This window comes from Streptomyces sp. NPDC017448 (genome assembly GCF_044330565.1).
In the GTDB taxonomy this organism is placed as follows: domain Bacteria; phylum Actinomycetota; class Actinomycetes; order Streptomycetales; family Streptomycetaceae; genus Streptomyces.
In genome coordinates this window covers 1-46045 of record NZ_JBIRLM010000030.1, presented here as the reverse complement: position 1 = coordinate 46045, position 46045 = coordinate 1, and the positions used below count along the sequence as shown (strand labels likewise).

General features: G+C 72.2%; 42 protein-coding genes, 3 pseudogenes and 1 riboswitch. Of the genes and pseudogenes, 27 read left to right on the top strand and 18 right to left on the bottom strand.

Annotation, left to right across the window (positions count from 1 at the left end):
* The first annotated feature begins 208 nt into the window (after positions 1 to 208).
* The 10 genes from ACH4K1_RS31835 to ACH4K1_RS31790 all read left to right on the top strand — a co-directional run bounded on the left by ACH4K1_RS31835 (position 209) and on the right by ACH4K1_RS31790 (position 10220).
* Entirely contained in the window at positions 209 to 826 is a 618-nt protein-coding gene (locus tag ACH4K1_RS31835) for a CDP-alcohol phosphatidyltransferase family protein (protein WP_398093004.1), read from the top strand.
* A gap of 102 nt (positions 827 to 928) precedes the next feature.
* The gene (locus tag ACH4K1_RS31830; RefSeq protein ID WP_398093003.1) at positions 929 to 3424 is read left to right on the top strand and encodes a sugar phosphate nucleotidyltransferase; all 2496 of its coding nucleotides are present in this window, start codon (positions 929 to 931) and stop codon (positions 3422 to 3424) included.
* Between the two features lie 97 nt (positions 3425 to 3521).
* Positions 3522 to 4436: a DUF881 domain-containing protein gene (locus ACH4K1_RS31825; RefSeq protein ID WP_228992229.1), complete on the top strand. Its 915-nt coding sequence runs from the start codon at positions 3522 to 3524 to the stop codon at positions 4434 to 4436.
* The gene (locus ACH4K1_RS31820) at positions 4433 to 4765 is read left to right on the top strand and encodes a small basic family protein (RefSeq protein WP_003970459.1); all 333 of its coding nucleotides are present in this window, start codon (positions 4433 to 4435) and stop codon (positions 4763 to 4765) included. Before ACH4K1_RS31825 ends, ACH4K1_RS31820 begins: the two co-directional genes overlap by 4 nt.
* A 5-nt stretch (positions 4766 to 4770) precedes the next feature.
* Entirely contained in the window at positions 4771 to 5574 is an 804-nt protein-coding gene (locus tag ACH4K1_RS31815) for a DUF881 domain-containing protein (RefSeq protein ID WP_398093002.1), read from the top strand.
* Positions 5575 to 5764: 190 nt separating this feature from the next.
* Positions 5765 to 6544, top strand: coding sequence for an FHA domain-containing protein (locus tag ACH4K1_RS31810; RefSeq protein WP_228992231.1), 780 nt, complete (start codon positions 5765 to 5767; stop codon positions 6542 to 6544).
* A 41-nt stretch (positions 6545 to 6585) separates the two neighbouring features.
* The gene (locus tag ACH4K1_RS31805) at positions 6586 to 7329 is read left to right on the top strand and encodes a MerR family transcriptional regulator (protein ID WP_398093001.1); all 744 of its coding nucleotides are present in this window, start codon (positions 6586 to 6588) and stop codon (positions 7327 to 7329) included.
* A gap of 53 nt (positions 7330 to 7382) precedes the next feature.
* On the top strand, positions 7383 to 7856 hold the full coding sequence (locus ACH4K1_RS31800) for a bifunctional nuclease family protein (RefSeq protein WP_006123076.1): 474 nt from the start codon (positions 7383 to 7385) through the stop codon (positions 7854 to 7856).
* 168 nt (positions 7857 to 8024) lie between these two features.
* Positions 8025 to 8651, top strand: a complete 627-nt coding sequence (locus tag ACH4K1_RS31795) for a MerR family transcriptional regulator (protein WP_228992233.1) — start codon at positions 8025 to 8027, stop codon at positions 8649 to 8651.
* A 111-nt stretch (positions 8652 to 8762) separates the two neighbouring features.
* Positions 8763 to 10220, top strand: coding sequence for a DNA polymerase IV (locus tag ACH4K1_RS31790; RefSeq protein WP_398093000.1), 1458 nt, complete (start codon positions 8763 to 8765; stop codon positions 10218 to 10220).
* Here the strand turns inward: ACH4K1_RS31790 and ACH4K1_RS31785 are convergent.
* Positions 10142 to 10513: a PRC-barrel domain-containing protein gene (locus tag ACH4K1_RS31785; protein ID WP_398092999.1), complete on the bottom strand. Its 372-nt coding sequence runs from the start codon at positions 10511 to 10513 to the stop codon at positions 10142 to 10144. The two genes, ACH4K1_RS31790 and ACH4K1_RS31785, sit on opposite strands and share 79 nt — an antisense overlap.
* Positions 10514 to 10645: 132 nt before the next feature.
* A riboswitch (glycine riboswitch) is annotated at positions 10646 to 10743 on the top strand.
* Positions 10744 to 10936: 193 nt separating this feature from the next.
* On the opposite strand from ACH4K1_RS31785, the gene gcvP reads away from it, so the two are divergent.
* Complete coding sequence (gcvP, locus tag ACH4K1_RS31780; RefSeq protein WP_398092998.1) at positions 10937 to 13822, top strand: aminomethyl-transferring glycine dehydrogenase; 2886 nt, start codon at positions 10937 to 10939, stop codon at positions 13820 to 13822.
* A 106-nt stretch (positions 13823 to 13928) separates the two neighbouring features.
* On the opposite strand, the gene ACH4K1_RS31775 is transcribed toward gcvP, so the two are convergent.
* Together ACH4K1_RS31775 and ACH4K1_RS31770 are read right to left on the bottom strand one after the other, a co-directional pair.
* Positions 13929 to 14120, bottom strand: a complete 192-nt coding sequence (locus ACH4K1_RS31775) for a DUF5999 family protein (protein WP_228992381.1) — start codon at positions 14118 to 14120, stop codon at positions 13929 to 13931.
* Between the two features lie 322 nt (positions 14121 to 14442).
* Positions 14443 to 15027, bottom strand: coding sequence for a hypothetical protein (locus ACH4K1_RS31770; protein ID WP_398092997.1), 585 nt, complete (start codon positions 15025 to 15027; stop codon positions 14443 to 14445).
* Between the two features lie 488 nt (positions 15028 to 15515).
* Between ACH4K1_RS31770 and ACH4K1_RS31765 the strand changes: the two genes are divergently transcribed.
* On the top strand, positions 15516 to 17021 hold the full coding sequence (locus ACH4K1_RS31765; protein WP_398092996.1) for a glutamate--cysteine ligase: 1506 nt from the start codon (positions 15516 to 15518) through the stop codon (positions 17019 to 17021).
* Between the two features lie 532 nt (positions 17022 to 17553).
* Positions 17554 to 18354, top strand: coding sequence for a CPBP family intramembrane glutamic endopeptidase (locus ACH4K1_RS31760; protein ID WP_398092995.1), 801 nt, complete (start codon positions 17554 to 17556; stop codon positions 18352 to 18354).
* Between the two features lie 64 nt (positions 18355 to 18418).
* Here the strand turns inward: ACH4K1_RS31760 and ACH4K1_RS31755 are convergent, their stop codons facing one another.
* Both ACH4K1_RS31755 and ACH4K1_RS31750 read right to left on the bottom strand, forming a co-directional pair.
* The gene (locus tag ACH4K1_RS31755) at positions 18419 to 19240 is read right to left on the bottom strand and encodes a PhzF family phenazine biosynthesis protein (RefSeq protein ID WP_398092994.1); all 822 of its coding nucleotides are present in this window, start codon (positions 19238 to 19240) and stop codon (positions 18419 to 18421) included.
* 247 nt (positions 19241 to 19487) lie between these two features.
* Positions 19488 to 19883 carry a RidA family protein gene (locus tag ACH4K1_RS31750; protein ID WP_398093005.1) on the bottom strand — a complete coding sequence of 132 codons (396 nt, stop codon included), beginning with the start codon at positions 19881 to 19883 and terminating at the stop codon, positions 19488 to 19490.
* A 185-nt stretch (positions 19884 to 20068) separates the two neighbouring features.
* On the opposite strand from ACH4K1_RS31750, the gene ACH4K1_RS31745 reads away from it, so the two are divergent.
* Entirely contained in the window at positions 20069 to 21049 is a 981-nt protein-coding gene (locus ACH4K1_RS31745) for a helix-turn-helix transcriptional regulator (protein WP_398092993.1), read from the top strand.
* A gap of 31 nt (positions 21050 to 21080) precedes the next feature.
* Here the strand turns inward: ACH4K1_RS31745 and ACH4K1_RS31740 are convergent, their stop codons facing one another.
* Complete coding sequence (locus tag ACH4K1_RS31740; protein ID WP_398092992.1) at positions 21081 to 21800, bottom strand: formylglycine-generating enzyme family protein; 720 nt, start codon at positions 21798 to 21800, stop codon at positions 21081 to 21083.
* A 111-nt stretch (positions 21801 to 21911) separates the two neighbouring features.
* Positions 21912 to 22118 (bottom strand): hypothetical protein, encoded by a 207-nt coding sequence (locus tag ACH4K1_RS31735; RefSeq protein WP_398092991.1) that lies wholly within the window; start codon positions 22116 to 22118, stop codon positions 21912 to 21914.
* A gap of 259 nt (positions 22119 to 22377) precedes the next feature.
* Between ACH4K1_RS31735 and ACH4K1_RS31730 the strand changes: the two genes are divergently transcribed.
* The 3 genes from ACH4K1_RS31730 (at position 22378) to ACH4K1_RS31720 (ending at position 25284) form a co-directional block, all read left to right on the top strand.
* A complete protein-coding gene (locus ACH4K1_RS31730; RefSeq protein ID WP_398092990.1) occupies positions 22378 to 22920 on the top strand; it encodes a Clp protease N-terminal domain-containing protein in 543 nt (180 codons plus the stop codon).
* 213 nt (positions 22921 to 23133) lie between these two features.
* Entirely contained in the window at positions 23134 to 24165 is a 1032-nt protein-coding gene (locus ACH4K1_RS31725; RefSeq protein ID WP_398092989.1) for an EamA family transporter, read from the top strand.
* 159 nt (positions 24166 to 24324) lie between these two features.
* Complete coding sequence (locus tag ACH4K1_RS31720) at positions 24325 to 25284, top strand: DMT family transporter (protein WP_398092988.1); 960 nt, start codon at positions 24325 to 24327, stop codon at positions 25282 to 25284.
* Between the two features lie 144 nt (positions 25285 to 25428).
* On the opposite strand, the gene ACH4K1_RS31715 is transcribed toward ACH4K1_RS31720, so the two are convergent.
* Positions 25429 to 26160 (bottom strand): pyridoxamine 5'-phosphate oxidase family protein, encoded by a 732-nt coding sequence (locus ACH4K1_RS31715; RefSeq protein WP_398092987.1) that lies wholly within the window; start codon positions 26158 to 26160, stop codon positions 25429 to 25431.
* 35 nt (positions 26161 to 26195) lie between these two features.
* On the opposite strand from ACH4K1_RS31715, the gene ACH4K1_RS31710 reads away from it, so the two are divergent.
* Entirely contained in the window at positions 26196 to 27527 is a 1332-nt protein-coding gene (locus ACH4K1_RS31710) for an aminotransferase class I/II-fold pyridoxal phosphate-dependent enzyme (RefSeq protein WP_398092986.1), read from the top strand.
* Here the strand turns inward: ACH4K1_RS31710 and ACH4K1_RS31705 are convergent.
* The gene (locus tag ACH4K1_RS31705; RefSeq protein ID WP_398092985.1) at positions 27514 to 28698 is read right to left on the bottom strand and encodes a DMT family transporter; all 1185 of its coding nucleotides are present in this window, start codon (positions 28696 to 28698) and stop codon (positions 27514 to 27516) included. The genes ACH4K1_RS31710 and ACH4K1_RS31705 overlap by 14 nt on opposite strands.
* A gap of 74 nt (positions 28699 to 28772) precedes the next feature.
* Between ACH4K1_RS31705 and ACH4K1_RS31700 the strand changes: the two genes are divergently transcribed.
* Both ACH4K1_RS31700 and ACH4K1_RS31695 read left to right on the top strand, forming a co-directional pair.
* On the top strand, positions 28773 to 29687 hold the full coding sequence (locus tag ACH4K1_RS31700) for a LysR family transcriptional regulator (RefSeq protein ID WP_398092984.1): 915 nt from the start codon (positions 28773 to 28775) through the stop codon (positions 29685 to 29687).
* A 222-nt stretch (positions 29688 to 29909) separates the two neighbouring features.
* Positions 29910 to 30494: a hypothetical protein gene (locus ACH4K1_RS31695; protein WP_398092983.1), complete on the top strand. Its 585-nt coding sequence runs from the start codon at positions 29910 to 29912 to the stop codon at positions 30492 to 30494.
* A 95-nt stretch (positions 30495 to 30589) separates the two neighbouring features.
* On the opposite strand, the gene ACH4K1_RS31690 is transcribed toward ACH4K1_RS31695, so the two are convergent.
* Both ACH4K1_RS31690 and ACH4K1_RS31685 read right to left on the bottom strand, forming a co-directional pair.
* A complete protein-coding gene (locus tag ACH4K1_RS31690; RefSeq protein WP_398092982.1) occupies positions 30590 to 31399 on the bottom strand; it encodes an SAM-dependent methyltransferase in 810 nt (269 codons plus the stop codon).
* Between the two features lie 98 nt (positions 31400 to 31497).
* Positions 31498 to 33150: a SpoIIE family protein phosphatase gene (locus ACH4K1_RS31685; RefSeq protein WP_398092981.1), complete on the bottom strand. Its 1653-nt coding sequence runs from the start codon at positions 33148 to 33150 to the stop codon at positions 31498 to 31500.
* Positions 33151 to 33624: 474 nt separating this feature from the next.
* Between ACH4K1_RS31685 and ACH4K1_RS31680 the strand changes: the two genes are divergently transcribed.
* The 3 genes from ACH4K1_RS31680 to ACH4K1_RS31670 all read left to right on the top strand — a co-directional run bounded on the left by ACH4K1_RS31680 (position 33625) and on the right by ACH4K1_RS31670 (position 37460).
* Positions 33625 to 34074: a universal stress protein gene (locus tag ACH4K1_RS31680; protein ID WP_398092980.1), complete on the top strand. Its 450-nt coding sequence runs from the start codon at positions 33625 to 33627 to the stop codon at positions 34072 to 34074.
* Positions 34071 to 35168 carry an adenylate cyclase regulatory domain-containing protein gene (locus tag ACH4K1_RS31675; protein ID WP_398092979.1) on the top strand — a complete coding sequence of 366 codons (1098 nt, stop codon included), beginning with the start codon at positions 34071 to 34073 and terminating at the stop codon, positions 35166 to 35168. The genes ACH4K1_RS31680 and ACH4K1_RS31675 overlap by 4 nt, the downstream gene beginning before the upstream one ends.
* A gap of 186 nt (positions 35169 to 35354) precedes the next feature.
* Complete coding sequence (locus tag ACH4K1_RS31670) at positions 35355 to 37460, top strand: SpoIIE family protein phosphatase (protein ID WP_398092978.1); 2106 nt, start codon at positions 35355 to 35357, stop codon at positions 37458 to 37460.
* Positions 37461 to 37503: 43 nt separating this feature from the next.
* On the opposite strand, the gene ACH4K1_RS31665 is transcribed toward ACH4K1_RS31670, so the two are convergent.
* The 3 genes from ACH4K1_RS31665 to ACH4K1_RS31655 all read right to left on the bottom strand — a co-directional run bounded on the left by ACH4K1_RS31665 (position 37504) and on the right by ACH4K1_RS31655 (position 39766).
* Positions 37504 to 37971 (bottom strand): hypothetical protein, encoded by a 468-nt coding sequence (locus ACH4K1_RS31665; protein ID WP_398092977.1) that lies wholly within the window; start codon positions 37969 to 37971, stop codon positions 37504 to 37506.
* A 4-nt stretch (positions 37972 to 37975) separates the two neighbouring features.
* Complete coding sequence (locus ACH4K1_RS31660) at positions 37976 to 38539, bottom strand: hypothetical protein (protein ID WP_398092976.1); 564 nt, start codon at positions 38537 to 38539, stop codon at positions 37976 to 37978.
* A 390-nt stretch (positions 38540 to 38929) separates the two neighbouring features.
* A complete protein-coding gene (locus tag ACH4K1_RS31655) occupies positions 38930 to 39766 on the bottom strand; it encodes a DUF6585 family protein (protein WP_398092975.1) in 837 nt (278 codons plus the stop codon).
* Between the two features lie 343 nt (positions 39767 to 40109).
* Here ACH4K1_RS31655 and ACH4K1_RS31650 point away from each other — a divergent pair, with 343 nt between their 5' ends.
* Entirely contained in the window at positions 40110 to 40988 is an 879-nt protein-coding gene (locus ACH4K1_RS31650; protein WP_398092974.1) for a calcium-binding protein, read from the top strand.
* Positions 40989 to 41713: 725 nt separating this feature from the next.
* Here the strand turns inward: ACH4K1_RS31650 and ACH4K1_RS31645 are convergent.
* The 4 genes and pseudogenes from ACH4K1_RS31645 to ACH4K1_RS31630 form a co-directional block, all read right to left on the bottom strand.
* Positions 41714 to 42718 carry a hypothetical protein gene (locus tag ACH4K1_RS31645; protein WP_398092973.1) on the bottom strand — a complete coding sequence of 335 codons (1005 nt, stop codon included), beginning with the start codon at positions 42716 to 42718 and terminating at the stop codon, positions 41714 to 41716.
* Positions 42715 to 43266, bottom strand: a complete 552-nt coding sequence (locus tag ACH4K1_RS31640; RefSeq protein WP_398092972.1) for an FG-GAP repeat domain-containing protein — start codon at positions 43264 to 43266, stop codon at positions 42715 to 42717. The genes ACH4K1_RS31645 and ACH4K1_RS31640 overlap by 4 nt, the downstream gene beginning before the upstream one ends.
* A gap of 41 nt (positions 43267 to 43307) precedes the next feature.
* Positions 43308 to 43442 (bottom strand): annotated as a pseudogene (locus ACH4K1_RS31635) (RNA-directed DNA polymerase); the annotation flags it as partial.
* A 52-nt stretch (positions 43443 to 43494) separates the two neighbouring features.
* A pseudogene (locus ACH4K1_RS31630) lies at positions 43495 to 43629 on the bottom strand (IS5/IS1182 family transposase); the annotation flags it as partial.
* Between the two features lie 81 nt (positions 43630 to 43710).
* On the opposite strand from ACH4K1_RS31630, the gene ACH4K1_RS31625 reads away from it, so the two are divergent.
* From ACH4K1_RS31625 to ACH4K1_RS31615, 3 genes and pseudogenes are all read left to right on the top strand, one after another.
* Complete coding sequence (locus ACH4K1_RS31625; protein ID WP_398092971.1) at positions 43711 to 44118, top strand: Imm10 family immunity protein; 408 nt, start codon at positions 43711 to 43713, stop codon at positions 44116 to 44118.
* A gap of 180 nt (positions 44119 to 44298) precedes the next feature.
* Positions 44299 to 44889: pseudogene (locus tag ACH4K1_RS31620) on the top strand (conjugal transfer protein TraA); the annotation flags it as partial.
* 638 nt (positions 44890 to 45527) lie between these two features.
* Positions 45528 to 45923, top strand: a complete 396-nt coding sequence (locus tag ACH4K1_RS31615; RefSeq protein ID WP_398092970.1) for a hypothetical protein — start codon at positions 45528 to 45530, stop codon at positions 45921 to 45923.
* Positions 45924 to 46045 lie beyond the last annotated feature (122 nt).

Genomic DNA, 46045 nt, shown 5'->3' with positions numbered 1-46045 from the left:
TACTGCAGGGGGGACCCTGTGGGAGAGTAGGACGCCGCCGAACAATCATTGTGGGAAAGCCCCGCACCGTCATGGTGCGGGGCTTTTCTGCGTTCCCAGGGTATGTTCCGGCACCTGCAGCCTTCTTCCACCCCCGTGCACCGGGCGACGGAAGCTGAGGGTAGGGTCAGGGGGCATCATCGGCACGTTCTTCACAGGAGGCCCCCGGGTGGAGGTCCAGGAGACTCGGGTCCAGACGGACCGGGTCCTCACCATCCCCAACATCCTCAGCATGGCTCGCCTGGTTGGCGTACCGCTCTTCCTGTGGCTGATTCTTCGCCCCGTGTTCGGCGGGCCCAACAGCGACAACTGGGCGCTGCTGGTGCTGATGCTCAGCGGCATCAGCGACTACCTCGACGGCAAGCTGGCCCGTAAGTGGAACCAGATCAGCAGCCTCGGCCGGCTCCTGGACCCGGCGGCGGACCGCCTCTACATCCTTTCCACCCTGGTCGGCCTCACCTGGCGCGAGATTCTGCCCCTGTGGCTCACCGCGCTCCTTCTCGCCCGGGAACTGATGCTTCTCGTGATGGTGGGCATCCTGCGGCGCCACGGCTATCCGCCGCCGCAGGTCAACTTCCTCGGGAAAGCTGCAACCTTCAACCTGATGTACGCCTTCCCCTTGTTGCTGCTCAGCGACGGGAGTGGTTGGCTGGCCACACTGGCCGCCGTTTTCGGATGGGCGTTCGCAGGATGGGGTACAACCCTGTATTGGTGGGCAGGAATCTTGTATGTGGTCCAGGTCCGCCGACTTGTGAAGGCGGATGGAGCAGCCGAACGAGCTCGTTGATGCGGTGCCGCGCAGTGTGGCCGGCCCGCAGCAGATGTCGTCATTGACGCCCGACGGGCGAAGTCGGCCGACCGTCATCTCTTCGAGGAGGACGTTTCCGACATGAAGGCCGTCGTGATGGCTGGTGGCGAAGGCACGCGTCTTCGCCCCATGACTTCGAGCATGCCCAAGCCGCTCCTGCCCGTGGCCAATCGGCCCATCATGGAGCATGTGCTGAGGCTGCTCAAACGGCATGGGCTCAGCGAAACAGTAGTGACCGTCCAGTTCCTCGCCTCCCTCGTCAAGAATTACTTCGGGGACGGCGAGGAGCTCGGAATGGAGCTCACCTATGCCAACGAGGAGAAGCCACTCGGCACCGCGGGCAGCGTGAAGAACGCCGAGGAGGCGTTGAAGGACGACACGTTCCTCGTCATTTCCGGTGACGCGCTCACCGACTTCGACCTCACCGACCTCATCGCGTTCCACAAGGAAAAGGGCGGCCTCGTCACCGTCTGCCTCACCCGGGTTCCCAATCCGCTGGAATTCGGCATCACCATCGTGGACGAGAACGGCCAGGTCGAGCGGTTCCTGGAGAAGCCGACCTGGGGCCAGGTCTTCTCGGACACGGTGAACACGGGCATCTACGTCATGGAGCCCGAGGTGTTCGACTACGTCCAGGCCGACACCTCGGTCGACTGGTCCGGTGACGTCTTCCCTCAGCTGATGAAGGAAGGCAAGCCCATCTACGGCTATATCGCCGAGGGCTACTGGGAGGACGTGGGCACCCACGAGAGCTATGTGAAGGCCCAGGCGGACGTCCTGGAGCGCAAGGTCGACGTGGAGATCGACGGCTTCGAGATCTCGCCCGGCGTATGGGTCGCCGAAGGGGCGGAGGTCCACCCCGACGCCGTGCTGCGCGGTCCGCTGTACATCGGTGACTACGCCAAGGTCGAGGCGGGCGCAGAGATCCGCGAGCACACGGTCGTGGGGTCGAACGTCGTCGTCAAGACCGGGGCCTTCCTCCACAAGGCCGTGGTGCACGACAACGTCTACATCGGGCAGCACAGCAACCTGCGGGGCTGCGTGGTCGGCAAGAACACCGACATCATGCGCGCGTCCCGCATCGAGGACGGCGCCGTCATCGGCGACGAATGCCTGGTCGGCGAGGAGTCGATCATCCAGGGCAACGTCCGCGTCTACCCGTTCAAGACCATCGAGGCCGGTGCGTTCGTCAACACCTCGGTCATCTGGGAGTCCAGAGGCCAGGCACACCTCTTCGGGGCGCGCGGGGTCTCCGGGATCCTGAACGTCGAGATCACGCCCGAGCTGGCCGTACGGCTGGCCGGTGCCTATGCCACGACCCTCAAGAAGGGGTCCACGGTCACCACCGCGCGTGACCATTCCCGAGGCGCGCGCGCCCTCAAGAGAGCCGTCATCTCGGCCCTCCAGGCCAGCGCCATCGACGTACGGGACCTGGAGAACGTGCCACTGCCCGTGGCACGCCAGCAGACCGCCCGGGGCAGCGCCGGCGGCATCATGATCCGTACGTCGCCCGGGGTGCCCGACTCGGTGGACATCATGTTCATCGACGAGCGCGGAGCGGATCTCTCGCAGGCCCAGCAGCGCAAGCTCGACCGGGTCTACGCACGGCAGGAGTACCGCAGGGCCTTCCCCGGCGAGATCGGGGACCTGCACTTCCCGTCCAGCGTGTTCGACTCGTACACCGGCTCCCTCCTGCGGAACGTCGATGTCGAGGGCATCGCCGAGTCCGGGCTGAAGGTCGTCGTCGACGCGTCCAACGGAAGCGCCGGCCTCGTTCTGCCCAGCCTGCTCGGACGGCTCGGCGTGGACGCCCTGACGATCAACCCGGGGCTCGACGAGTCCCGGCCCACCGAGACCGCCGAGACCCGCCGGGCCGGTCTGGTACGGCTCGGCGAGATCGTCTCCTCCGCCCGGGCGGCCTTCGGGGTGCGGTTCGACCCGGTCGGTGAGCGGCTCTCCCTCGTCGACGAGCTCGGCAGGATCATCGAGGACGACCGGGCCCTGCTGGTCCTCCTCGATCTCGTGGCCGCCGAACGGCGCAGCGGCCGGGTGGCCCTGCCCGTGACGACCACGCGGGTCGCCGAGCAGGTGGCCGCCTACCACGGCACCCAGGTGGAGTGGACGACCACCTCGCCCGACGACCTGACCCGGGTCGGCCGTGAAGAGGACACCATCTTCGGAGGAGACGGGCGCGGCGGGTTCATCGTTCCCGAATTCAGCAGCGTCTTCGACGGGACCGCCGCCTTCGTCCGGCTCATCGGCCTCGTGGCGCGTACCCAGCTCACCCTGAGCCAGATCGATGCCCGCATCCCGCGGGCCCACGTCCTGCGGCGCGACCTGGCGACGCCGTGGGCCGTCAAGGGGCTCGTCATGCGCCGGGTCGTCGAAGCGGCCGGCGACCGCAGCGTGGACACCACGGACGGGGTCCGCGTGGTCGAGGCCGACGGACGCTGGGTCATGGTCCTGCCCGACCGGGCGGAGGCCGTCACCCACCTGTGGGCGGAAGGCCCGGACGACGCCTCGGCACAGGCGCTGCTCGACGAGTGGGCCGCCGTGGTGGACAGCGCGGGCAACTGACGCGAGAACGGTGTGCCGCGACCTCCCGTGGCGGAGGCCGCGGCACACCGGTGGGGCCATTCGGCGGCAGCCGTGATGACGTGCGACGATGTGCGGCATGTCGCAGCCGTCCCCCGATCGGAGCACCCCCTCGCCCCCCGCACGCCCCGACGCGTCCATGTCGCTGCTGAACAACGTGATGGCCCACAGCCTCGACGAGGGGTACGCGGAGGCGTCGGCGCGGCGCAGGGCCGACGGGAGCGCGGGACTGCCCCGTACGCTCACCTCGAAGCTCGGGCTGGCCGCCGGACTGGTGGTGGCCGCCCTCGTGGTCACCCTGGGCGCGGCCGAGGCGCGGATCTCGGCGCCGGTCGTCGCCAAGGAGCGCGAGGAGCTGATCGACCGCATCGAGGCGGAGACGGAGGCCGCGGACACGCTGGAGTCCGATGTCGACGAACTCCGCTCCGACGTGAGCGAACGTCAGCGCAAGGCGCTCCAACAGCACGGGGGCGACCAGGGACAGCTGGTGGCCCTGCTGGCCGGCGCGACACCCGTCGAGGGCCCCGGCGTGGAGCTGGTCGTCGACGACGCGAAGGACACCGACCAGGGTGGGGGCGGCCCCCGTGAGTCCTCGGGCTTCGCCGACACCGGGCGGGTGCGCGACCGCGACATGCAGCGGGTCGTCAACGGCCTGTGGGAATCCGGGGCGGAGGCCATCGCCATCAATGGGCAAAGGCTGACCGCGCTGTCGGCCATCCGGGCCGCCGGTGACGCCATACTGGTCGACAACAGGCCGCTCGTACCGCCGTACACGGTGCTCGCGGTGGGGGACGGCAAGAAGCTCGCGACCGCGTTCGGGAACAGCGCCGACGGCCAGTACCTGCAGGCGCTCAAGGAGAGTTTCGACATCCGCACCCGCATCTCCGGACAGGCGAAGGTGCGGCTTCCGGCCGCCCCGAGCCTGATCGTCCGTACAGCAGAGCCGAAGGCCGCCGACGGCGGTGCGGCAGACACAGGGAAGGGCACATCGTGATCGCCGTACTGGGCCTCGTCGTGGGAGTCGTGGTCGGACTGTTGGTCCGGCCCGAGGTGCCGGCGGTGGTCGAGCCCTACCTGCCGATCGCGGTGGTCGCCGCGCTCGACGCCGTCTTCGGCGGTCTGCGGGCCATGCTCGACGGCATCTTCGTCGACAAGGTGTTCGTGGTCTCCTTCCTCTCCAACGTCGTGGTGGCCGCGCTGATCGTCTTCCTCGGCGACAAGCTGGGCGTCGGCGCCCAACTCTCCACGGGTGTGGTGGTCGTGCTCGGCATCCGGATCTTCTCCAACGCCGCCGCCATCCGGCGGCACGTCTTCCGGGCGTGAGGCCGATGAACAACGACGAGAACCCCCGCAGCCAACAGCCCGGCGCCGCCCCGGACGCCTCCCCGCCGCCTCCTCCTCCCGTCCACCAGGCGACCGGCCGGCAGCGGCTCAAGGCGGGCCTGTGGCCGCCGCGGCTGAGCCGGGCCCAACTCATCGTCGCCGTCCTGCTGTTCGGGCTCGGCCTGGGGCTGGCCATCCAGGTGCGGTCGACCAACGACGACAGCGCGCTGCGCGGCGCCCGGCAGGAGGACCTGGTCCGCATCCTCGACGAGGTCGACGACCGGACCCAGCGCCTGGAGGACGAGAAGCAGCGCCTGGACGATCAGCGCACCGAGCTGGAGAACAGCTCCGACCAGGCCGAGGAGGCGCGGAAGCAGACGCTGGAGAAGGAGCGCCAGCTCGGCATCCTCGCGGGCACCGTGGCGGCCGAGGGCCCCGGTATCACGCTGACGATCACCGACCCCTCGCGGGCGGTCGCGCCCGACATGCTGCTCGACGCCCTCCAGGAGCTCCGGGCCGCCGGGGCGGAGGCGATCGAGGTCAACGGGGTGCGCGTGGTGGCCAACACGTACTTCTCCGGGGACGCCGGTGAGGTCCAGGTGGACGGCAAGAAGATCGAAGCGCCGTACGAGTTCACGGTCATCGGCAAGCCGCAGGATCTGGAGCCCGCCCTCAACATTCCCGGCGGTGTGGTCCAGACGCTGGAGAAGGAGCAGGCCACGGTGCTGGTGGAGCGGTCCGACTCCATCGTCGTGGACGCCTTGCGACCGGCGCAGCGGCCTGACTACGCTCGGTCGTCAACCCCGTGAACCGGCCCGGCGCGAGGGCCGCAGGACCGGGTCGGACGGTTGCGGGGGGTCGGCGCACCGGATTGGTGGTGCGTGGTGGAAACTGTCGGGTGGATACGGACGTTGTGAAGATGTCCGGGTCGGCAGGTGTGTTCAATCAGGGTTCGTCCTGCCCCACGGGCGGGTCTATGTCGGTCAAGGGGAATCGCCCGTGAAGTTGTTTGCGAAGTTGTTCGGGAAGAGTGCACGCGAGGACAGCAACAGTGCTGCCCGCCACCGCGCTCCGCGCCACGGTCAGGGCGGGGAGCAGGAAGCGGAGCGTCCGCTCTTCCGCGACGAGGTGCCCGGCGCCCCAGGGGGTGACGGCGTGTCGTCTGTTGACCCTGCTGGTGCCGGACGCATAGGTTTCGGCGCACCATCAGCCTCGAGTGCGGGTGGAGGGTTCACCACGGAGGGCGCGTCGATGCCGGTCTGCACGAGGTGCGGCCACCGCAACGCGGAGGCCAGCAAGTTCTGCTCCAACTGCGGGGCTCCGCTCCGGGGCGCCGTCCCCGAGCGCCCTTCGGAGACGACGTCCACGATCTCCATCTCGGGGCTCGAGGCGTACGAGGCGGAGGCGACGGGCCAGACCGCTCTGCCCTCGCTCTCCCCGGAGGCCCAGGCCGCGGTCGACGCCCTGCCCGCCGGTTCGGCGCTGCTCGTCGTGCGGCGCGGTCCGAACTCCGGCAGCCGTTTCCTGCTCGACAGCGACCTCACCACGGCCGGCCGTCACCCGCAGAGCGACATCTTCCTCGACGACGTGACCGTGTCGCGGCGTCATGTGGAGTTCCGCAGGAGCCCGGACGGTAGCTTCACGGTGGGTGATGTCGGCAGCCTCAACGGCACCTACGTCAACCGCGAGCGCATCGATTCGGTCCCGCTGTCCAACGGCGACGAAGTCCAGATCGGAAAGTACCGTCTGGTCTTCTACGCGAGCCCGCGGGGCGTGTGACCAGCCCCGGACCCGGTCCGGGGGAACCCCGAGGAAGGCCCATGCTGCGAACGCCGACAGGCGGTGCCGGAAACGGCACCGCCTCTGCGGAGGCGCGCCCGATGAGCATCGGAACGGTGCTCACCCAGCTGCGCGAGGAATTTCCCGAAGTCACCATTTCCAAGATCCGGTTCCTGGAGGCGGAGGGGCTCGTCGAGCCCCAGCGCACTCCTTCCGGATACCGCAAGTTCACTCCGCGTGATGTGGAGCGCCTGGCCCAGGTGCTCCGCATGCAGCGGGACCACTACCTGCCGCTGAAGGTCATCCGGGAGCACCTGGAGGCGCTGGCCCGGGGGGAGCAGCCGGTCCTGCCCTCGCCCGGCGACCGGCGGGACCTGGCCGACGGGGTGTGGGAGGCGGACGCGGGGGCGGCGACCGCCGCCCGGATCGGGCGCGCCGAACTCCTGGCGGCCGCGGAGGTCGACGACGAGCGGCTGACCGAGTGGGAGTCCTACGGGCTCATCGTCCCGTCCCCGGAGGGCGGCTACGACGCCGAGACGGTGACCGTCGCCAAGCTGGTGGTGGATCTGGGGCGTTTCGGTCTGGAGCCACGGCACCTTCGCGCCATGCGGGCCTCCGCCGACCGGGAGGCGGGGCTGGTGGAGCAGCTGGTCGCCCCCCTGCGCCGGCACCGCAATCCGCAGACCAGGGCTCATGCCGAGGCCACCGCGAACGAGATCGCCGAGCTGTCCGTACGGCTGCACGCGGCTCTGGTGCAGAGCGCTCTGCGCAGCCGTCTGCACTGACCTCGGCGGCCCCCGACTACCCAAACATGGCGAGCACGTCCTAGGGTTGCTGTGTGAACGAGCTCGACGTTGTCGGTGTCCGGGTGGAAATGCCCTCCAACCAACCGATCGTTCTCCTGCGTGAAGTGGGAGGCGACCGGTACCTCCCCATTTGGATCGGTCCGGGGGAGGCGACCGCGATCGCCTTCGCCCAGCAGGGCATGGCTCCCGCCAGGCCGCTGACCCATGACCTGTTCAAGGATGTGCTCGAGGCCGTGGGCCAAGAGCTCACCGAGGTCCGCATCACGGATCTCCGAGAGGGGGTCTTCTATGCGGAGCTCGTCTTCGCCAGCGGGGTCGAGGTGAGCGCCAGGCCCTCCGACGCCATAGCGCTCGCCCTGCGGACCGGCACGCCGATCTACGGCAGTGACGGCGTGCTGGACGATGCGGGCATCGCGATCCCCGACGAGCAGGAGGACGAGGTGGAGAAGTTCCGCGAATTCCTCGACCAGATCTCTCCGGAGGACTTCGGTACGAACAGTCAGTGACCGCTCCGTAAGGGCGCCGCCAGCACATCCGACAAGCCTTTCCCGGAAATGCGACACGGGAAACCACCCTCAGGGTGATTATCACTCGGCGTGCCGAGTGTGGCGATCGTTGACGCACCCCCAGTGACTGCCTACCTTCGAGTGGGCAGGTCAAGGACGGAGGTCGGCGTGAGAAGCAGCGGCGACGGTACGGCGGCGGATGGGCCGTATCCGCAGCACGGCAGTGGAGCCGACCACGCCATCAGGCAGCCGGTTCAGCCGGCGGCGGTGGCAGGGGGCGGCAGGGCAGCGGCGAGCGGTGCCGACGACATCGGCTACCGCGGACCGACGGCGTGCGCGGCGGCGGGCATCACCTACCGCCAGTTGGACTACTGGGCCCGTACGGGACTGGTGGAGCCCAGTGTGCGCCCGGCCTACGGGTCGGGGACGCAGCGTCTCTACAGCTTCCGGGACGTGGTTCTCCTCAAGATCGTCAAACGGTTCCTGGACACCGGGGTCGCTCTGCAGAACATCCGCACCACGGTCCAGCACCTGCGGGCCCGCGGATTCCAGGACCTCGAACGCATGACGCTGATGAGCGACGGGGCCACGGTCTACGAATGCTCCTCGCCCGACGAGGTCGTCAGCCTGCTCCAGGGCGGGCAGGGCGTCTTCGGAATCGCCGTCGGCGTCGTCTGGCGGGACGTCGACACGGCGCTCTCGCAGCTGCACGGCGAGCGGGTCGACACCGGCGAGACGCTCGTCGGCCACAACCCGGCGGACGAGCTGGCCCGGCGGCGCAACCGCGCGGGCTGAGCGGTCCGGCCGAGCGGCACGACGCGCCGGCAGAACACGGACGGGACGGTCCGGCCCCCGTACGGGGGCCGGACCGTCCCGTTGTCAGTGCCGTAGGGCAGCATCGGCGGGGTGAGATCCGCGCCCACCATCCTCCACCTGGACATGGACGCCTTCTACGCCTCGGCGGAGCAGGCGGCCAAACCGAGCCTGCGCGGCAAGGCGGTCGTGGTGGGCGGCCTGGGCCCCCGGGGCGTGGTCGCCACCGCCTCGTACGAGGCCCGGCGGCTGGGCGTGCACTCGGCGATGCCCACCGCGCAGGCCCGGCGGCTCGCCCCGAACGCGGCCTACCTGGTGCCCCGCTTCTCCCTGTACCGCACGGCGAGCGAGCAGGTGATGGGGCTCCTGGGGCGGCTGTCGCCCCTGGTGGAGCCGTTGAGCCTGGACGAGGCGTTCGTGGACCTGGAGGCGGGCGGCACGGCGGACGACGCGTCCTCGGCCCGTGCGGCGGGGGAGGAGCTGCGGGCGGCCATCCGGGCCGTGACCGGGCTCAGCGGCTCCGTCGGACTCGCGGGCTCCAAGATGCTCGCCAAGATCGCCTCTGAGCGGGCCAAGCCGGACGGTCTCGTCCTCATCGAGCCGGGCACCGAGCGCGAGCTGCTCGCCCCTCTCTCCGTCCGGGTCCTGCCGGGGGTGGGGCCGGCCACCGGCGACCACCTGCGGCGCGCCGGCATGACCACCGTCCACGACCTGGCCGAGGCCGGCGAGGCGGAGCTGGTACGGCTGGTCGGCAAGGCCCACGGCCACGGGCTCCACCGGATGGCTCTGGGGCTCGACGACCGGCCGGTGGTCGCCGAGCGGGACGCCAAGTCCGTATCGGTGGAGGACACCTTCGACGTGGACCTGCACGACCGGGTGAGGGTGCGGGCCGAGGTGGAGCGGCTGGCCGTCCGGTGCGTGGAGCGGCTGCGGGCCGCCGCCCGGTCGGGCCGCACGGTGGTCCTGAAGGTGCGCCGCTACGACTTCTCCACCCTGACCCGCTCCGAGACGCTCCGAGGGCCCACGGACGACCCCACGGTGGTCCGCGAGGCGGCCGGACGCCTGCTGGAGTCCGTGGACACCACCGGGGGCGTACGGCTCCTGGGGGTCGGTGTCACGGGGCTGGCCGACTTCACCCAGGAGGACCTGTTCGCCCAGGCGGCAGACGCCCGCGAGCTCGCCCGGCGGGCCCTGGAGGACCGGGCGCGGGCGGTGGAGGGCGACGGGAGGGAGAGCGCGCCGGAGCCCGTCCCCGAGGACCCCGAGCCGCTCGCCGCGCGGGGCTGGGCCGCCGGGCACGACGTGCACCACGAGGAGCACGGGCACGGCTGGGTGCAGGGCAGCGGGGTCGGCCGGGTCACCGTCCGGTTCGAGCAGCCGTGGAGCGCACCCGGCCGCGTGCTCACCTTCCGCGTCGACGACCCGCTGCTGCGCCCGGCCGACCCGCTGCCGCTCGTCCGCGAGCCGCCCGACTACTCCTCCTGGCCCGCCAGCCTGCCGAAGTCCCGGTCGGAACCGGACTCGGCGGGCGGCGGGACGTCCAGTCCGTAGTGGCGGTAGAGCTGCAACTCCTGCTCGGGCGAGAGGTGCCGGCCGACGCCGAAGTCCGGCGCGCCCTTGATCAGCGCCCGGTCGAAGGGGACGCGCAACGCGTCCTCGACGAATTCGCTGGGCTCCAGCGGGACGAAGGCGTCCCTGCTGAACAGTCCGGTGCGCACGGCCGCCCATTCGGGCACGCCCGTCGCGTCGTCGAGATAGACCTCATCCACCGTTCCGATCTTGGCGCCCTTGCGATCGAACGCCTTGCGGCCGATCAGGCGGCGCGGATCGATATCGGTCTGCACGGTGCCTCCCACTGGTCGCGGCTGGTCAGGGTGGTCTGCCTTGCCCCACCAGCACCACAGAAGTGCAGATCCGCGGTGTCGGCCACTCGAGAGCTCCGGCGCGGGGGCCGCTGGTAGGCTGACGGTGGCTGCTGACCCCGTGCGGGAGAGTCCTCCGGTGCGGAATCCGGAGGCGCCGAAGGAGCAAATCCTCCCCGGAATCTCTCAGGCACCCGTACCGCACGGACGAGGTCACTCTGGAAAGCAGGGCGATGCCGTGCGGGCGCAGGCCCACGCGGACTCGACCCTCACCGACGGTGAAAGTCGGCATGCCTTCGGGCGGGCCGGTGAAGCTCTCAGGTTGAGATGACAGAGGGGGAGGCCGTCCGGGCACTCGCGCCGCGGTGCCCCTCGCAGGTCGTGGCAGACCAGGAGGCCTCCATCATGACCCCCCGTCGCACTCCGCTCTCCCAGCTGGAGCAGGGCATTCCGTTCGAGCAGCGCCACATAGGGCCGGACGCCGAGGCCCAGGCGAAGATGCTCGCCCAGGTCGGGTACGGCTCCCTCGACGAGCTGACCGCCGCCGCGGTGCCCGACGTGATCAAGAGCGCCGAGGCCCTGAACCTTCCGTCGGCGCGCACCGAGGCGGAGGTCCTGGCCGAGCTGCGCGCGCTGGCCGACCGCAACAAGGTGCTGGCCCCGATGATCGGCCTCGGCTACTACGGCACCTTCACGCCTCCCGTGATCCTGCGCAACGTCATGGAGAACCCGGCGTGGTACACGGCCTACACGCCGTACCAGCCGGAGATCTCCCAGGGCCGCCTGGAGGCCCTGCTCAACTTCCAGACGATGGTCGCCGAGCTGACCGGGCTGCCCACCTCCGGCGCCTCCCTGCTCGACGAGGGCACCGCGGCCGCCGAGGCGATGGCCCTGGCCCGGCGCGTGGGCAAGGTGAAGAAGGGCGTCTTCCTGGTCGACGCCGACACGCTGCCCCAGACCGTCGCGGTCATCGAGACCCGGGCCGAGCCGACCGGCGTCGAGGTCGTCGTCGCCGACCTGAGCGACGGCATCCCCGCCGAGATCGCCGAGCGCGGCGTCTTCGGCGTCCTGCTCCAGTACCCGGGCGCCTCCGGCGCCGTCCGGGCCATCGGGCCCGTCATCGAGCAGGCCCACGAGCTGGGCGCGATCGTCACCGTCGCCGCCGACCTGCTGGCCCTCACGCTGCTCACCTCGCCCGGCGCGCTCGGCGCGGACATCGCGGTCGGCACCACCCAGCGCTTCGGCGTCCCGATGGGCTTCGGCGGCCCGCACGCCGGCTTCATGGCGGTCCGCGAGAAGTTCGCCCGCTCCCTGCCCGGCCGCCTCGTCGGCGTCTCCGTCGACGCGGACGGCGACAAGGCGTACCGCCTGGCCCTCCAGACCCGCGAGCAGCACATCCGCCGGGAGAAGGCCACCAGCAACATCTGCACGGCGCAGGTGCTCCTCGCCGTGATGGCCGGGATGTACGCGGTCTACCACGGGCCCGACGGGCTGCGGACGATCGCCCGGCGCACCCACCGCTACGCCGCGATCCTGGCCGACGGCCTGCGCGGCTCCGGGGCCGAGGTCGTGCACGACGCGTTCTTCGACACCCTGACCGTCCGGGCGCCCGGCAAGGCCGCCGGCATCGTCGCGGAGGCCCGGGAGCGCGGGGTCAACCTCCGCCTCGTCGACGCCGACCACGTCTCCATCGCCTGCGACGAGACCACCACCCGCGCGCAGCTCTCCGCCGTCTGGGCGGCCTTCGGAGCCGAGGGCGACGTCGAGGCGCTGGACGCCGCGGTCGCGGACGCGCTGCCGGAGGCGCTGCTGCGCACGGACGACTTCCTGACCCACCCGGTCTTCCACCAGCACCGCTCCGAGACCGCGATGCTGCGCTACCTGCGCAAGCTGGCCGACCGCGACTACGCGCTGGACCGCGGCATGATCCCGCTCGGCTCCTGCACCATGAAGCTGAACGCGACCGCCGAGATGGAGTCGATCACCTGGCCCGAGTTCGGCGCGCTGCACCCCTTCGCCCCGGCCGAGCAGGCGCAGGGCTTCCTCACCCTCATCCGCGAGCTGGAGGAGCGCCTGGCGGAGGTCACCGGTTACGACGCGGTGTCCATCCAGCCCAACGCCGGCTCCCAGGGCGAGTTCGCGGGGCTGCTCGCCGTCCGGGCGTACCACCGGGCCAACGGCGACGACCAGCGCACCGTCTGCCTGATCCCGTCCTCGGCGCACGGCACCAACGCCGCCAGCGCCGTCATGGCGGGCATGAAGGTCGTCGTGGTGAAGACCGCGGACGACGGCGAGGTCGACGTCGCGGACCTGCGGGCCAAGATCGAGCAGTACCGCGACGAGCTGGCCGTGCTCATGATCACCTACCCGTCCACGCACGGGGTGTTCGAGGAGCACGTCGCGGACATCTGCGGCGAGGTCCACGACGCGGGCGGCCAGGTCTACGTCGACGGCGCCAACCTCAACGCGCTGGTCGGGCTGGCCAAGCCCGGCAAGTTCGGCGGCGACGTCTCGCACCTGAACCTGCACAAGACCTTCTGCATCCCGCACGGCGGCGGCGGCCCCGGCGTCGGCCCGGTCGGCGTCCGCGCGCACCTCGCGCCGTACCTTCCCAACCACCCCCTCCAGCCCGGCGCGGGCCCGGAGACCGGTGTGGGCCCGATCTCGGCGGCTCCGTGGGGCTCGGCGGGCATCCTGCCGATCTCGTGGGCGTACGTCCGTCTGATGGGCGGCGAGGGCCTCAAGCGGGCCACGCAGGTCGCGGTGCTGGCCGCCAACTACATCGCCAAGCGCCTGGAGCCGCACTACCCGATCCTCTACACCGGCCCGGCCGGTCTGGTCGCGCACGAGTGCATCGTGGATCTGCGCCCGATCTCGAAGGCGACCGGCGTCTCCATCGACGACGTGGCCAAGCGCCTGATCGACTACGGCTTCCACTCGCCGACCATGTCGTTCCCGGTGGCCGGCACGCTGATGATCGAGCCGACGGAGAGCGAGGACCTCGCGGAGCTCGACCGGTTCTGCGACACCATGATCGCGATCCGCGCCGAGATCGAGAAGGTCGCGTCGGGGGAGTGGAGCGCGGACGACAACCCGCTCGCCAACGCCCCGCACACCGCCGCCGCGCTCGGCGGCGACTGGGAGCACGGCTACAGCCGCGAGGAGGCCGTCTTCCCGGCCGGGGTCTCCGCCGCGGACAAGTACTGGCCGCCGGTCCGCCGGATCGACGGGGCCTTCGGCGACCGGAACCTGGTCTGCTCCTGCCCGCCGCTGGACGCGTACGACGCCTGAGAAAGCCTGTCGTGAGGCGTGTGCCGTGAGCGCGGTGCACGCCGGACACGCGTCGGGGCCGGTGCGGAGCTCTCTCCGGGCCGGCCCCTTCTCCGTACGGCTGTTCTCAGGCGGCCTTCACCAGCGGCCGGTGCGGAGCGATGATCTGCCCGTTCGGCAGCAACTCGCCGGTGTCCTCGAAGAGCAGGACGCCGTTGCACAGAAGGCTCCAGCCCTGTTCGGGATGGTGGGCCGTCAGGCGGGCGGCCTCCCGGTCGGGTGAGTCGGCGGTGGGGCAGGGTGGCTGGTGCTGGCACATGGATGCGTTCTTTCGCTGCGTCGAGTCGAGTGTCCTGCGGCTGGATGAGGTGTTCATGCCGCCCCCGTATCAGTCGGTCCGGTCCCAGTGTTGCCCTACGGGGAAGAATCCGCAGGGATTTCGCTGCAGCACCCGTACTCCTCCCTTGACGCATCACCCGGGCGGACGGTTCACCGCAACTGCACTGTCCCTTTGGGTGGTTCGGGGTGGCCGGAAGGGGCTAGTCCGAGTGGGGAGCGCGCGGCCCCCGCGGAGCCCGTGCCCTCCCCCCGGCGTGCGGGGGCGGCGTGGGCGCGGCGGGGGCCGGTGTGGCGGGCGGCGGTCAGGCCGATCTCAGGAGCGGCCCGGGGGCCACCCGCATCGAGAGGACGGGCAGCAGATCGGCGACCCGGTGCGGGCGGTGCGCGGCGATGCCCGGCGGGGCCGGCGCCAGGGGCACCAGGACGTCCGCCGGTGCGAGCAGCCCCCCGGCGGGATCGGCCTCGGTGTCCCCGTGCAGCCAGAGGGCGATCATGTACAGCTCCGGGATGGACAGCAGCCGCGCCTGGCAGGCCGTGGCGGACGCTTCCGCCTGCCGGACGGCCAGCTCGGTCGAGGCGAGGTAGGGGCCCTCGAAGAAGTGCGAGAACGTCCAGCCGTCGGGGGTGAGGACGGTGTCCGCCGCGGCGACCGGGCGGCCCTCGCTCCGGATCAGGAAGCGCCAGGCCGCGAGACGGGTCAGGGGCGCCGTCCGGTCGGCGGTGATCCGGCCCAGCACATGCACGGGGAGCGGGAGTTCGGGGCTCAGCGGTCCCTGGACGGACCGGAGAGCGGGGGTTCGGGCCTCGCGGACGGCTGTGGGGGAACCGAGGGCCGCGAGAACGCTGCGCAGGGCGGGCGCGGGGGCCGGGGGAACATGCAGCGGCATGATGGGTCGCCTCTCACTTCGGAGACACGGTGGCGCTTGGGCGGGTGCAGACGACATTGTCGGCATGCGAAGGGGCCGGAACGGGCCGGTGACGGGCGAGTCGTAGCAGCTCTCTGCCTCGTTGAGCGGAGTTTATATGACACTTGTTCACACAGTGTTTCCGCTAGCAGTCGGGGATATGTCGCACAAGGCGCCATCCCGCCTTCAGAACGCGTTATTCCTCACGGTTTGGCACCCGGTATCCGACGCCGACCTGGCGTTCTTCCGGCAACGCGGTAGGCCAGAACTCGCCGCTGTTTTCGGCGTGCATACCCCGGCGGTAAAGTCCGCGCGCCACATGCCCGAGGAATGTGCCTCCGGTCTCCTTCGACCAGACTATCGGGTATCGGAGGCCGGTGGGGACGTTACGGATCACTCCCGCTGGGCATTATCGATCGTGATACGAGCGGCCTGGCCCGCGGGCCGCCCACTGGAGGAGGGACCCCTCGATGGGGGAGAAGGTCGTGGCGGGAGCCGTTGACCTGTCCGATCGGCAGGCATACCGCGCCAAGCTCAACCAGTGCCTGGAGGGGCTGGACAGACTCCTGGCGGAGCGGAGGTTCGACCGTCCGCGGAACCTGATGGGGCTGGAGATAGAGCTGAATCTGGCGGGTTCCGACGGGATGCCCAGAATGATGAACCAGCAAGTGCTCCAACGCATCGCGAGCCGCGATTTCCAGACCGAACTGGGCATGTTCAACCTCGAAGTGAATATCGTTCCGCACCGCCTCGGCGGCCGGGTATTCGATCAGCTCTCGGAGGAGTTGCGCACCGGTCTCGCCTATGCGCACCGCAAGGCGGGGGAGGTGGACGCGGGGATCGTGATGATCGGAATCCTGCCCACCCTGGGGGAGCACGACGTGGTGTCCGCCAACCTCTCCGACGTGGACCGCTACACCTTGCTCAACGACCAAATGGCGGCCGCCCGGGGGGAGGATTTCCTCCTGGACATCGAAGGCACCGAGCGGTTGGTCTGCACCTCGCCCTCGATCGCTCCGGAGGCGGCCTGCACCTCGGTCCAGCTCCATCTCCAGGTGACGCCGGACCGGTTCGCCGACGTGTGGAACGCCGCCCAGGCGGTCACCGGCGTCCAGATCGCGCTGGGCGCCAACGCCCCGTTCCTCTTCGGCAAGGAGCTGTGGCGGGAGTCCCGCCCGCCCCTGTTCCAGCAGGCCACCGACGTACGCCCGCCGGAGCTGGCCAATCAGGGGGTGCGGCCCAGGACCTGGTTCGGGGAGCGTTGGATCACCTCCGCCCACGAGCTGTTCGAGGAGAACCTGCGCTACTTCCCGCCGCTGCTGCCGATCTGCGACGACGAGGACCCGCTGAAGGTGCTGGACGAGGGCGGGGTGCCCGGGCTGGCCGAACTGGTACTGCACAACGGCACGGTCTACCGCTGGAACCGCCCCGTGTACGGAATCGCCGACGGCGTCCCCCACCTGCGGGTGGAGAACCGCGTCCTGCCCGCCGGGCCGACGGTCACCGACGTGATCGCCAACGCCGCGTTCTACTACGGGCTGGTGCGGGCCCTCGCGGAGGAATCCCGGCCGGTGTGGAGCCGGTTGCCGTTCGAGGCGGCCGAGGAGAACTTCACCGAGGCGTGCCGCTACGGCATCGAGGCCGAGATGCTCTGGCCCCGTTCCGGCCGTTCCGGCGGGCTGGCCAGGATCCCCGCCGTACAGCTGGTGCTGGAAGAACTGCTGCCGCTGGCCGCCGCGGGGCTGGACGCCTGGCACATCGAGCCCGCCGACCGGGACCGCTACCTCGGGGTGATCGAGGAGCGGTGCAAGCGACGCGTCAACGGAGCCTCCTGGCAGGTGGCCACGTACCGCCGTGCCCTGGACGCCGGGCTCCGGCGGGAGGCGGCACTCGCGGCCACCACCCGCCGCTACGCCGAGCTGATGCACGCCGGGGAGCCGGTCCACACCTGGCCGGTGGGCTTCCCCGCGCCCTGAGGGAGGCGGGCGCCGTACGGAGGGGGCGACGGTTCCGGGTGTCCGGGTCTGTCGCCCCCTGCGCCATGCGGTGCGGAGGCGCGGGGTCGTGGGGCAGGCGCTTCGGGGCCGTCACTCCCGCGGCGCGGGGCGGCGCTGGGCGGGGCTGTGCCGAGGGGCCCTGGCCGCTCCTGGCCCGCGCGGCCGTTCCGGCCCGCCGTCGTGATCGCCCGCAGGATCCCGCCCGGATCTCCGCCGGGACGCTCACCTCGTAACCGTCGCCACCGGCGGCCCGGACGCTCCCGGCGACCTCGTCGCGGTCCGCGTCCGGGACCCGGGTGGTCCCCGCCTCCTTCCGCGGCGCGGCTGTCGGGCAAGCTAGGACGTCCCATGGCGGTGGCGCCCCCCGAGGCCGGAACAAGGAAACGGGGGCCCCGGCCACCCGCGGTGGTGGTCTTCCCCGGGTCTGTCGCGCATGATCTCCGTACGTGCATGCGAGACCCCGGCGGGGCGGCCGATGGGATGAGACGCGATTGCCGAGCAAAGGGCAGGTGTGCAGGTGGAGTCCGGGCGCGTGGCTGATTCTTTTCCCCAAGAGGCCGTGTCACGAAGGGCTTTGCGGTCCGAGACGGTGTTGGTCCTGGCGCTCTCCCTGGGCGCCAGCGGGGTGTCCGCCCTCATCAGTTTCGTCGGATCGCTGACGAAGCCGGGCGGACTGAAGGACCAGGCGGCGACGCTCAACGGCTCGTACGCCCCGGACCGTCCCTGGCTTGATCTGGCATGGCAGATGTTCGGGATCGCGACGGCCCTGGTACCGGTGGCCCTGGTGGCGCACCTGCTGCTCCGGGAGGGGGCGAGCCTGCGGACGATCGGATTCGACCGTGCCGAGCCCTGGTTCGACCTGGGCCGCGGAACCCTGGTCGCGGCCGGCATCGGCAGCGCGGGCCTCGCCTTCTACCTCGTCGCCCGCGCCACCGGGTTCAATCTGACGGTCGTGCCCGAGTCCTTGCCCGAGGTCTGGTGGAAGTTCCCCGTACTGATCCTCTCGGCGATCCAGAACTCCGTGGTGGAGGAGGTCATCGTCGTCGGGTACCTGCTGCGCAGGCTCGGGCAGTTGGGCTGGACCCCGATGGCCGCCCTGGCAGCGAGTTCCGTGCTGCGCGGGTCGTACCACCTGTACCAGGGCATCGGCGGTTTCATCGGCAACGTCGTGATGGGCGTCGTCTTCGTGCTGCTCTACCGGCGCTGGGGCCGGGTGGGCCCGCTCGTCGTCGCGCACGCGCTCCTGGACATCGGGGCGTTCGTCGGTTACGCCCTGCTCGCGGGCCGGGTCGACTGGCTGCCGACGCCCTGAGGCTTTCGGCCCCGTCGGGGCGGTGAGAGGGTGCGCCGGGGGTTCGGCGCACCCCGACGGCCCGTCAGAGCGCGGTGAGCAGTTCGCCGTCGATCACCGTGACCGCCGTGCCGGTCAGCAGGGTGCGCTCGCCGCGCAGCGCGGTGCGGACCAGTCCCGAACGGGCGGACGCCTGGAGGCCGGTGAGGTCGTCGCGGCCGAGGCGGGCCGACCAGAAGGGCGCCAGCGCCGTGTGGGCGCTGCCGGTGACCGGGTCCTCGTCGATGCCGACGCCCGGGAAGAAGCCGCGCGAGACGTAGTCGTAGCCACGGGCGGGGTCCTCTGCCACGGCGGTGGCGATGACACCGCGCCGGGAGTGGGCCACCAGGGCGGCGAAGTCCGGGGCGAGCCCCCGTACGGTCGCCTCGTCCCGCAACTCCACGAGCAGGTCGCCGATGTGCTCGCCGGTGCCGTGCACCGAGACGGGGTCCGCCCCGAGGGCGTCCGCGAGGCCGCCCGGCACCGGCTCCTCGGTCAGCGGGGAGGTGGGGAAGTCCAGGGTGAGCCCGCCGTCCGGGTCGGCGGTCGCGGTCAGGATCCCGCAGCGCGCGGCGAACCGGACGGTCCCCGCGGACCGGCCCGTGGTGTGCAGGACGTGGGCGGTGGCGAGGGTGGCGTGACCGCACATGTCCACCTCGGCAGCCGGGGTGAACCAGCGCAGCGCCCAGTCGGCTCCGCCGCCGGGCGGCAGGGGGTGGGCGAAGGCCGTCTCGGAGAGGTTGACCTCGGCGGCGATCTCCTGCAGGCGTTCGGCCGCCGGGAACCCCTCGCTCTCCAGCAGGAGCACACCGGCGGGGTTTCCGGCGAAGGGGCGGTCGGTGAACGCGTCGACGATACGAATCCTCATGGGGCGACCGTAGGGCGTCGGAGCGAGGACGGACCAAGGCCAATTCCGGGCGCCTGGCCTCTGCCCGGTCCCCGGGCGGCGCGCGTCGGCTCCCGCCACCGGCCGGACGGCACGGCGGGGTCCGCCCGGCGCGCGGCCCGCGGGTGGAGGGAGTGGAGGGGGCGCACGGGAGTTCCAGGGGCCGCCGGACGCGAACCGCTACCCGGGTGCGCACGGAGCGCACCCGGGCAGCGGGCGGGGAGGCGCGTCACGCGACGGCGGTGCCCTCCAACTCGACCAGCAGGCCGGGAACCGCCAGGCGCGTCACTCCGAGCATGGTGCTGGCCGGCGCCGCCCCGGCCGCGGCCAACCGCCCCGCCAGCACGCCGTAGTGCTGGAGGAGCAGATCGACGTCGGTCGTGCAGACGGTGAGCCGGACGAGGTCGGCGAGCGACATGCCGGCCTCGCTCAGCACGGCCTCCAGGTTGTCGACGCCGAGCGACAGCTGGGCCGCCATGTCGCCCTCGTGCTGCGGCTCGCCGGCATCGTTCGTCGCGGTCTGCCCCGCGACGTACAGGGTCCGGGTCTGCCCGGAGACGAGTTCGCCCTGGTTGAAGCCCAGGGCCGCCGACCAGGTCACCGGGTTGACGGCCGTTCGTTCCATTGCCACTTCGGCTCCATTCGATTCGCTTCGCGGATGCGCACGGACGCCCCTTCCGCTCGTCGGCGAGGCGGCCGTCGGCCGGCCTCGCCACGGTGCGGGACGCTGCGCCGTCGTGCGCTGTCGTGGGAGGGAGCCTTCCAACTATTCATGACACCCTTGGTCATGTATTTCGCTACGGTTCCCGCATGCGCGCCGATCGGCTGGTCTCGTTGGTCCTGCTGTTGCGTCAGCGCGGCCGGCTGACCGCCGACGCCCTGGCCCAGGAGTTGGAGGTCTCCACCCGCACCGTGCTGCGCGACATCGAGGCGCTGTCGGCGGCCGGTGTACCGGTCTACGCCGAACGCGGCCGGCACGGCGGGTTCGCGCTGCTGCCCGGCTTCCGGACCGAACTCACCGGGCTGAACCACGACGAGGCCCTCGCCCTGCTGGCCACCGGATCGGGGCGCGGGGAGCAGGTGCTCGGCCTCGGGTCCGCGCTCGCCTCCGCCCTGCGGAAGGTGGTCGACGCCCTTCCCGAGAGCCACCGGACCACGGCGAGCGACGCCGCCCAGCGGTTCCTCGTCGATCCGGAGACCGACCTGCTCGCACGCCGCGCGGTCGTCGAGGAGGTGGCCGGCGCGACGATGGCCGCGGTCCGCCGCGCCGTACTCTCCGGGCGCAAGCTGCGCATCCACTACGCGGCCGCGGACCAGGCGCCGCGGTGGCGCACGGTGGACCCGATCGGACTGGTCACCGTACGGGACCGGGGGTACCTGCTGGCCACGCGTTCCGGTGAGGACCGCACCTACCGGCTGTCGCGTGTGCTGGCCGCCGAGGAACTGCCCGAAGCGGCACAGCGGCCCAACCGGGTCGACCTGGACCGGATCTGGCGGGAACGCTCCGCGCGGTTCCTGTCCGGCGGCGCCCACCTCACCGTGCGGGTGCGGGTGAACCCGGTGCGCCGGGAAGAGCTGCTGGGCACCGTGCTGGCCGTCCGCGCGGACGACCCCGGCCCCGGCGCGGACGGCTGGTCGCGGCTGGAGGTCGCTTTCCAGGACGCCCGGCACGCCGAGTGGGCGCTGTGGCAACTCGGCCCGGACGCGGAAGCGCTGGCCCCGGCCTCCCTGCGCCGCGCCCTCCACGACCGCGCCACCAGCGTCGCGGCCCGCTACGCGGACCCGGGCTGAGAGCTGCTCCGGCCCGTCGTCCCCTCCCGGTTCACACGGGCCCGCTCCGACCGTCGCCGACGGCCCTCCGCACGCCCGGGGACGGCGCCGAACGCGCGAGCCGGAACCCCACGTCGTCGACCTGGAAAGCCGGGTGGCTGCGGCGCCGCGCGGAGGCCCGGCAACTCCAGTGCTCGTCGAACCACCCACCGCCGCGGAGCACCCGGTAACCGCCGTAGACCTCGGCGTCGTAGACGTCCCAGCACCAGTCCCAGACATTGCCGAGCATGTCGTGGAGCCCCCACGCGTTGGGGCGTCTGCCGCCCACCTCGTGGATGCGCTCGTTCGAGTTGCCCCGGTACCAGGCGATCTCGTCCAGCTCCCCGTAGCGCGGACCGTCCGTACCGGCACGGCAGGCGTGCTCCCACTCGGCCTCGGTCGGCAGCCGGTAGCCATCGGCGGACGCGTCCCAGTCGATCTCTTCGGCCCCGGCGCGGAAGCGGTACGCGGGCGTCAGGCCGGTCTGCTCGGACAGGGCGTTGCAGAACCGCGCCGCGTCCCACCAGGAGACGCCCTCGACGGGCAGCCGGTCCCCGTGCCCGGTGCTCGGCCGCAGGCCGGTGACCTCCGCGTACAGCGCCTGGGTGACCGGGGTCGCCGCGAGCCGGTAGGGCGCGAGCTCGACCGTCCACCTGCGCTGCGTCCGCCGGTCCGACAGCGTCACCCGTCCCGGCGGGACGGCGATCATCTCGTTCCCCGTCATCATGTCCATGAACAGGAGAGCCTAGCGAGCCTCCCGGTCGGGACGCCGTCGGCCTCTGCCGGGCCGGCGGGCGGCGCGGGAGACGGAACCGCCGCCCCGGCACTCCCTGCTGGCGGCGCGTCAGATCTGCTGGGGCTCCTGCCGGGCCTGTCGGGTCCGCCAGATCACCGCGGCGTCGAAGCGGTCCGACGCGCGGGGGTGCGGGCCGTCGTCGTGGCAGTGGAAGGCCGTCCAGAAGAGGTCGGCGGGCAGGGCGTCGGGGGGCGCGTACACGCGGTAGACGTACTGCAGCCCGTCCTCGGCGAGCAGAGCGACCATCCAGAACACCCGTTCGTCCCCTCCCTCCGCTTCCCGGCGCCGCCGCCGTCCGCGCTGTGGCGTGAGGGACGTGCGCGCGGGGGCCGGCGGTTGCCCGGCCCGGCGCACAAAGCAAGGCGGCGCGCGCCCCCGGCCTTCACGGACGTCCCCTGCGGCCCGATCTCATCCGCAAGGATGAGGGATCGCACCGGCGTCCCCAACTTCGGTGGGATGTCCCATGGGCCGCTCCGGCGATGTCTTCCGGGTGGAGGACTGATCGGATAGAGGTGTGCAAAACCGGACGCCGCACCTGCCCTGGCAGCCCGCACCGAACCACGCCGAGTTCGATGCCCGCTCCACCGACGCACTGGCGTCGGCGCTGTCGGCCGCGCGCCGACGCGCGCTGCGCGACGGGGACCGGCAGATCGACACCGCCCACCTCCTGCACTCGCTGATCGAGACGGACCCCGACGTCCGCGAGGCGTTCGACGGCGGGCCCCGCCTGGCCAAGGTCCTCGGCTATCTCGTCCAGCGCAGCATCGGCTACGGGCTCCGCTGGCAGGGATCGGTCGAGGACTCCGGGGCCGTGCCGGTAGTGCGCGACCCGGCGACGGACGGCTGGTCGCCCTCGGCCCGGGCCGCGATGGAGGACGCGCGGTACCGGGCGGCTTCGCGCGGCGAAACCCGCGCCGCCGGCCTCGACCTGCTCGCCGCCCTGGCAGCCGACGCCGAGTCGCGCGCGGTGGAGGTGCTCTCCCGCGCGGGCGTGGAGGCGCGGTGGCTGTCGGAGCGGGCGGCCGCCCTCGCCGCCGAGGTGTCACGGCCCGTCTGAGCCGCCCCCGGGACCTTCCCTCGTGCCGCTCCCTCCCGTCGCGCCGGCCCCTTTCCCGGTGCCGGTTCCTCCCGTCGCGCCGGGGCGCTTCCGCCGCCGGGGGCCGCCTGCTCGCGGTGGAGGTGTGGATCTCCCGGCGCGCCGGGCCGAGGGCGCCGTCTCGACAGGTGTCACGGGGATGACGGTGCTGTCCGCTGCTGCCATGATGTCCCGATGCACGCGTCTTCGGGAGTTCAGGGCAGAAGCGCCGGGCTGGGCCTCGCCCTGGTCTCGGCCGTGGCGTTCGGCGGTTCGGGAGTGGCGGCCAAGCCGCTGATCGAGGCGGGGCTCGACCCGTTGCACGTGGTCTGGCTGCGCGTCGCGGGCGCCGCCCTCGTCATGCTCCCGGTCGCGTGGCGCCACCGGAGCCTCGTACGGGAACGTCCCGCCCTCCTCGCCGGGTTCGGCCTGTTCGCCGTGGCCGGGGTGCAGGCCTTCTACTTCGCCTCGATCTCCCGTATCCCGGTCGGCGTGGCGCTCCTGGTCGAGTATCTGGCGCCCGCCCTGGTCCTCGGCTGGGTCCGCTTCGTGCAGCGCAGGCCCGTCACCCGGGCCGCCGCGGTCGGAGTGGTGCTGGCGGTCGGCGGCCTCGCCTGCGTCGTCGAGGTCTGGGCCGGGCTCAGCTTCGATCTTCTCGGGCTGCTGCTGGCCCTCGGGGCGGCCTGCTGCCAGGTGGGCTACTTCGTCCTGTCCGCCCACGGCGGCGGACAGGACGGCCCGGACGCGGCGGAGAAGGCCGAACCGCCGCACCCCGTCGGCGTCATCGCGTACGGACTGATCGTCGGCGCGGTCGTCCTCACCGTCGTCGCCCGCCCCTGGGGCATGGACTGGTCCCTGCTCGGGGGCAGCGCGGACATGGACGGAAGCGAGGTCCCCGCCTGGCTGCTGCTCGGCTGGATCGTGCTGCTCGCCACCGTGCTCGCGTACCTCACCGGGGTCGTCTCGGTCCGGCTGCTCTCGCCCCAGGTGGCCGGGGTCGTCGCCTGCCTGGAGGCGGTCATCGCCACCGGGCTGGCGTGGGTGCTCCTCGGCGAACACCTCTCCGCGCCGCAGCTCGTCGGCGGGTTCACCGTGCTGGTCGGTGCGTTCATCGCCCAGTCCTCCGCGCCGAAGCCCTCGGCGGGCCCGGTCGCGGCCGGGGCCGGAACCGGCGTGCCGGCCGAGCCCGCCGAAGGCGAGTTGTCCGGCGGCCGGGCCCCGCATTAGTGTTCCGGCCATGCATCTGACCGTGCTGCCGCCGCCTGCCGCCTAGCGCGGGCGGCCACTCCAGACGAGGACCGGGCTCGGGCAGTCCCCGAGCGGTTCGTCGCTGCCCGCGTGCGGAGCCGAGCGACCCACCACCCCGTCCTCCTTCGGAGAAGTCACATGTCCTTTCCTGCCGCATCCGCGCTGCCCGTCGGGCGGAGCCTGCTGTACCTCGTCGTCGCCGGAGTCGCCTGGGGCACCGCCGGCGCGGCCGCGTCCCTGGTCTTCCGGGCCAGCGACCTCGGCCCCCTCGCCCTCTCGTTCTGGCGCTGCGCCGGGGGCCTCGTCCTGCTCGCCCCGGTGCTCGCCCTGCGCCCGCGCCGCGCGCCCCGGGAGCCCGAGCCCCGGCGTCGCCGGCTGATCCGCATCCTCGGCACCGGCATCGGTCTCACCGTGTTCCAGAGCGCCTACTTCGCCGCCGTCGAGACCACCGGCCTCGCCGTCGGCACCGTCGTCACGCTCGGCGCCGGACCCGTACTGATCGCCGTGGGAGCCCGCCTTCTGCTGGGCGAACGCCTCGGGCGAGGGGGGCTGGCCGCCGTGACCGGCGCGCTGACCGGCCTCGTCGTGCTGGTCCTGGGCGGCGAGGGCGGCGACGTCGTGCCCGCCGGGGTGCTGCTCGCGCTGCTGTCCGCCGCCGGGTACGCGGCGATCACGCTGCTCACCCGGTGGCTCGGGCGGGACGGCGGCGGCGGTGACGCGCTGGCCACCAGCGCCTGGGCGTTCGGCATCGGGGCGGTGGGGCTGCTGCCCATGGCCGCGGCCGAGGGGCTGGTACCGCACACCGCCGAGACCGGGCAGGTGCTGGGGCTCATGGTGTACGTGGCGGCGGTGCCCACGGCGCTCGCCTACGCGCTGTACTTCGCCGGAGCCGCCGCCGTCCGCTCCGCCACCGTCTCCGTGATCATGCTGCTGGAACCGGTGAGCGCGGCCCTCATCGCGGTGACCGTCCTGGAGGAGCGGCTGACGGCCGCCACGGTCCTGGGCACGCTGCTCCTGCTGACGGCGGTGGCCGGACTGGCGTTCGCGGAGGCGCGCGGCGCCGCGGTCGCCCGTCGGGAGGCGTCCATGGCGGTCTGACGGCGCCCGCCCTGTGCGCCCCGCCCTCTCCGACGGCGGGGCGGGCCCCGCCCCTCGCGGCGCCGGACGGCGTCGCCGTGCCTCCGGGCCGTCGCGACGGCCCGGAGGCGGTCGTGGCCCCGCCCGCGGCCCCGTCGTGCTCCGTCAGAGCGCTGCCAGATAATCCGGTACGCCGACGGCCGGGTCCAGGTCGTCCGCCGGTACCGGCGCCGCGTAGCCCCGGGTGAGCGGCACGATGCCGGTCCAGTGGGGGAGGGCGCCGTCCTCGGGCTCGTCGTTGGGGCCGCCGGTGCGGACCTTGGCGGAGACCTCGTCCAGGTCCAGCCGGATCACCGCCGTCGCGGCGAGCTCCTTGGCGTTGGCGGGCCGGGAGTCGCGGGAGCGGCCCGGCACCACCTGGTCCACGATCGCGTCCAGGGCGAGCCGCCGCTCCTCGGGGTCGGTCACCGGGACGGCCGTGCCGTGCACCACCACCGAGCGGTAGTTCATCGAGTGGTGGAAGGCGGAGCGGGCCAGGACGAGGGCGTCGACGTGGGTGACCGTCAGGCAGACCGGCAGCCCGGGAGCGGCACTCCTCGCCGAGCGCAGCGGTCGCGAGCCCGTCGAACCGTGGACGTACAGCCGCTCGCCGATCCGGCCGAAGAGGGTCGGCAGGACGACCGGCGCGCCGTCGCGTACGAAGCCCAGGTGGCAGAGGTACGCCTCGTCGAGGATCGAGTGGACCAACGCGCGGTCGTAGGAGGCGCGCTCCTTGGAGCGGGTGGGGACGGTGCGGTCGGTGGGGAGGTAGGGGGCCGCGACGCCCGGGTCCGGGGTGGCGGACTCCGCCCCCGGCCTGTCGGGGGCCGTGCCTTCGGGCGGTGAGGTGTGCCGCATTGCGGTCTCCCTTGTACTAGTGCATAATAATGTTTGTGCTAGGAGAGTATCGGATCAGTGGGCGGCGTGCATCGGAGATTGCCGCGAGCGTCGAGCGCGGGGTCGGTTCCGGTGACCTCCCGCCGGGCCATGTGCTGCCCCCCATGCGGGAGTTGGCCGCTCGGCTGGAGGTCAACCCCAACACGGTGGCGGCCGCCTACCGGACGCTGCGCGAACGCGGGGTGATCGAGACGGCGGGCCGCCGGGGAAGCCGGATCCGGCCCGCCCCGGCCAGTACGACGCGCGGCTCCCTGCGGGTCGAGGCGCCGCCCGGCGTGCGGGACCTGGGGGAGGGCAACCCCGATCCGGCGCTGCTGCCCGACCTCGGGCCGCCGCTCGCCGCCGCGGCCGCCGCCGACGCGGAGAGCCGCGGGTTGTACGGGCAGGCCCCGGTGGTCGCGGAGTTCGCCGCGTACGCCCGGGCGGCGATGGACGCCGACGGAGTGCCCGACGGGCCGGTCGCCGTGGCCTCCGGCGCCCTCGACGCGATCGAGCGGGTGCTCGCGGCGCACCTGCGGCCCGGCGACGCGGTGGCGGTGGAGGACCCCGGCTGGGGCGGCATGCTCGACCTCGTACCGGCGCTCGGGCTGCGTCCCGTGCCGGTCGGGGTGGACGACTTCGGCCCCCTGGTCGCGGATGTGGAGCGGGCGCTGCGGGCCGGGGCGCGGGCCCTGGTCGTCACCGACCGGGCGCAGAACCCGACCGGTGCGTCGCTGGACGCGCGGCGCGCCCGGGAGTTGCGCGCGGTCCTCGCCCGCCGCCCGGACGTGCTGCTGATCGAGGACGACCACGGGCACGCCATCGTCGACCTGCCGCTGCACCCGCTGGCCGGGGTGACGGCCCACTGGGCGTTCGTCCGCTCGGCGGCCAAGGCGTACGGGCCCGACCTGCGGGTCGCCACGCTCACCGGGGATCCCGTCACGGTCGACCGGGTGGCGGGGCGGCAGCGGCTGGGGCCCGGGTGGGTGAGCCGCCTGCTCCAGCGTGCCGTGCTCCATCTGTGGACCTCCGACGCCGTCGACACCCGGGCGGTGGCCCGTTCCTACGGCGAGCGCCGGGACGCCCTCGTCCACGCCCTCGCCGAGCGCGGCGTGGCGGCGCGCGGGCGCAGCGGGATGAACGTCTGGGTGCCCGTGAGCGACGAGACGGGGGCCGTCGCCCGGCTGCTCCACGCCGGTTGGGCGGCGGCCCCGGGCGCCCGCTTCCGGCTGGAAACGCCCCCGGCGGTGCGGCTCACCGTCTCCCCGCTGGCCGCGGCCGACATCGGCCCGCTGGCGGACGCGGTGGCGGACGCGGCGGGACCGGCCCGGCCGGTCAGCTTCGGCTGAGGCGGGCGGGGCCGGTCTCCGGGCGGTCGGTGTGAGGACCGGGCGGAGCGGCGGGGGCGGCCGGTGGGGTGGGCGGCAGGGCCGCCGCAGAACCGGAACCGGCACCGGAACCGGCACCAGGACCGGCATCTGGACCGGCGCCAGGGTCAGGGCCGGGTTCCGGGGCGGTGTCGGCGGCGCGGGCGCGGCTCTGGGTGAGGGCCGCGCCGACGAGGACGATCAGCGCCCCGACCGGCGTGTTCCAGCTCAGCTGCTCACCGAGCAGCGCGACGCCCGCCGCCGTCGCGATCACGGGGATGAAGTAGGTGACCAGCTGGGCCGTCGTCGGGCCGACCTCCTGGACCAGGCCGTACTGGAGCAGCACCGCGAGACCCGTGCCCAGGGCCCCCAGCGCGAGGACGGAGAGCGTCGGGAGAACGGGGAAGGAGGTGGGCGCGGAGGTGAACAGGGGCGTTACCACGGCCAGTTGCACCGTACCGAGCAGGAGCTGGCTGCCCGTCAGCGCCAGCGTCGACGATCCCGTCCCGGCCAGGGTGCGGCGGACGTAGATCCAGCCGACCGGGTAGCAGAACGAGGCGAGCAGCGCCATGCCCGTACCTCGCAGGTCCAGGCCCGAGAAGCCCTGCCAGGCGCCCAGCACCGTGAGAACGCCGAGGAAGCCGATGCCGAGTCCGGCCACCCGGCGGCGGGTCGGGCGGTCCTCCGAGAGGGCGACTGCCGAGAGCGCCATGCCCCACAGCGGTGAGGTCGCGTTGCAGATCCCGGCCAGGGTCGAGGGGATGGTCAGCTCGGCGTAGGAGAAGAGGGAGAACGGCACCGCGTTGAGGAGGAGGGCGGCGACCGCGAGGCGCCCCCAGGTCCGGGCCGAGCGCGGCAGCCGTTCCCGGCGCACCGCCATGGCCGCGACCAGGACCGCCGTACCGGCCAGGAGCCGGCCGAAGGTGACCTGGAACGGGGCGTACCCCTCGGTCCCGACCTTGATCAGCAGAAAGCTGAACCCCCAGATGAGGGAGAGCGCCGCGAACCGGACCCGCCAGTCCAGGGCCGGTCGCCGCACGGGTGGCGGTGCCGACGTGGTCGGCGTGGCGGGCGGGACGGGGCCGGCCGACCCGGACGGTACGGGCGGGGGAGGGGCGGACGCCGGGGCCGCCGGCTCGCAGGGAACGCTCATGGGGTCCACCCTGGCGAAGACGTCCTCGTAGAACAAGCGAATGTTTCTGCGTCTCTTCGCGTAGCATCGCTTACATGTTGAATCTGGAGCGGCTGCGTACCCTGGACGCCCTGGCCCGGCACGGCTCGGTGACCGGGGCGGCCGACGGACTGCACGTCACGACGTCGGCGGTCTCCCAGCAGATGGCCAAGCTGGAACGGGAGGTGGGGCAGCGGCTGCTCGCCAGGAACGGCCGCGGCGTCCGCCTCACCGACGCCGGACGGCTGCTCGCGGACCACGCCGCCCGGATCCTGTCGCAGGTGGAGCTGGCCCAGTCCGACATCGAGGCCCAACGGGGCGAGGTCGTCGGGGAGGTACGGCTCTGCGCCTTCCCGACGGCGGCACGGGGGCTGTTCCCCGCCGCGCTCACCTCCCTGCGCGCCAACCACCCCGAACTTGCCGTCCGCACCCAGGAGTTGGAGCCCGAGCAGGGGCTGCGCGCCGTGCAGCGCGGGGACGTCGATCTGGCCGTCGTGCTCGACTGGAGCAACAAGCGGCTGCCCGTGCCCGGGGGGCTGACGAAGGTCGAACTCCTGGACGACGCGCCGGACATCGCCATGCCGGTCGGGCACCCCCTGGCGGACCGCGACGCGGTGGAGCTGGAGGACTTCGCGGACGACCCGTGGGTGTCCTGGCCGGAGGGCGAATTCTGCTACGAATGGCTGGTGTTCACGCTGCGCTCCCGCGGCATCGAACCGCGCATCGCCCATCTGGCGGGCGAACACCACACCCAACTCGCCCTGATCGCAGCCGGGTTCGGCGTCTGCGTGGCACCACGGCTGGGGCGCGGCCCGGTCCCCGACGGGGTGCGGCTGGTGCCGGTACGGCAGACGATGCGGCGGCACGTCCACGCCGTCTGGCGCACGGACGCGGACCGCCGCCCCTCGGTCCGGGCGGCGGTGGAGGCGCTGCGTGGAGCCGGTGCGGGCGTCACGGCCGCCGGAGGATGAGCCGCGTGGATCCGGCCGGCCGCGCCGGCTCCGCGCGCTGAGACCGTACGCACAGGGCGTCGAGGGCGGGCTCCGGCACGTACGGTGGAGGGCCCCGTGCGCCGACCGCTCCGTGCGCCGACCGTCCTGCGCGTCGGCCGTCCCGCCTGCCCGGCCGGATTCCGCCGTCGCCCGCACGGCCCTGGTCGGCCCGCCCCCGAGGCGGTGGTCGAGAATTCGGGAATGGACGTCCCCGCGCTGCTGGAAGCCGCTTCCCTGCTGGTCCCCGAGAAGATCGCCACGGAGAACGACATCACGGTGAACGATGTCTGGGAGTACCTCGTTCACGACGAGTGGGAAGTGGCTCTCGGTCTGCTGGAGGAGTTCGGGGACGTCGGGCCGCTTCCGCTCGGCTTCTGGGAGGCCCTGGCCGCCGCGGCCGAACAGATGGGACAGGAGGCGAGCGCCGCCTGGTGCCACTGGCGCTGCTTCGAAAACCGGCACGGGACGATCCGGGTCGACCTCGCCCTCCGCCCCGCCGCCGAAACGCGACGCAGGACGCCGATCCCCGGCCGCGGCGTCCTGCGGCCGATGTGGGACATCGGCAACCGGCGGGAGGGCGGCGGACCGGCTCTCGACATCGCCTGCCTGTGGGTGGAGTTCACGCCGTTCCTGGAACCCGGCGGCCGGGCTCCGGTACGGCTCGCGCCCCTGGACCCCGCGCGGTGGCGGCGCCTTCGGCCCGGCCAGGTCATCACCCTGTACGAGGACCGGACCGCGGCGGGGACGGCAGTCGTCCTGGAGGTCGCGCCGCCCTCGGGCGCGTGACCCGGGGGCGACGACCCGGTTCGGGGACGAGCCGCCGGGAGGCCCGGCCCGCCGACGGCGGATCGGCCGCACGGAGCGGGAGGGGGCCCGCCGCCTCAGGGTTTCCTGGCGACCGCCCCGTACATGGCGATGTCCCGGCCGTCGACGCCGTCCTGCTCCGGTCCGGGGCGCCAGGCGTGCACCTGGGCGACCCCGGGCTCCTGCAACTCCAGCCCGTCGAAGAACGAGGTGGCGGTGGGCAGGTCGCGCAGCGCCATGGGCATGTCCTGCTGCCGGTACTCCTCCGCCACCCGGCCCACCTCCTCGGGCGCGAAGTCCCCGGTGCCGATGGTCATCGCCAGGTAGCTGCCGGAGGGCAGCGGCTCCAGCAGGCGCTGGACCAGACGCCGGTCGTCCGGCGGCAGGATGAAGTGCATGATGCCGATCACCATGAGGCCCACCGGCCGGTCCAGGTCGATGAGTTCGCGGAACTCGGGGCTCTCCAGGATGGCGTCGGGATCGTGCATGTTCGCGTCCACATAGGCGGTGGCGCCCTCCGGCGAACTCTCCAGCAGGGCTCGGGCGTGCGCGAGGACGATGGGGTCGTTGTCGACGTAGACCACGTGCGACTCCGGCGCCACCTCCTGCACGATCTCGTGCAGGTTCGGTGAGGTCGGCAGGCCGGTCCCGACGTCGAGGAACTGGCGGACGCCCCGCTCCTCCGCCAGGTAGCGGGCGGCCCGGTGCATGAACCGGCGGTTCTCCAGCATGTGGACGGGCAGCGCGGGCCAGTGCCGGACCATGGCGTCGCCCGCTTCCACGTCCGCGGGGTAGTGGTCCTTGCCGCCCAGGATGTAGTCGTACACCCGGGCGGAGTGGGCCCGTGAGCTGGCGAGGCCGCTCTGGCGTCGGTTCGGCGTGTTCATGCGGAGCCTCTTTCGTCCGAGGACGGCTTTCTCGACGGTATAGAGGGGCTGTACCGGGCGCAAACGAGGGGGTCCGGGATCCCCCCGGACGCGTCCGCTCACCGCTCCGGCCGCGCCTGGAGGGCGATGACGGCGATGTCGTCCCGCCGGTTCTGGACGGGGGGCAGCAGGCCGCGGATCAGATTCGGCAGCGGCAGACCCCCGCGGGCCAGCGCGTCGGTGCGTTCGCGCAGCCGCCGCAGGTTGTCGCCGATGTCCGTGTCCGGCGTCTCCACCAGCCCGTCGGTGTAGAGCACCAGGGTCTCGCCCGCCCGCAGGGTCGCCCGGAGGGTGGTGCGGGGGAGGGCGTCGGCGACGCACAGCGGCGGGTCCGGGGCCGTGAGGCCGTGCAGGTACCGCGACGGCGCGTCGGCCGGGAGCAGCAGGGGCGGCGGGTGGCCGGCGTTGGAGAGGGCGATGTGCCAGTCGCCGTGGGACTGCCGTTGCAGCACCGCGTGCACCGCCGTGACCATCGACGGGCTGTCGAGCGCCTGCACGATGCGGTCGAGCCGGCTGAGGGTGTCCGCCGGGCTGGCGGCCGGGCCGCTGTCGTAGGCGAGTCCCCGCAGCATGCTGTTGACGCGTCCCATCGCGGTCGCCGCGTCGAGGTCGTGGCCCGCGATGTCGCCGATCGACAGCGCGAGGGCGTCGGGCGAGAGCCGGACGGCGTCGTACCAGTCACCGCCGACCTCCGCCGCCGAGTCGGCCGGGTGGTAGAGCGCGGTGACGGTGAGACCGTCGACGGACGGCGGGGGCGCCAGGAACGACTGCTGGAGCGCGAGCGCCTTGCCGCGGATGCTCTGCAACTCCATGGTCCGGCGCAGCGGCCCGCTCATCTGCTGGAAGACGTCCTGCAGCAGGGAGAGGTCGGCCTGGTCCGGAGGCGGGTTGCCCCGGCAGGTGGCGATGGTGGCCAGGGCGACGGTCCGGCCGTCGACCACGACGGGCAGCAGCGCCACCCCCGTCGCGCGGGCCTCCCGCAGCCATCGGACGGCGGCATCCGAGAGCCCGTGGCCGGGCGGCCCGTCCGGCGGGAAGACGAGCAGCCTCGCCTGCTGGCGCTCGATGGCCTGCCGGGCGACCGGCCCCAGCAGGAAATCGGGCTCCAGGGGAGGCAGGGGCGGCAGACCGGGGGCGAGTCCCACCCGCTCCGGCGACGTCACGGCCGGCGCCCCGCCCGAAGGCCGCACACCGGCCTCCAGGCCGTTCTGCACGCGGAAGACGGCGACGGCGTCGGCCAGTTCGGGCACGACGGCCGCCGCCGTGGTCAGGAACGCCTCGGACAGGTCGTGCGCCGCCGGCACCGCCGCCATACGGGCCAGCAACTTCTCGCGCATCCGCGTCCGCCAGTGGTCCTCGGCGTCGGTGGCGGTCCCGACCCACTCCACCTCCCCGCTCCGGTCCAGCACCGGAGCGGCGATGATCTTGACGTGGCGGAAGCGGTCGGGCGCGCCGTCGAGCCGTACCCGGACGATCGTGTCGAGCGGGATCCGCCGCCGGGTGGCCCCGCGCCAGGCCCGCTGGAACCAGCCCCGGTCCTTCGGGTGCACGGCGTCCATCCACGGGCTCCCGTTCTCGGGGTGCCACAGTTTCTCCGCGATGCCGCCTCCGGCCAACAGGGTGATGACGCCGTCGGGCGACATCACCCACACCGACTGGGGCACGGCCGACATGAGCGCCTGGTACCGCCTGAGAAGGCGTTCCTCGTTCACGGCCGCCTCCACCGCGTCCGGGCAGGCGGCGCCGCACCCCCGGCCGGGGGCAGCGGACCCGGGCCGGGCGGGCGGCGCAGTGGACCATCGCCCCTCATGCTCCGATGATCCCCCGCATCGGGGGCGTCAGCACACCGGCCGAGCGTGCTTGTGCCCCTTCCGCGGGGCGCCGGCCGCGGCGGACGGGGCGGAGCACGCCCGCCGGGCAGCCCCGGGGGCGCGCGTCGCGCGGTGACCGCCCTCCGGGGCCTCCGGGGCCTCCGGGGCCTCCAGGGCCTTCCAGGGGGGACGGATGCTCGGGGGTGCGATGGAGACCCCAGCCGTACCGCACCGGGGGCAGCGTGCGGGAGGGCGGCAGCCCCGGTCACTGGGGCCGGCCCGCGCTGCCCGGCCGCCGTCGAACGCCCTCCTTTACCTCCTGCGCGAGCGCAGCTTACTCTGGAGTAAGTAACCGTTTCCCCAGGGGAGTTGCGTGTGAGTTCCTATCGAGTCGTCATGGTCGGCACGGACGGGTCCGAGTCGTCGTTCGCCGCGGTGGAGGGGGCGGCCCGGCTCGCGGCCGTCTGCCGGGCCGAACTGCTCATCGTGTGCGCCTACCAGCCGATGCGCGGTCCGGAACTCTCCCGGGCGCAGGACCAGCTCGGCTCCGAGGCGTACCAGGTGGTGGGGTCGGCGCCGGCCGAGGAGACCCTGCGGGCCGCACGGGACCGCGCGCTCGGCCAGGGGGTGTCGGAGGTGCGGTCCCTCGCCGTTCAGGACGATCCCGTCCCCGCCCTGGTGAACGCCGCCCGCGAGCACGCGGCCGACCTGCTGGTGGTGGGCAACCGCGGCCTGCGCTCGCTCGCCGGGCGCATCCTGGGGTCCGTCCCCGCCGACATCGCGAGGAAAGCCGGCCTCGACGTGCTGATCGTGCACACCACATGAGCGGTCTGCGCCCGGTCGCCCCGGAGGGGGAGCCGGCCGAGGCGACGGGTCCGCCCACCGCCGCCCTGCGGGAGCTGGTGCTGGGCGCCGCCCCCCGGTGGACGCGGAGGGATGTGGCCGCACGGGCGGGGGTGGGGCTGGAGCGGGCCGAGCGGATCTGGCGTGCGCTGGGCTTCCCCGCGGTGGAGGACGGCGAGCGCTTCTTCACCGACGCCGACGTCGAGGCGCTCCGCGCGGTGGCACGCCTGATCGAGACGGGGCTGGTGACCAGCCGGAACGAGACCATGGTGGTGCGTGCCGTGGCGTACCACCTGTCACGCCTGGCCGAGTGGCAGATCGAAGCGTTCTGGGGGTGGCTCGGCCGGGCGTCCGGCACGGCTCCCGGCGACGGCGAACCGGTGGAGCGGGCGGCGGAGCTGATGCCGGAGCTGGAGGCGTTGCAGAGGTACGTCTGGCGCCGCCACCTCGCCGCGTACGCCGAACGGCTCCAGGCCGGGCCGGGGGCGGCCGAGGAGGAAGGAGCCTCGCACGCCCCGGCGCCGGGGCCCGGTCCCGCGCGGCACCCCGGCGATGCCGGGCTCCGGTACCGGGCCGTGGGATTCACCGACATGGTCGGGTACACGCGGCTGACGCGCGGGCTGGAGGGCGCTGAACTCGGACGGGTCATCGACAGCTTCGAGAGCCTCACCGGCGACGTGATCGCCGAGGGGCACGGCCGGGTGGTGAAGACCATGGGGGACGAGGTGTTCTTCGTCTGCGAGTCCGCGTCCTGTGCGGCGGACATCGCGCTGGAGCTGACGGCCCGCGCCCACGGCGCGCCCGAGCTGCCCCGAGTCAGGACCGGCCTGGCCTACGGTGAGGTCCTCTCCCGGTTCGGGGACCTGTACGGGACCGCGGTCAACGCGGCGGCCCGGCTGACCACGGTCGCCCGCCCCGGCACCGTGCTGGTCGACACGGCCTTCTCCGGTGAACTGGCCGGAGTGGCGGGGTACGAACTGAGGGGGCTGCGCCCGGTCTCCGTACGCGGTTTCCCGCGGCTGCGTCCGGTACTGCTGCGGCCCGCCCCGGCAGGGCGCCGGAAGGCGGGCCGGTGACACCACTTCCAGGGGGCCGCACCCGGGCGTGCGGAGCGCGGAGCGGACGCGGCGGCGCGCGCCCCCTCCATGGGGCCGCGGGGCTCCGGGATGTCCGGACCCCCGGTGAGGGCGCAGCATGGACGGGAGGGCTGAGCCCACGGCGTCCCGTGCGCCGCCGGGGTCCGGGTGTGGAGGGAGGGTGCGATGGGCCACGACGCACCGCACGAGGCCGATGGTTCCGGTGAGGCCGGAACCGACGGCGTCCCGGGCCCCGGACGGGCGGGGAACCTGCTGGACTTCCTGAACGTCGCGGCTGTCGTGGTGGACCTCGAGGGCCGGATCGTGTTCTGGAGCCCGCAGGCCACCGGCGTCTTCGGATACACCGCCGAGGAGGCGCTGGGCCGGTACGCGGCACGGCTCCTGCTCGGGGAGGAGGACCGGCGCCGGGCGACGGAGCTGTTCGCCACCGTGATGGGGTCCGGAGAGAGCTGGTCGGGGACGTTCCCCGTGCGGCACCGGGACGGCGGCGCCCGGCTGGTGGAATTCCGCAACGTGCGGCTGCAGGACGACCTTGGGGACGTGTACGCGCTGGGGATCGCCGTCGACCAGACCGCGCTGCACGACGTGGAAGGCCGCCTGGCGATCTCGGAGCAACTGGTCTCCCAGGCGCCGGTGGGGTTCGCCCTGCTGGACGCCGACCTCCGCTACCGGCTGGTCAACCCCGCGCTGGAACGGATCAACGGGGTGCCGGCCGCCCAGCACATCGGCCGGCGCCCTCGCGACGTCCACCTCCACGGCGTGGTGGAGACGGTCGAGTCCGCACTGCGGTACGTGCTGAGGACCGGCATGTCGCTCATCGACCAGTACATCGTCGGCCGCACGCCCGCCGACCCCGACCACGACCACGCGTGGTCGGTGTCCTACTACCGCGTCCACGGGCCCGCGGGGCGGGTGATCGGGGTGGCGTCCTCCGTCGTCGACGTCACCGAGCGGCACCTGGCGGCCGCCGAGGCCGAACGGGCCCGCAAGCGGCTCGCGCTGCTCGCCGACGCCTCCGCCCGGATCGGTACGACGCTCGGGGTGGAGCGCACCGCCCGGGAACTCGCCGAGGTCGCGGTACCGGACCTCGCGGACGTGGCCGCGGTCGACATCCTGGACGACGTGCTCAACTGCCGCGTCCGCACACGGCGCGAAGAGGGTCCGGAGCTGTTCCGGGCGCTCGCCGTCGCCTCCGCCTTCCCCACCGCGGTCACCGCCGCGGCGGACCCGGTCGGAGAGGTCGCCGCCTACGGCCCGGAGCGGCTGATCACGCGGTGCGTGCGCACCGGGCAGCCCGTCCTCGTGCCCCACTGCGGGCCGCGGGACCTCCGGCGCATCGCCCGTGACGCCCAAGCCGCCGACGCCCTCGCCCGTGCCGGGGCGCACTCCTATCTCGCCGTTCCCCTCATCGCCCACGGCGAGACGCTCGGAGCCGTGGACCTGCTGCGCACCCGCACCCCCGCCCCGTTCGACGAGGACGATGTCCTGCTCCTCCGGGAGCTGGCCGCCCGGGCCGCGATCGCCATCGGCAACGCCCGCTGGCACCAGAACGTCCGCACCGCCGCGGAGACCCTCCAGCGCAGCCTCCTGCCCCCGGCGTCACCGAAACGCCCCGGCCTGCGGATCGCCTCCCTCTACCGGCCGGCCCAGTCCGCCAACGAGATCGGCGGAGACTGGTACGACGTCGTCCCCCTCTCCGACGACAAGACCGCCCTCGTCATCGGCGACGTCATGGGCAACGGCATCGACGCGGCGGCGGCCATGGGCCGGCTGTGCACCGCCGCCCGCGCCTACGCCGCCCTCGACCTGCCCCCGGACGACATCCTCCGGCACCTCGACGGGCTCACCCACAGCCTGGAGCACTACATCGCCACCTGCCTCTACGCCACCTACGACCCCCGCACCGGCCAGTGCCGCATCGCCAACGCCGGGCACCTGCCACCGGTGCTCGCCCGGACCGGACGCAAGCCCCGGCTGCTGCACCTGCCCCCCGGCGCCCCGCTCGGCGTCGGCGGCGTCGGCTTCGACACCGCCACCGTCGCCCTGCGGCCCGGCGACCGGCTCCTGCTCTACACCGACGGGCTCGTCGAAACCCGGAACGACCCCATCGACGAACGCCTGGGCCTCCTCCTGCGCACCATCGACTCCGTCGACCCGTCACTCGACGCCACCTGCGTCCGGCTCGTCGACTCCATGCGCAGGCCCGAGGACCCCGACGACGTCGCCCTCCTCCTCGTCGAGACCCAGGACGCCGCTCTCCCCCCGGACTGAACCGCCCGGCGGAGGCCGCCGGACCTCTTCCCCGGCCCGGTGCTCAGGCCACCGCCGCCGGGACCCTCGTCGCCGTCGGCGGCGGGGGAGGCATCAGGTGGCGGCGGGCGACGGCCACGAGCAGGAGGTAGGAGAGGACGGCCAGCCCTACCGTGATGATCCAGGTATGCGATCCGGCCGGATCGTAGACCCGTCCCGCGTTGCCCACGTCCACGGCCGGCGCGGTCTGGCCGGCCTCGAAGGCGTCGCGGTCGCTCCCGTACAGCTTGACGCTCCCGAGCTCCACGGCGCCGTCGGTGGAGCGGAACGTCCCCAGCCACTCGCAGGTGGTGTGCCCGGCGTGTCCGGCGCACACGAGACGTACGGCGGTGAAGGTGCCCCGCGGCCCGTCCGCCGTGGCGGTCCTGGCCGCATCGCCCAGCCCCGGCACCGTCAGCCAGAACAGCAGGGCTCCGGCCAGCAGGAGCAGCAGGGAAACGAACCCCGAGGCCCTTTTGCCGCTCGTCGCCACGCGGTCAGCCCTTCGGAGCGCAGCCGCACCGCGCGGCGGCGTTGTCCGGGCGGCCCGCCCGGGTGTGCAGGTACATGGCGACCACCATGGGCACCGTCACCAGCGTGTTGTAGAAGAGGTGCAGCTCCACCCGGGGCATGAGCAGCTGGATCAGGCTGGTGGGCGCCGCCTTGCCCAGCAGGTGGGCTCCCGCGAGCACCTGAACCAGGAGCAGCAGGTGCTCCAGGTGGTGCCACACCTGGATGCCGAGGGAGACCTTCCACCAGGTGGCCGAGCGGCCGGTGAAGCCCGGCCGCAGGAGGAACAGACCGACCATCATCACCAGGGCGTAGCCGTAGTGCATCCACTCCGAGGTGACCAGCCAGGGGAACGGCATCCCGAGGACACCGCGCGCCTCCGGGATGGGCCAGCCCATGACGTAGATCTGGTAGGCCTGGACCAGATGCTCCGCCCAGTGCGCGACGACGATGAACAGGAAGACGCGCAGGCCGAGTTGGTGGTGGCGGGTGTTGACGGCGTCGAGCCCGCCGCGAAGGGTGAGAGGTGACGTTCCGGTGCTGATGGCCATGCCTGGACCTCCACGGTCTGGGTAGGAGGGGAACAGGCGCTCATCACACCAGCCTTCACCCGTGCGGGCCTCTTCCTGCGTGCTCTCTTCCCCGCCGGTGACCGCCCTACGGGCCCTGGGACGCGACCCGAACGATACGGTCGGGCCTGCCGCCACGGACGTACGAAGGACCCGCTCCTCCCGGAGCACCGGGGGCGCGCGACGACCCCACGGCGAGGACGACCTCCTCCTGTCTACGCCGTACCGGCGGTCCGGGACGAGGGCGCGTGCATCAGGGGGGAGGCCCTGGCGGGCGCGGTGGTCGAGGAGGCGTACCGGCGGCGGGCCCTCGGGTCGCGTCCCGCGTGGAGACCGCAGCGGGTCCACCGCCGTCGCGTCGTCCGCTCCCGCTCACGCCGCCGGGCCGTTCCACGGCCGGCGGAGGTGGTCGACCAGGGCCAGGAAGACGAAGAAGTTCGGCATCTCCGACACCACCGGGGCAGTCACCGCAGTGGCCCCCAGCGAACGCCACTTCCCGGCCGTCCTGACCTTGACGTAGCCGTCGATCACCCTGACCTCCTCGATCTGAGTCCACTTCGCGGAATCGCGTGCCGAACCCACCGCCTCCCGGGACACCCACAGCTTGCCGAAGGTGAGCGTTTCCCCGGCGTGGACAGCGGTGAGGGCCTGGGGGAGCTGCTCTTGCGTCACCCCCTGCTGGATGGCCCTTCCCCACTCCTGCGGCTTGGCGAGCTGTCCCTTCTTCACCACCCCGTCCGACCGGCCGCGCAGCACGACCGTTCCCTCGTCTGTGTCGGTGAGCGTGTACCAGTGCTCGGTGTACCCGGTGGCGCCTGTGTGCCGGACGCTCCTCTGGAGGACGGACGTGCTGTCGTAACGGACGGTGTGGACCTGGCCCTTCACGACGGCGGTGAGCCCGTGCTCGTACAGGTCCAGCCGGACGCCCTGGTTCTTCTTCGAGTTGCGCTGATCGACCCAGAGGCTGATCAGGACCGCTACGAGCAGTCCGCCGGGCAGCAGTGCCACGACCGGTTCCATCGTGAGGGCCAGTACGAGGCCGAGCCCGCCGAGCACCACCACCGCGGTCACGGCGCAGCCGCGGAAGCCGTCCGACTGAACTCCGCGGTAGGTGGCGGACCGTGCTCCCAGACGTGCGTGGTCCGCGGCTTCGTCGACGCTTGCCCGCAGGTGGTCCTGGGCATGAGATCGGCTCTGTTCCCCGGTCACTTCTCCCCCTTTGCTTCCCGGTGCACCGCCGGGGCCCGACGATGAGGGGAGGGATGGTAGTGCCTCAAGACGACTTCGGAGCGAACGCCTGTGCCCAGGTACGACATCGGAGCTCCCGCGCCTCTTCACGCCTGGTGGACCGGCCGCCCGTGACGCTCCGGCGCTCGGGACCGCGTCCGCCCCGTCCCGGCCTGCGACCGGCCGAGCGACTTTCGCGAAAAGTCCACCATTCCTGCAACCCTTGGCCCGACCCGTCTGTCTGATCCCGTGAGCCAAAAGGCTCACGGTTCACCTGGGCCCCGGGGTGATGACCGCGCCCGGGGCTTCTTCTCCTTGGAGACACATGCGTATACGTGCCGCCGTGGCCGCCGTCACCGGCGCCCTGACCCTTTCCGCTTTCGCAGTACCGGCCGTCCAGGCCGACGAGAAGCCGGCCGCCGACCTGAGCGTGCCGTCCGGCGCCGAGGTCTTCGGCGGTGCGCCCGCCGAGGCCGGCGCGCCGACCGCCACGGCCCGCGCCGCCGAAGTGCCCGTCATCAAGAAGGTCGTCGTCAACGGCGGCAAGAACATCGTGGTGGGCACGGAGTCCAAGCAGAAGTTCACCATCGCGATCACGACCTCCTCGCCGAGCGGCATCGCCGACGCGTTCGCCTACCTGTGGCACGGCCACATCGACGAGGTCGACGGCTTCCTCGGCCCCACCCAGGAGTACGGCGACTGCAAGGTCTCGGCCGACCCGACCACCTCCACGTGCACCCTCTCGGTCACGGTCGACCCGCGGTCCGACGACCTCTACACGAGCAGCCTCGCCGGCACCTGGAACGTCGGCGTCGGAGCGCTCGCGGACACCGGTGGCAAGGAGGACTTCGTCTGGAACGATTTCCAGGCGAAGACCCGCGTGCAGCGCTTCTCCAAGCTGACCGTGAACGCCTCGCCGGAGCCGGTGAAGAAGGGCAAGACCATCACGGTCACCGGCAAACTGACGCGCGCCAACTGGGACACCGGCACGTACAAGGGGTACACCAACCAGCCCGTGAAGCTCCAGTTCAAGAAGAAGGGCGCCACGAGCTACACGACGGTCAAGACCGTCAAGACCAGCTCGACCGGCACCCTGAAGACCACCGTCAAGGCCGCGGCCGACGGCTACTGGCGCTACAGCTTCGCCGGTACGTCCACCACCCCGGCCGTCTCGGCCACCGGTGACTACCTCGACGTGAAGTAGAGGCACAGCACGGCAAGGGGGCCCTCGGCAGGAGACTGCCGGGGGCCCCTGCTGTGCGACGACCGGTCGTACGCGGTGGTCGTCCGGCCGTGCTCAGGGTGACAAGGCCGGCCAGGGCCATTCCTGGGAGGGCGGGCGCGGACGGTGCGTGGTCGAGCTCCTGAAACTCATCAACGACGGCCCCACCCGCCTCTTCGGATACCGACTGCCCTGGGAATACGCCCTCTTGTCAGACATGCCGCTGCGACTCAAGAACTTCCGCGACCATCTGAACGCTCTGCTCGGCACCCCGGAGGAGCCCCTACGTCCCGGCCCTGGCCGCGGAGGGTCTGGATCTGGACACCGAAACAGAGCCCGCCAACAGCGATGAGCGACGAAGAACAGAACGAACACCCACCGGCCTGGACCTTCGGCACACGCCAGTTCCGCCGCACGCTCGCGTGGCACATCGCCGACCAACCGTTCGGGGTCGTCGCGGGAACCCGGCAGTACAAGCACGTCGGCCACCTGTGCCGGTGGGCGGGACGCATCGTGAGCTCACCGCGCCGCCGGACGGGACACCGGGGCCGGGCGACAGCTCTTTACCGCGTTTCGCCCTTCGGCAGGACCTGTGCCGTGACGGTTCGGACGCGTGTCGCGCAGACCCCTGAAGATCGTCCTGGTCCGGTGTCCACCTGGGATTCCGGCAGGTTTGCCTCCGAGGGGTTTCTTTGCCGATGCCGTGTTCATGCGGCGGTGACGGCGAGGGCGTGGGTGGCGGCGATGGTGCCGGTTGTCCATCCGGCGTGGATGTTGAGGGGGTTGCCTTCGGCGTTCTTGATGATCATGGTGAGGTGCAGGTCGGCGCAGTGGGTGGTCTGTGCGGGGTCGATGTAGAGGGAGTTGGTCGCCGTCATGTGATGTTTGGGGGTGGAGATGGACCATGTCCTGGCTGTGCTTTTGAGCAGGGGGCCGCACGGTGTTCCGTCAGCGTTGCGGGGTTGGGCTTCGATCCATGTCCGGGCCTGGGTGCCGGTGTACCCGGATGTCCCGCCCGCGCACAGCGAGGAGAGGGGCTTGCAGGTGGTGAGGGCGGCGTCCATGACCACGGTGGTGCGTCCGGAGCCGGTGGGGACGTAGGTGTGCTCCATGACGGGAGTGGAGGTTCCGCGGGCCAGCACGGTGGTCTCCGCCTTTGGCAGGGTCCAGCTGTCGCCGCTCTTGTACTGCGAGCGCAGGAGTTGGGCGCCGGCTGGGATGCGCATGGTGACCTCGCGGCCGTTCTTGATGATGGTGGAGTAGCTGGTGACCGCGAGGTTGCACTGGTAGCGGTCGGTGGTGGGGGCGGTGAAGAGCCATCGCAGGATCGGGGCCAGCGACGTCTCCCCCGGCGGGACGAGATTGGTGGCCCAGTAGGCGCCCGCCTCCTCACCGGTCGGCAGGGCGGTGCCGTCGGCGTAGCGGCATCGGATGGAGAAGGTGTTGCCGATGTTGTCGCCGGCCGCGAGAGCATCGACGTTGGAGACTCCGAGGTCAGTGGCTCGCAGGTAGGAATTCGTGCCCGCTGCGGCGTCGAACACCACCTCGGTGCCGGGTATCGCCTTGTGGGTGCCGGCGTGGGGATCCACAAGGTAGTCCAGGGTGGTCGACCCTGCGGCTTCAGCGGTGGTGGCGGTGAGCCCGGTGAGGGAGCAGGCAGCGAGGAGCGCTGTCGCAAGGGCGGAGGCTACGGGGGCGGTGAGGAGTTTCATGTTCGCTCTTCGCTCGACCGGGCACGCACGAGGTTGACCTGCGCGCCCGGATACCGGTGTTCGTGCGGGCCCGGGGCCATGGCCCGGGTGTTAGGAACGGAGAAAGACGCCGATCCGGTCCTGTCGGGCGCCAGTGGCGCCCGACAGGACCGGATCGAACGTGTGCGGCGGGCCGGAGGCCGATGGCCCGTCGGGCAGGGCTTGTTGACGCTGCCACTCCACCGCTTGCCCGGGGCCTGGAAGGTCGTGCCTTCGCGGAGGAAGGTGGACAGCGAGTCGGCCTTCCGTCCGTCCGCGGTTGTGCCCGCGTCGCAGAAGCCCCCGAGGTCGGCCTTGCCGTCACCATTGTAGTCGCCGGAGGCCGGGTAGCTCTTGTCCCAGCTGAAGCCGCCCGAACTGATCCACTGCTGCTGGGAGTTGTTGAACGCGGCGCCGTTGCTGCTGAAGGTGTACAGCGAGGAGAGCGCCATGCCTTCCGCGTTCTGCCCGGTGTTGTGGAACACGCCTACGTCAGAACGGCCGTCGGCGTTGTAGCCACCCGAGGTCACCTTGCCGGCGTTCCCGTGGGAGCTGCCCGAGCTGGTCCACGTCGTGTGGAGTAGATGCGCCAGTAACTCACCAGGTACAACTGCGGGTTGAACATGTTCCGATACAGCTCACTACACGGCAGACCACGTCTGCCGCACTCACGAAGGATGGCTGACACCGTGTCGGCACTCTGTATTTCGCATGGCTCCCGGCCTCATCCGCGTCCAGTCGCCTGTGCCCCTTCGCCCTGCCGGCGGCTTGCCGCCCCGGCTTCCGCGACGTAGTCGATTGCCTCGCTGGTTTGCGGGAACGGGGGATACCGCGCGGATGCCGCGCTTGCGCAGGTGCACGCGGATCGCGCGAGAGGAGCACGCCGTAGACGCCGTTTCTTATGGAGGCCTCTCCAGCCCTTACTGGCGGAGGGGCGGGCGTGAGCTGTACTGGGCTCCTGGTAGAACCGGCACATGGCATACAGGTTCACAGCCCGTGCGGTGGCGGCTGAAGTCGACGTTGATGGCGAGATGCAAGCCGGCGTGGCGGAGGAGGACGAGGGCTTCTTCCTGCTGTTCACGAGCGCTGTCGGTGAGCCGTCCGCGCAGGACATCTCGCTCGGGCTCGACACGTACTGCGTGATGACCCCGGACCAGTGCACGGCTTATGGCTGTGTCCGCGAAGTGACCCTGGCAGGCGGCCTGCTCACCGTGTCGCTGGACCCCGACACTCTGGATGACTTGGAGTTGGATGACGCACAGATCGAGGCGGTGCTCGACGTCCCGGCGGAGAGTATTGAAGAGATGCGTGAGGTACTTGCGAAGGTGCTGGCCTTCGGACGCAAGGAGGCCCGACCTCGGCTCACTGGCTTCTCGGGTTGATCCGCCTGTCGAGGCGGCGGTGTCCGATCAGGAGTGGTGCGATACCCACGAAGGCGAGGAAGTGTTCGGCCTTGCGCTCGTGGCGGCGGGGGAGGCGTCGGCAACCGGCCGGCCAGGACACGGTTCTCTCGACCACCCGGCGGTGACGTCGGGGAGAGAAGTCCTCCCTGCTGCTCACCACGCGCTTCGGCGATCCGGGCGTTCGGCGCCTGCACTGTCTACCGGCTCGCCGAGCGGGCGAGGGCGGCGGTCGCGGCGGTGTGGGGGCGGGTGCGACCGGTGGTCGACCTCGCCCCGGCGGCCGTCGACGTCGTCGCCGTGGTGTACGTGATGCGCGGCGCCTTCGCACGCCACCACCTTCTCGCCGAAGCCCGCGGCTACCTCTTCTACGCCCTGCGCGGCCACCCCCACGAGCCCGGCCTGGACGAGACGATCGTGCAGGCGGCCGTCGACGACTACACCCGCCCCGTCGGGCGCGGCCGCAGGATGACCGCCGACCTGCGCGCTCTGTATCCGCGCGACACCGGGGACCAGGCCGTGCTGCGCCCGCTGACCCGCAGCCGCACGGCGACTCAGTACGAACGGGCCCGCCTCGCCGCCGACGCCCTGGCCGCCCGGGTCCGCGCCGCGCGGCGAGCCGAGCGCTTGAGCTCCCGCCCCCGCCCGTACGCCGTCGCCGTGCCTGCCGCCTCGAGGTCGCGCCCGCGGCCGCGGCCGCTCCGCGACGGCCGGAAGGACGGCCGCGTCCTGGAGCCGGAGTCCGGCGTCGACTGCGGCCTTGTTCCGGGCCGGGCCCTTCTCCAGCCGTGCCACCTGCTGCCGCAGCTTCTCGTTCTCCACCTCCGCGGCGGACTTCTTCGTGCGGGCCGGACTGGTCCGGCGATCGACCGAGTTTTCCACGGCCCCGGCATCACGGGCGGTCCGCCACTCCTTGACATGTGAGTGGTAGAGCCGTTCCCGGCAAAGGACCGCGCCCTTCTCGTTCCTGGGCGCCGCGTCGTACTCGGCGACGATCCGCAGCTTGTACTCCGAGGTGAAAGTGCGGCGCTTCGGCCTCGGTGCCGGGTCGGACCCGGCGGGTTCGGTACTGGTCATAAGAGGTGATTCTCTTGTCGTGTCCCTCTCAGGCTAACCCGACAGAGCGGGATGTCTCACCTCAGGTTGACAGGGAGTGACCCGGTTCTCGCGGACGCCCGGGGCGGTACGGGAGGGCTCGGCTCGGGCTGGGTGAAGCCCGGGGGAACGGCGAATGTTCACCGAGGCACTGGTGGTTGCGGCGCCGTGCTGTGCGTGTCGCCCCGGCGTCATCTGACGTACCTAGCGTGTGCACCATGCGACGAGCTTGCTGCCCCCGTGCATGGGCCGGAACGGGATCGACGGCAGTTCTCGCCGCCCTTGTGACGGCAGAGGTGACGATCCCTGTCACGCCCGCCGTTGGCGCGGACTCCGTCGAACTCCCCGCCCTGTCGGCTTCTGTTGCGCCGGGCGAAGAGCGCGTGGCCGCGTCCGCCCGGAGTGCCGAGGCGGAGCTGCGGACGGTGCGGGCTCCGCTGACCAAGGGCGTGGACAGGCTGGGCGGACGACTTCGCCCGGCAGGTGCGTCCGAAGTGCCGGGCGGTCAAGAGGCCCTGTGCGCCGATGTCACCCAGGGGCTGTGCGGGGCACTGCACACGCTGGTCCCGGCGGCACTCACCGATCTGGAGTACGTCGAGAGCACCCGCACCGACGCCGTCGATCGGATCCGGTCTCACGGTCGGAAGACGGACGAGGCACTTCACTGCGTCGGTGGGCAGGTGAGACGCTGAGTGGAGGAGATCGACTTTCCGCCGGATGTCCGGACGATGCTCTGGATCCTGCTGGGCGAAATGCCCCTGCAGGCCAGGGAGAATCTGGCGTGGGAAAGTCGTCAGCTCTACCTCGCTCTCCA

Excerpts from the sequence above, each read along its gene's own strand:
- ACH4K1_RS31750 (WP_398093005.1), bottom strand. The coding sequence starts at position 19,883 with ATGGAACGAACGGCCGTCAACCCGGTGACCTGGTCGGCGGCCCTGGGC.
- ACH4K1_RS31765 (WP_398092996.1), top strand. The coding sequence starts at position 15,516 with ATGGGGGAGAAGGTCGTGGCGGGAGCCGTTGACCTGTCCGATCGGCAG.
- ACH4K1_RS31755 (WP_398092994.1), bottom strand. The coding sequence starts at position 19,240 with ATGAGGATTCGTATCGTCGACGCGTTCACCGACCGCCCCTTCGCCGGA.
- ACH4K1_RS31775 (WP_228992381.1), bottom strand. The coding sequence starts at position 14,120 with ATGTGCCAGCACCAGCCACCCTGCCCCACCGCCGACTCACCCGACCGG.
- ACH4K1_RS31670 (WP_398092978.1), top strand. The coding sequence starts at position 35,355 with ATGGGCCACGACGCACCGCACGAGGCCGATGGTTCCGGTGAGGCCGGA.
- ACH4K1_RS31740 (WP_398092992.1), bottom strand. The coding sequence starts at position 21,800 with ATGGACATGATGACGGGGAACGAGATGATCGCCGTCCCGCCGGGACGG.
- ACH4K1_RS31675 (WP_398092979.1), top strand. The coding sequence starts at position 34,071 with ATGAGCGGTCTGCGCCCGGTCGCCCCGGAGGGGGAGCCGGCCGAGGCG.
- ACH4K1_RS31660 (WP_398092976.1), bottom strand. The coding sequence starts at position 38,539 with ATGGCCATCAGCACCGGAACGTCACCTCTCACCCTTCGCGGCGGGCTC.
- ACH4K1_RS31825 (WP_228992229.1), top strand. The coding sequence starts at position 3,522 with ATGTCGCAGCCGTCCCCCGATCGGAGCACCCCCTCGCCCCCCGCACGC.
- ACH4K1_RS31815 (WP_398093002.1), top strand. The coding sequence starts at position 4,771 with ATGAACAACGACGAGAACCCCCGCAGCCAACAGCCCGGCGCCGCCCCG.
- ACH4K1_RS31720 (WP_398092988.1), top strand. The coding sequence starts at position 24,325 with ATGTCCTTTCCTGCCGCATCCGCGCTGCCCGTCGGGCGGAGCCTGCTG.
- ACH4K1_RS31770 (WP_398092997.1), bottom strand. The coding sequence starts at position 15,027 with ATGCCGCTGCATGTTCCCCCGGCCCCCGCGCCCGCCCTGCGCAGCGTT.
- ACH4K1_RS31705 (WP_398092985.1), bottom strand. The coding sequence starts at position 28,698 with ATGAGCGTTCCCTGCGAGCCGGCGGCCCCGGCGTCCGCCCCTCCCCCG.
- ACH4K1_RS31690 (WP_398092982.1), bottom strand. The coding sequence starts at position 31,399 with ATGAACACGCCGAACCGACGCCAGAGCGGCCTCGCCAGCTCACGGGCC.
- ACH4K1_RS31745 (WP_398092993.1), top strand. The coding sequence starts at position 20,069 with ATGCGCGCCGATCGGCTGGTCTCGTTGGTCCTGCTGTTGCGTCAGCGC.
- ACH4K1_RS31645 (WP_398092973.1), bottom strand. The coding sequence starts at position 42,718 with ATGAAACTCCTCACCGCCCCCGTAGCCTCCGCCCTTGCGACAGCGCTC.
- ACH4K1_RS31695 (WP_398092983.1), top strand. The coding sequence starts at position 29,910 with ATGGACGTCCCCGCGCTGCTGGAAGCCGCTTCCCTGCTGGTCCCCGAG.
- ACH4K1_RS31805 (WP_398093001.1), top strand. The coding sequence starts at position 6,586 with ATGCTGCGAACGCCGACAGGCGGTGCCGGAAACGGCACCGCCTCTGCG.
- ACH4K1_RS31625 (WP_398092971.1), top strand. The coding sequence starts at position 43,711 with ATGGCATACAGGTTCACAGCCCGTGCGGTGGCGGCTGAAGTCGACGTT.
- gcvP (WP_398092998.1), top strand. The coding sequence starts at position 10,937 with ATGACCCCCCGTCGCACTCCGCTCTCCCAGCTGGAGCAGGGCATTCCG.
- ACH4K1_RS31650 (WP_398092974.1), top strand. The coding sequence starts at position 40,110 with ATGCGTATACGTGCCGCCGTGGCCGCCGTCACCGGCGCCCTGACCCTT.
- ACH4K1_RS31715 (WP_398092987.1), bottom strand. The coding sequence starts at position 26,160 with ATGCGGCACACCTCACCGCCCGAAGGCACGGCCCCCGACAGGCCGGGG.
- ACH4K1_RS31700 (WP_398092984.1), top strand. The coding sequence starts at position 28,773 with ATGTTGAATCTGGAGCGGCTGCGTACCCTGGACGCCCTGGCCCGGCAC.
- ACH4K1_RS31725 (WP_398092989.1), top strand. The coding sequence starts at position 23,134 with ATGCACGCGTCTTCGGGAGTTCAGGGCAGAAGCGCCGGGCTGGGCCTC.
- ACH4K1_RS31830 (WP_398093003.1), top strand. The coding sequence starts at position 929 with ATGAAGGCCGTCGTGATGGCTGGTGGCGAAGGCACGCGTCTTCGCCCC.